Source organism: Bacillus sp. JFL15 (assembly GCF_001184225.1).
Lineage (GTDB): Bacteria > Bacillota > Bacilli > Bacillales > Bacillaceae > Bacillus > Bacillus siamensis.
Genome location: NZ_KQ236689.1, coordinates 2,146,648 through 2,204,318 on the forward strand (window position 1 = coordinate 2,146,648; position 57,671 = coordinate 2,204,318).

Sequence of the window (57,671 nt, forward strand, 5' to 3'; positions counted from 1 at the left end):
ATAGAGCGGTGGCTTCCTGATTTTCCTTATCCGGGCATTACCATTCGGCATTTACTTCATCATACGTCAGGATTGCCGGATTATATGGAGCTGTTCTTAACACATTGGGACCGGGACAGAATTGCCGTTAATCAAGATGTGATTGATATGCTTAAGCAGCATAAACCGGATGCTTATTTCCCGCCGGGTAAGGGGTGGCTTTACAGTAATACGGGGTATGTTGTGTTAGCGGTTATGATTGAAATTGTATCAGGCATGAGTTTTGCTGAATTTATGCAGCAAGCTGTATTTCATCCGCTCCGTATGAACGATACGCGGGTTTATAACAGAAGGCTGAGTAAAGAAAACATCCCGAACTATGCATATGGCTATGTCTATGATGTGCATTCCGGAGAGTATGTCCTGCCTGATGAACTTGAGGAAACCAATTATGTCGTCTTCCTTGACGGCATTCAAGGTGATGGAACCGTTAACTCCGCGATAAGAGATTTATATCTGTTTGATCAGGCTCTTTATACGGAAGAAATCATCAGCAAAGAGACGAAAGACCAAGCTTTTACACCTGGCTATTGGAATGAAGAAGAGCACTTCGGGTATGGATTTGGCTGGATGATTCAAAACAGCCCCCAAAAAGGGAAGGTTGTCAGTCACGACGGAGGCTGGCCGGGCTATTCAACTCTGATGATCCGTTATATTGACCACAATAAAACACTGATCTATCTCAGCAATATGGAACAACCGTATCAATTTGAACAAGCTGTGATTGCCGCGGCTGTAAACATCTTATTTGATCAGCCATACGAGATTCCGAAACGTCCGGCGGATCAGAAAAAAGCAGATATCGATCCTGCGATTTACAGCAGATTTACCGGTGATTACTCATTTCAGGATGACACACATGCATCGGTGGCGGTAAAAGAAAATCGATTGTATCTTACTATAGACGGGCAGACACCATTCGAATTATTCCCAATGGCGGAAACCCGTTATTTTGTCCGGGCGCTGCCGCTTGAAATTGAATTTGCCGGTGATAAAGACCAAGCGGCCTCACATTTCGTTTTATATCAAGACGGCACAGAAGAAACCGCTCTGCGAATAGACTGAGTGACATACAAAAAAACCGCCGTCCTGAGAAGACGGCGGTAATAGAAAAGTCAAACCCCTTTGATGACGCGAAATTTCCTTTTCGGCTCTGACATGAATATAGAAGAAAAAATCATAGCTCCGAGCATGGTGATGTATTCCATATAAAGTGAAACCTCTGCCAAAATCAAACCTGCAACCATTAAAACAGCGCCTAATACCACCGCAAAAACCTTCGTTTTCATGATGAGTTCCCCCTATTATCTGATAATTGAATTATACTGCATTTCCATTAATGTGTACATTTTGTGAACAATTTCACCTGACGAAAGGCAATGAAGAGAGATTTGAAGAATTAGGAGAGGTGACCGGCTGCAATTCATCTTTTGTTTTACTGACGAACCGAAAGGGAAAAGTAAAAAATCAAAAAGGCAAAGGAGTTCTTGAAATGAAAGCAAGATTATTTTTATTCAGCATGTTTCTCCTCATTCCCGTCCTGGCGCTTGCCGGATGCAACAGTCAATCTTCAGGAGGAAGCGAAAAAGCGAAAGACAAAGAAACGCACGCTCACGAAGACATGAATCACTCAGGTTCATCCGAGGTGCCGAAAGGTTTAAAGAAGGCCGAAAATCCGACTTATAAAGTCGGCAGTGACGTCATGATTTTAGCTTCTCATATGAAGGGCATGAAAAATGCGCAAGGAACGGTAACAGGTGCTTATGATACAACGGTTTACAGTGTATCTTACACGCCGACAACTGGAGGGAAGCGCGTTAAAGATCATAAATGGGTCATTCAGGAAGAATTAAAGGGCGCCGGTGATAAGACGTTAAAGCCGGGTGACAAGGCCGTCATCGAGGCATCCCATATGAAAGGCATGAAGGGCGCTGAAGCCGTCATTGATTCAGCCAAAAAGACAACCGTTTATATGGTCGACTATACATCGACGGACGGCGGCCAAAAAGTAACCAACCATAAATGGGTGACAGAAGACGAGCTGTCCGCCGCAAAATAAAAAAAGACCGCAAAAGCCGAAGGAACTCCTTCGGCTTTTTTGCGGTCTCACACTTATGCGGTTTTTCTTTTCAAAGCGGGTCTCGTTAAAGAAAACACGGCTAACGCGACAGCGATAATGACAATCAAACCGCCGCACCAGGCGGTTGCTGTGACAGAACCCGTTTGTCTGATCACGCCGCCGCCGATGGCTGACCCGAGCGCAATGCCGATTTGCAAAGCGGATGTATTGAAGCTTTGCTGAATATCGGAAGACTCAGGCGCAATTTTGATCAAATAACTTTGCTGCGCCGGCGCAAGGCTCCAGCTGAGCAATCCCCAGATCACCATCGCAGGCAGGAAAATGATTAAAGAAACCGTTGACAGCGGAAGGATAAACAGGATCAAAGCGAAAGAAACAGTCACAAGCATGATGCTTTTAAATGATCCCAAACGGTCATACAGCCAGCCGCCGAACGGTCCGCCGCATACCGCTGACAGGCCGAACAAAAAGTAGCATACACTGACCCAAACGGAACTCAAATGAAGCGTTGTTTCCAAAAAAGGCGCAAAGTAGGCATAGAGTGTGTAATGCCCAGCCAGTGTAAACAAGGTGACAAGATGTGCGCTGGCAATTTTGGCGTTCCAGACCGTCTTGATCTGCTCACGAAACGGAATCATTTTTTCAGCAGGTATTTTTTCAAAAAAGACGCTGATAATCAGCATGGAAACAAGAGATAATACGCCGATTCCCAAAAACAGAACGCGCCATCCGAAAGCATTGCTGATGATAATGCCGACAGGCACGCCTAAAGCGATTGCGGAGCTGAAGCCCATGAAAATGATGCCGATCGCCCGCGCTCTGTATTCCGGCGCTACGATTTTAGGGGCAATCGTTAAAGAAAGGACGACAATCAGTCCCGTACTCATGGAAGCGAGCACCCGTGACACCATCAGCACGGCGAAATTAGGACTGAAATAAGCGACCAGATTACTCAGGAAGAAAACAAAAAGTGCGATTAAATAAAGCCGCTTTCGTTCAGCTTTTGCCGTCACTGCCAAAAGCAGCGGGCCGGATACCGCGTAACCGAGCGCAAATACGCTGATCAGCTGCCCCGCGCTGACGATGGATATATCTAAGTCGGAAGCGATTTGCGGGAGAATACCGCCTACTATTAATTCAACCAATCCGACTGCAATAGTAGATGCTGCAAGCAGAAATACTTTGAAATTCATGTACAGATACTCCTTTTTTTATTTTTTAGAAAATAAAAAATCCTGATTACAAAAAGTGTGCGGGACAATTTTTTGTAATCAGGATTTTACGGTTCCTGGTAGACACCCTCAAACCATATCATTGAGGTTATACAATGTATACAATATTCGTTTGTGTCCGTTTCTGCAAAGAATTCTACCATAATAGTGAGAGAGATTCCATAGAAAATTCGAGGAAATCCTTTCAGTTTCAATAGCGGCGGCTGTAAACGTCATTGATGAAGCAGAAAAAAATTTATGATAACCATAAGGAGTCTATACAGATCAAACATTACACAGCCGGAGGAAACCGATGAATAAATACGAAAAAATCGCCGCCGCCATGACAAGTTCGTCGTGACGTCAGTCAATTTAAAACGTTCATAAAGCGCCGAAGTGTGAGAGAAATCTCACTTTTTTTCGTTGCGGCTGATTTACACCTTCGCTTCATTTATGTTATATTACCCAATGATAGAATCATCCTACAAATTACAGAGGTGTTTTGATGGAGATATCCAAAACAAGCAGACTGTCGCTCGTAGAACAAGTGGTGGCGCAAATTGAATCGTTAATACAATCGGATAAATGGCCGGTCGGGACGCGCATTCCCCCTGAGCTGGATTTAATGAAGCAATTTGATGTGAGCCGAAACACATTGCGTGAGGCCATTCGGGCGCTCGTACATGCCGGCCTTCTTCAGACTAGGCAGGGGAGCGGTACGTATGTCAGCTCATCCAGTGTACTCGGCGCGGCATTTTACCGCCATATAAAAAAATCAAATTTGCTTGAAACATTAGAAGTCAGATACGCACTTGAGAGAGAAGCCGCACGATTGGCGGCCCAAAGGCGTAATGACGAAGATCTTAAAGCACTGAAGGCATGCCTGGATGAATGTGAGGCGGCCTTGCAAAATGAAGATCGAAAACGGTATGCCGAAGCTGACATTAAACTGCACAAAACAATTGTACAGGCGGCCCATAACAATATGCTTTCTGATCTATACGAGCATATGACGGATGCGCTTTGTGCGTCAGTCCATAATCTCTTGGAAATTACGCCTGCTATCCGGATCCACACCCAGCTTGCCGCTGCGATTGCCGGACAGAAACCGGATGAGGCCATGGAGACCGTCAACCAATACATCACAGTATTTAAAGATACAATACACATGGAGGATGAACATGAAAATTGAAGACGAACATCAAATTCTGCAAGCAAGTCAGCGTAAAAAACTGATATTGCTGGTTATCGGAGTCATATTGATAGGGGCCAACCTCAGAGCGCCTCTGACATCGGTCGGGCCGCTCGTTTCCTCAATTCGGGACACCCTCGGCATGACCAATGCGGCTGCCGGCACCATTACGACAGTGCCGCTTTTGGCCTTTGCATGTCTGTCGCCGTTTGTTCCTTTATTGTCCCGGCGCTTCGGGACCGAGATTGTCTTACTGTCATCATTAATTGTCCTGACAGCCGGAACTCTGCTGCGCTCCATCGCCGGAATCGGCACTCTCTTTTTCGGAACGATCCTGTTAGGATTGTCGATCGCCGTATGCAACGTCCTGCTGCCGGGTCTCATTAAACATAAGTTTCCCGGAAATTTAGGCGTCATGACCGGCGTCTACTCGGTTTCAATGAATCTGTGCGGTGCGATTGCATCCGGCATCAGCGTGCCGATCGCCTCTTCAGCGGGGTTAGGCTGGAAAGGCGCGCTCGGCTGCTGGGCTATCCTTTCTTTCATTGCGTTCGTCATGTGGATTCCGCAAATGCGAGGACGCGAATTGCCCGTCCGCACGACTGGGACAAACGGAGAGAAGAAAAGCAGTCTGCTGCGGTCTCCGCTGGCTTGGAAGGTGACGTTGTTCATGGGGCTGCAATCCCTTATTTTTTACACCATCATCGCTTGGCTGCCGGAAATTCTTCAGCAGAATGGACTCAGCTCAAGTAAGGCGGGATGGATGCTTTCATTAATGCAATTCTCAGTCCTGCCGATTACTTTTATCGTGCCGATCGCTGCCGCTAAAATGAAAAACCAGCGCGCACTCGCCGGACTGACGGCTTTATTTTTCCTTATCGGCATTGCCGGCGTCCTTTTCGGAAGCCCGGCCCTCACTCCGCTATGGGTCATTTTGATCGGAATTGCGGGAGGCTGTGCGTTCAGTCTGGCGATGATGTTCTTCAGCCTGCGGACCCGCCATGTCCATGAAGCCGCGGCGCTTTCGGGAATGGCCCAGTCATTCGGATATTTGCTTGCCGCGTTCGGACCGCTCGTATTCGGTCTGCTGCATGACATCACGCACGGCTGGACGGTTCCGTTATTCATGCTGATCGCGGTCTCCGTTCTGATTTTCATTTTCGGAGTCGGAGCCGGAAAAGCAGAACAAATTAAAACTGCATAAAAAAACAAAGGGTCCGCTTAGGGTCCTTTGTTTTTTATTTAAAAAGCTGTCTCAGGCCGTCACGTTGTCAGTTTTAAGCCGATGACCCCGATGAGGATAAGCCCCAGAGACACCAATTGTGACAGATTGAATTTTTCTTTAAACCAAAGTATGCCCACGGCTGATACGCCGATGCTTCCCATCCCGGTCCAAGCCGCATACGCGACACCTGTGGGAAGAACCTGCATCGCTCCGGAAAGGCAAAAGAATGAAAGCATAAAGCCTGTTACCATGACAATCAGCGGCCACTTTTTTTTAAAACCGTCAATATGTTTCATGGCAACGGCCGCTACAACTTCCTCCGCTCCGGCAATAAATAACAGCAGCCAAGCCATTAATGTTCACCCCTTGTTTCAGTTTCTTTCGTAAATACCTTCATTCCTAAAATGCCGGACAACAGCAAAGCCAAAAAGAAGATTTGCCCGATTGAAAACGATTCGCCTAAAATGACGCCCGTTACATATGTGCCGACGGTGCCTATTCCGACAAAAACGGTATATGCGGCAGCCATCGGTATTTTTTTATAAGAACGGATCAACATCAGGAAGCTGACGGCAATCAGCAGGAAAATACCGATCCAATCAATGAGCGAGTCCGCATGTTTCAGAGCGGACGCCCAAACCACTTCTAACAGTCCGGCTATCAGTACAAGCAGCCAATACATTTACAGTCACCTCAATTATGAATGAATGTCAGTCATTTTTATGGCGGTCAAAAATGATCGGTCTCTGCCAATCATTTCTGTAAGCTTCTTTTGAGAAAGCTGAATATTTCTTTTTTATATACTTCGAGATCAACATCCTGTTCACAGCCGATATAAAACCGTTCAGCCGCGTTCTCGACAACATTGATAATCGTTCTGGCCGTCCATCTGACATGAATGCCGCTGATGACCTCACCCTGCTCAATGGCCGTATTGATGACGCCTTCCAGCCAGGAATAATAAGGCTGATAAATGGCCTCCCATTTTTCCATTGAGTGATCGATGGCAAGACCGGAATAACAGAGGACGATAATATCTTTATGAAGCCGGGTGATGTGAAATGTCTCATCAACCAAAATGTCCAGCACCGTCCAAAAATCTTCAGTGCCGTCCGTTTTCCCTTTGATTCTGTCCAGCGTATGATCAAGCAGGTTTTCTGCAATCGCTGATATGAGGGCGTTTTTAGAAGAAAAATATAAGTAAAACGTCCCTTGGGCCGTTCCGGCTTTTTTGACGATTTCTGAAATGGATGCTTTGTCTAATCCTTTTTCAGAAATGACTTCAATCGCGGCTTGCAGGATCTTTTCATATTTTCCCGAGCTTTGTTTTGCCAATAGAGGGGTTCCTCCTTTTATGAATGACTGTCATTCATTTTATCGTATTTTCGCTTTTTTGTAAATAAAAAGGCCGGAAAGAAGATCATGCTTCTTTCCGGCGTTCATCATTTATCACTGTCGATCATAGCCTTCGGCAGTCCCGTATATTTTGCCCAGTAATAAATACCGAGCGAACCGATGGCGATCAGAATCAAGTCAAGCGGATTGCTGATAATGCCCAATCCGTGGCCGAACGAGCCGAGATAGGAGAAAATCAGCATCATCACATAAAAGCCGACGATCCACCATGCTGATTTCAGCTGCTGCCGTATGCTGACATCATCTTTGGGAGCATATTTACTGAAACAGAGGTAGATCAGAAACATGACAATTTGGGAACCGAGAAGCCAGGATACGGTGCGCCATCCGGACCAATATACAATATAAGAAGTGAAAATAAACGACAGCGGCCCGATGATGCTCATTCCTTTTAAATAAAACGGTCTGTTAATATCCTTCGCGTTCACCCTCAGCGCCGCTGAAGAAATCGGCGCAATCGCATAAGACAGAATCAATGCGACGGAGCACACGTTGACGAGAGCGTTCCAAGAAGGGAACGGCAGCGTCCAAAAAACAGCCAGACCGAACGAAAGCCAAAGGGAGGCACGCGGTGTCCCGGTTTCTTTATTGACTTTAGAAAAGATGCTGAATAAAGTTCCGTTTCTGGCCCAGGCGTAGACGAGACGTGAAGTCGTATTCATAAAGATATTACCGTTACCGCCCGGTGATAAGATCGCATCTAAAATAACCAATGTCGCCAGCCACCCTAATCCGAGCAAAACGGCGATATCTTTAAACGGAAGAGAGAATTCCTTCCCGATAGCCGGCCATCCGTGCTTCAGGGTATCCGCCGGAATCGCCCCGATAAAAGTGAGCTGCAGCACGGTGTAAATAATAGTAGAAACGATAATACAGACAATCAATGCGATCGGAATGTTCCGCTTCGGATTCTGTACTTCACTTGCGACAGCCACAATCGGGTGCAGCCCAAGATAGGCGAACATGACACCGCCGGTAGAAATCGCGGCTTGAATTCCGGTGAAACCAAAAGGCGCGAATCCGTGAACGGTCATATTGCCCGGGTGAAAATGAAAAATCAGTACTATAATAACCGTAATCGGAACGACATATTTAAAAATCGAAATAATGAAGTTTGCTTTTGCAAAGGTTTTGACACTCCAGTAATTGAGGAGGAAGAACATGCAGAGCAGCGCAAATTGCAATATCCACCCGGCAATTGTCGGCGAGTCAGAACCTTTCACGGTCAGCCCGGGAAACCAATACGCCACGTATTGGCGGACTGCCGTGACTTCTATAGAAATAAGGCTCGTGTAGGCCACAATGGTGACAAAGGAAATTAAATATCCGACAAGGTGTCCGTGTGAATATACGGGATACCGGATAATTCCCCCGGTCCGCGGCAGCGCGGCGCCCAGTTCCGCATAAACTAAGCCGATCAATAAGATGATTCCCCCGCCGATCAGCCAGGAAAAAACGCCTGATGGGCCCGCTTTAGAGGCGACGTTACTGACGGCAAACAGCCATGCTGAACCGAATATGGCTCCCATGCCGATTAAAATAAGATCAAAAAGTGACATAGATTTCTGGAAGTTTCCTTGCTTAGACATTCGCTGCCTCCTTATAAGACATGTTCTATTTACATAATTCCCATTATCATTCGAACATACCCAGCCGGCCGGCTGGAAAATTAGGACAGCTTTATATGCTGAAGTATGTACAGCAGTATGCTCAAATCATAATGGAGTGACTTGATACGGCCGCATGTCAAGATCTCCCCGCTTATATTCCCCGTTTTGCTCACGTTCAAACCTTACATCTATAAAAATAAAAAAACGCCCGAAGCAGGCGTTTTTTTATTACAAGTTCATATCTTTCAGTCCGGGGCTGTGCTCATTCGGAAGCTCAGGAAGTTCCGGCACAGGGAACCCTTTAGGCGACTCAGACACACTTAATTCGCCGCCGTTTCGGCTCGGCGTCTGTCCTTGCAGAATTTCTCCGATCCGTGTCGGATCCAGTCTGAAATTAAATTGGGTATTATGATATCCCATCTCAACGAATTTCCGGCATTCCGGATATTTTTCAATGTCATAATTCGGCACGGGGAATAATTTGCCCCATTCAACACCCAGTGTTTCCAGCGCTTTTGTAAAAGCATTTTGATGAGCATTGTCACGGACAATCAGGAAACCGAGTGTTTCTCTGAACGTCTGATTAGAACTCATTTCATAAATGCGCGTTTTTTGCAGCACGCCGGTTGATTCCAGCACGACATTGTCCAATAAGTCGGCAATCAGATTCCCGTGGTTGTATACCCAAGACCCGTTCCATGGATTGCCGCTTGCATCTGCAGGAAGAGAACTTTGCGCCCCGATAATATAATGGTGCGGATTGGCATGCTTCACCGCTTCGTCAATCGGCGCCTGATCTCCGGGGCCCTCCGCGCCGCTTTCATCGAGCAGCGCATTAATCGTACTCTGGACGAGTTCAACGTGTGTGATTTCTTCTAAGAATATACCGCGGATCAGGTCGCAGAACTGCTTTTCTTTTCCTCTGAAATTAGAGCTTTGGAAAAAGAATTGCATCATCGTCCGCATTTCTCCGTAGTGCCCGCCTAAAATTTCCTGAAGCACCTTGGCGGCGGCCGGATCCGGCTTAATGATATTGATCAGTTCTTCTTTGTAATAGTACATGAACAGCGCACCCTGAAATCAGTTTTCAGTTCTTCTGTTAGTGTCTTAGCAAAGTCGGTTTTTGTGTATCGGCAGCAAAAAAGGACGGAAAGTGTGTCCCGTCCTTTTGCGTTAAGCCTCGACCGCCCCGCGGAGCTTCGTGTTGACAAGCCCGCTCCATCCTTGGTCCATCGTACTGTGAATCTCCGAGCTTTTCCGATTGACTTTATTGATGACGGCATCCGGCTCTTTCCATCCGCCGTGAATGAGAGTGAATTCCGTATCTCCGCTTTCCGTTTCTTTCAAGACAAAAGAAACGATCCAGCCTTCCGTATCCCACGAAAAAGAGAGGCGGTACGGCGCTTCAATATTCAGTAGCTTGCACGGAGACGGACCGAATGGAGATTCCAGCTGAAAATCACTGTCTTCTTGAGGCGTGAAATCATTCGGCATAAACCAGAGAGACAGTCCGTCCGCAGTGGAGACCGTATCCCAGACCACTTGCAGCGGCGCCTTGAAAACGGCGGTATGAATAATGTCCGGTAATGTTTGATTACTGCTGTTGTTATTTTTGTTATCATTGTTTTGTTTATCAGACATGCTGCTAACCACTCTTTCGCTGTTTTTTCTTTTGATCATACTACACGGGGCAGGACATTTGAAAACAAATCAAACTTAGTTTATGCTTTTTCAAAGCCATTCAATACATTTTAAGGAGACGTAGTGATGACAGATCAATTTAAAGCGTTAGTAGTCGATCAACGTGAAGACCGGTTTTCAGTCAGCGTACAGGAGCTCGCAGTTCAGGACCTTCCCGAGGGTGAAGTGCTGATTAAGGTTTGCTATTCAGGCGTGAATTACAAAGACAGCTTGGCTGCCATTCCTGACGGCAAGATCGTAACCTCGTATCCTTTCGTGCCGGGAATTGATTTAGCGGGAATCGTCGTTTCCTCAGATGACGCCCGTTTTAAAGAAGGGGACAAAGTCATTGCGACAAGCTACGGCATAGGCGTTTCCCACTTTGGCGGCTACAGCGGGATGGCCCGCATTCCTGCAGATTGGATCGTGCCGCTGCCTGAAGGTCTGACTCTTAAAGAAGCCATGACGATCGGAACCGCCGGCTTTACGGCCGCATTGTCCGTTCAGCGTCTTGAGGAAAACCATGCCGCCCCTGAAAAAGGGAAAGTGCTGGTGACGGGAGCAACAGGAGGCGTCGGAAGCTTTGCGGTTTCCATTCTTTCTGCATTAGGCTATGACGTAGAGGCCAGTACGGGAAAAGAAGAAGAAAGCGGCTATCTGAAAAGTCTCGGTGCGAAATCGGTTATTCACCGTGACGAAGTTTACAACGGCACGTTAAAACCGATGCAAAAACAAAAATGGGCCGCGGCCGTCGATCCGGTCGGAGGTGAGCCGCTTGCTTCAGTTCTCAGCCAGATTCAGTACGGCGGAGCAGTTGCAGTGAGCGGACTGACAGCGGGAACGAAACTCCCGGCTACGGTCTTTCCGTTTATATTGCGCGGCGTCAGCCTCCTGGGAATTGATTCCGTATCCTGTCCGATGGAGACAAGAAAGAAAACATGGCAGCGTCTGGCTGAAGATTTCAAGCCAGCGGATCTCGAGACCTTTATTCAAAAGGAAATTACACTTGAGGAACTGCCGGACACGCTCCCTGCTCTCTTAAAAGGAAAAGCGAGAGGGAGAACGATCGTTAAACTGAACGAAGAATAAACAAAAACCCCCGATCAGCAGTTGGGGGTTTTTTCATTATATAATCATTTACTGATTAAAACTGAGATGATTATTGAGTATATTCTGAAAGTGAGCTGATTTTAAACAAATATTGGTTATATGTAGATCAAATTCAGAAAAGTTTTGAAATAATCTGAAATATTCATTGACTGAAAGCGCTTTTAAAATTAATATAATAACATAAGTGCCAATAATATTATTACAACTTAACTAAGAAATAACTATAAAGTAACAATTCGACGAAAGGAGAGAGCAAATATAAATGATGACACTTTCGAGTGATTTTTTATATAAAAGCTGTTTTGAATTGTCGAAACGTGGGTAAGTCATTATAGGCGTAAATATAGATAACTGAATATTCGGTTTATATCTCTGTATAAAAACTGGGAGGATTTGAAGATGAATAAAAATAGCAGCCAGTATTCATTTTTGAGAACCATCATTTTAGTATCGACGTTCGGGGGGCTTCTTTTCGGTTACGATACAGGTGTAATTAATGGAGCGCTTCCTTTTATGGCGAAAGCTGACCAGCTTAATCTTACGGCCCTGACTGAAGGCATGGTGGCAAGCTCCCTTCTCTTGGGGGCTGCGATCGGCGCAGTTTTCGGAGGGCGGCTGTCAGACTATAACGGCAGACGTAAAAATATCCTTTTCCTTGCCGTTTTGTTCTTTGCGGCGACGCTGGGATGTACACTGGCGCCTAACGTATCGGTTATGATTATCTCTCGTTTTCTGCTGGGGCTTGCTGTCGGGGGAGCTTCCGTAACAGTTCCGGCATACTTGGCTGAAATGTCGCCGGCGGAAAGCCGGGGGAGAATGGTTACCCAAAATGAACTGATGATTGTAACGGGCCAGCTGCTTGCCTTCACGTGTAATGCCATCATCGGCAATGTGCTCGGTGATACGTCCCACGCTTGGCGTTACATGCTCGTTATCGCGGCTCTTCCGGCGGTATTCTTGTTTTTCGGTATGCTGAAAGTTCCCGAAAGTCCGCGCTGGTTGGTTTCTAAAGGAAGAAAAGAAGATGCTTTGCGCGTTCTCCGGCGAATACGGAATGACGAGAAAGCAAAGTCAGAACTCGCCGAGATTGAATCTGCTTTTCATAAGGAAGCGGAGATGGAGCAGGCGACATTTAAGGACCTTGCCGTTCCGTGGGTGCGCCGCATTGTGTTTATCGGAATCGGAATTGCTGTAGTGCAGCAGCTCACCGGCGTAAATTCAATTATGTACTATGGAACTCAAATACTAAAAGATGCCGGCTTCGAAACAAAAGCTGCATTGATCGGCAATATCGCTAACGGTGTGATTTCCGTGCTTGCGACTTTTGTAGGCATATGGCTTCTCGGCAGAGTCGGCCGGCGCCCGATGCTGATGACGGGGCTGATCGGAACGACTGCCGTGCTGCTGCTGATCGGCATTTTATCTGTCGTGCTGAAAGGATCCCCTTCACTTCCTTATGTAGTTCTTGGGTTAACCGTCACTTTCCTTGCGTTTCAGCAGGGAGCGGTTTCTCCTGTGACCTGGCTGATGCTGTCGGAGATATTCCCGCTTCGATTGCGGGGGCTTGGTATGGGAGTCACTGTCTTCTGCCTTTGGATCGCGAACTTCCTTGTCGGTTTAACTTTCCCGGTTCTGCTCGCAAACATCGGATTGTCTGCAACCTTCTTTATTTTTGTTCTGTTAGGAATAGCGTCCGTCATATTCGTGAAAAGGTTCCTGCCGGAAACAAAAGGTCTGTCGCTTGAACAGCTTGAACAAAACTTCCGTACTTATGAAAAACCAGAGCGAAAAAGTGCAGAGGTCAAGGTGAGCGGGTAATCAAGAGAGATGCAGGGTTCTTAGGAATCCTGTTTTTTATTTTCTATATATAGAAGGAAGTAATAAGCGAGAAAAAACTTTTGTAAAAGTGTTGACGCGATTTAAGGGGGCATGGTATATTATTAAACGTCGCTGATGAACAAAGCGATCACGCTAAAAGAGAAAATGAGCTTTTGAAAAAAGACTTTACAAATTCTCAGAAACGTGTATAATAAATGAGGTTGAGAAAACAACTTCAAAAAGAAATAAAAAAACACTTGACATCATCACTGATTGATAGTATGATAGTTAAGTCGCCTGATAAGCGCCCGTAGCTCAATTGGATAGAGCGTTTGACTACGGATCAAAAGGTTAGGGGTTCGACTCCTCTCGGGCGCGCCAATTTAAAATGCGGGTGTAGTTTAGTGGTAAAACCTCAGCCTTCCAAGCTGATGTCGTGAGTTCGATTCTCATCACCCGCTCCATTATAATGATCTTTGAAAACTAAACAAGACAAAACGTACCTGTTAATTCAAAGTTTTAAATAAATCGCACAGCGATGTGCGTAGTCAGTCAAACTAAGGTCTGCACGATGCAGATCACACAGACGTTACTGCAGGATGCAGTGAACTTAGTCTGTGATCCATTTATCGGAGAGTTTGATCCTGGCTCAGGACGAACGCTGGCGGCGTGCCTAATACATGCAAGTCGAGCGGACAGATGGGAGCTTGCTCCCTGATGTTAGCGGCGGACGGGTGAGTAACACGTGGGTAACCTGCCTGTAAGACTGGGATAACTCCGGGAAACCGGGGCTAATACCGGATGGTTGTTTGAACCGCATGGTTCAGACATAAAAGGTGGCTTCGGCTACCACTTACAGATGGACCTGCGGCGCATTAGCTAGTTGGTGAGGTAACGGCTCACCAAGGCGACGATGCGTAGCCGACCTGAGAGGGTGATCGGCCACACTGGGACTGAGACACGGCCCAGACTCCTACGGGAGGCAGCAGTAGGGAATCTTCCGCAATGGACGAAAGTCTGACGGAGCAACGCCGCGTGAGTGATGAAGGTTTTCGGATCGTAAAGCTCTGTTGTTAGGGAAGAACAAGTGCCGTTCAAATAGGGCGGCACCTTGACGGTACCTAACCAGAAAGCCACGGCTAACTACGTGCCAGCAGCCGCGGTAATACGTAGGTGGCAAGCGTTGTCCGGAATTATTGGGCGTAAAGGGCTCGCAGGCGGTTTCTTAAGTCTGATGTGAAAGCCCCCGGCTCAACCGGGGAGGGTCATTGGAAACTGGGGAACTTGAGTGCAGAAGAGGAGAGTGGAATTCCACGTGTAGCGGTGAAATGCGTAGAGATGTGGAGGAACACCAGTGGCGAAGGCGACTCTCTGGTCTGTAACTGACGCTGAGGAGCGAAAGCGTGGGGAGCGAACAGGATTAGATACCCTGGTAGTCCACGCCGTAAACGATGAGTGCTAAGTGTTAGGGGGTTTCCGCCCCTTAGTGCTGCAGCTAACGCATTAAGCACTCCGCCTGGGGAGTACGGTCGCAAGACTGAAACTCAAAGGAATTGACGGGGGCCCGCACAAGCGGTGGAGCATGTGGTTTAATTCGAAGCAACGCGAAGAACCTTACCAGGTCTTGACATCCTCTGACAATCCTAGAGATAGGACGTCCCCTTCGGGGGCAGAGTGACAGGTGGTGCATGGTTGTCGTCAGCTCGTGTCGTGAGATGTTGGGTTAAGTCCCGCAACGAGCGCAACCCTTGATCTTAGTTGCCAGCATTCAGTTGGGCACTCTAAGGTGACTGCCGGTGACAAACCGGAGGAAGGTGGGGATGACGTCAAATCATCATGCCCCTTATGACCTGGGCTACACACGTGCTACAATGGGCAGAACAAAGGGCAGCGAAACCGCGAGGTTAAGCCAATCCCACAAATCTGTTCTCAGTTCGGATCGCAGTCTGCAACTCGACTGCGTGAAGCTGGAATCGCTAGTAATCGCGGATCAGCATGCCGCGGTGAATACGTTCCCGGGCCTTGTACACACCGCCCGTCACACCACGAGAGTTTGTAACACCCGAAGTCGGTGAGGTAACCTTTATGGAGCCAGCCGCCGAAGGTGGGACAGATGATTGGGGTGAAGTCGTAACAAGGTAGCCGTATCGGAAGGTGCGGCTGGATCACCTCCTTTCTAAGGATTTTAACGGAATATAAGACCTTGGGTCTTATAAACAGAACGTTCCCTGTCTTGTTTAGTTTTGAAGGATCATTCGATTCTTCGAGATAATGTTCTTTGAAAACTAGATAACAGAAGTAATTCACATTCAATTGTAATGCAAGAAATCACGTAGTGATTCTTTTTAACGGTTAAGTTAGAAAGGGCGCACGGTGGATGCCTTGGCACTAGGAGCCGATGAAGGACGGGACGAACACCGATATGCTTCGGGGAGCTGTAAGCAAGCTTTGATCCGGAGATTTCCGAATGGGGAAACCCACCACTCGTAATGGAGTGGTATCCATATCTGAATACATAGGATATGAGAAGGCAGACCCGGGGAACTGAAACATCTAAGTACCCGGAGGAAGAGAAAGCAAATGCGATTCCCTGAGTAGCGGCGAGCGAAACGGGATCAGCCCAAACCAAGAGGCTTGCCTCTTGGGGTTGTAGGACACTCTGTACGGAGTTACAAAGGAACGAGGTAGATGAAGAGGTCTGGAAAGGCCCGCCATAGGAGGTAACAGCCCTGTAGTCAAAACTTCGTTCTCTCCAGAGTGGATCCTGAGTACGGCGGAACACGTGAAATTCCGTCGGAATCCGGGAGGACCATCTCCCAAGGCTAAATACTCCCTAGTGACCGATAGTGAACCAGTACCGTGAGGGAAAGGTGAAAAGCACCCCGGAAGGGGAGTGAAATAGATCCTGAAACCGTGTGCCTACAAGTAGTCAGAGCCCGTTAACGGGTGATGGCGTGCCTTTTGTAGAATGAACCGGCGAGTTACGATCCCGTGCAAGGTTAAGCAGAAGATGCGGAGCCGCAGCGAAAGCGAGTCTGAATAGGGCGCATGAGTACGTGGTCGTAGACCCGAAACCAGGTGATCTACCCATGTCCAGGGTGAAGTTCAGGTAACACTGAATGGAGGCCCGAACCCACGCACGTTGAAAAGTGCGGGGATGAGGTGTGGGTAGGGGTGAAATGCCAATCGAACCTGGAGATAGCTGGTTCTCTCCGAAATAGCTTTAGGGCTAGCCTCAAGGTAAGAGTCTCGGAGGTAGAGCACTGATTGGACTAGGGGCCCCTACCGGGTTACCGAATTCAGTCAAACTCCGAATGCCGATGACTTATCCTTGGGAGTCAGACTGCGAGTGATAAGATCCGTAGTCGAAAGGGAAACAGCCCAGACCGCCAGCTAAGGTCCCAAAGTATACGTTAAGTGGAAAAGGATGTGGAGTTGCTTAGACAACCAGGATGTTGGCTTAGAAGCAGCCACCATTTAAAGAGTGCGTAATAGCTCACTGGTCGAGTGACTCTGCGCCGAAAATGTACCGGGGCTAAACGTATCACCGAAGCTGCGGACTGTTCTTCGAACAGTGGTAGGAGAGCGTTCTAAGGGCTGTGAAGCAAGACCGGAAGGACTTGTGGAGCGCTTAGAAGTGAGAATGCCGGTATGAGTAGCGAAAGAGGGGTGAGAATCCCCTCCACCGAATGCCTAAGGTTTCCTGAGGAAGGCTCGTCCGCTCAGGGTTAGTCGGGACCTAAGCCGAGGCCGAAAGGCGTAGGCGATGGATAACAGGTTGATATTCCTGTACCACCTCCTCACCATTTGAGCAATGGGGGGACGCAGGAGGATAGGGTAAGCGCGGTATTGGATATCCGCGTCCAAGCAGTTAGGCTGGGAAATAGGCAAATCCGTTTCCCGTGAAGGCTGAGCTGTGATGGCGAGCGAATTATAGTAGCGAAGTTCCTGATTCCACACTGCCAAGAAAAGCCTCTAGCGAGGTGAGAGGTGCCCGTACCGCAAACCGACACAGGTAGGCGAGGAGAGAATCCTAAGGTGATCGAGAGAACTCTCGTTAAGGAACTCGGCAAAATGACCCCGTAACTTCGGGAGAAGGGGTGCTCTGTTAGGGTGCAAGCCCGAGAGAGCCGCAGTGAATAGGCCCAGGCGACTGTTTAGCAAAAACACAGGTCTCTGCGAAGCCGTAAGGCGAAGTATAGGGGCTGACGCCTGCCCGGTGCTGGAAGGTTAAGAGGAGCGCTTAGCGTAAGCGAAGGTGCGAATTGAAGCCCCAGTAAACGGCGGCCGTAACTATAACGGTCCTAAGGTAGCGAAATTCCTTGTCGGGTAAGTTCCGACCCGCACGAAAGGCGCAACGATCTGGGCACTGTCTCAACGAGAGACTCGGTGAAATTATAGTACCTGTGAAGATGCAGGTTACCCGCGACAGGACGGAAAGACCCCGTGGAGCTTTACTGCAGCCTGATATTGAATGTTGGTACAGCTTGTACAGGATAGGTAGGAGCCTTGGAAACCGGAGCGCCAGCTTCGGTGGAGGCATCGGTGGGATACTACCCTGGCTGTATTGACCTTCTAACCCGCCGCCCTTATCGGGCGGGGAGACAGTGTCAGGTGGGCAGTTTGACTGGGGCGGTCGCCTCCTAAAAGGTAACGGAGGCGCCCAAAGGTTCCCTCAGAATGGTTGGAAATCATTCGCAGAGTGTAAAGGCACAAGGGAGCTTGACTGCGAGACCTACAAGTCGAGCAGGGACGAAAGTCGGGCTTAGTGATCCGGTGGTTCCGCATGGAAGGGCCATCGCTCAACGGATAAAAGCTACCCCGGGGATAACAGGCTTATCTCCCCCAAGAGTCCACATCGACGGGGAGGTTTGGCACCTCGATGTCGGCTCATCGCATCCTGGGGCTGTAGTCGGTCCCAAGGGTTGGGCTGTTCGCCCATTAAAGCGGTACGCGAGCTGGGTTCAGAACGTCGTGAGACAGTTCGGTCCCTATCCGTCGCGGGCGCAGGAAATTTGAGAGGAGCTGTCCTTAGTACGAGAGGACCGGGATGGACGCACCGCTGGTGTACCAGTTGTTCTGCCAAGGGCATCGCTGGGTAGCTATGTGCGGACGGGATAAGTGCTGAAAGCATCTAAGCATGAAGCCCCCCTCAAGATGAGATTTCCCATTCCGCAAGGAAGTAAGATCCCTGAAAGATGATCAGGTTGATAGGTCTGAGGTGGAAGTGTGGCGACACATGGAGCTGACAGATACTAATCGATCGAGGACTTAACCATTTTTGAATGTATGCTTACTGTTATCTAGTTTTGAGAGAACACTCTCAATGGTTTGGTGGCGATAGCGAAGAGGTCACACCCGTTCCCATGCCGAACACGGAAGTTAAGCTCTTCAGCGCCGATGGTAGTCGGGGGTTTCCCCCTGTGAGAGTAGGACGCCGCCAAGCTTTTCTAAAATTTTATCATCGCGGGGTGGAGCAGTTCGGTAGCTCGTCGGGCTCATAACCCGAAGGTCGCAGGTTCAAATCCTGCCCCCGCAACCAAAAAATAAAAATGGTCCGGTAGTTCAGTTGGTTAGAATGCCTGCCTGTCACGCAGGAGGTCGCGGGTTCGAGTCCCGTCCGGACCGCCATTTTCATTGTAAACGAAACGATCATGTTTTCGTTTTTTTTGTGTTTTCTTTTAATACTTTCAGCTTGGTTTCTAACCAAGCTTTCTTTTATACCGTTAAAGTCTTGGATATTGAAACATAATCCGATACACTAGAAAGAGCTGTATTTCACAAGAGCGTCAGAAAGGGAGACGGGAGAAACATGGACGAGTTTGATTTGATTCACAGTATTACTCCGCATTCGCATTATCATCCTTCCGTCGATGTTGGGATCGGTGATGATGGTGCGGTATATACAGCGTCATCTCACATGCAGCAAATTGTCTGTTTAGACACGATGGTGGAGGGTGTCCATTTTAAATCAGAGTACTCCTCTCCTCAAAATATCGGTTATAAGGCGCTCGCTGTTAACATTAGTGATGTGGCGGCGATGGGAGGCATTCCGAAGTTTTATCTGGTGTCTCTTGCCGTTCCCTCCTGCTGGCAGAAAGCTGATGTCCAGGCAATGTATGAAGGGATGGCGGAACTGGCGAAACTATACCGGATGGATTTGATCGGGGGAGATACCGTTTCCGCTGCCGGTCAAGCCGTTATTACCGTTACGGTCATCGGAGAAGTTGAAAAGAATCGAGCTTGTCTGCGAAGTTCGGCAAGACCCGGGGATGTCGTTTTTGTTACGGGAGAAATCGGCTCGTCCGCAGCGGGGCTGTCTCTTTTATTAGGAGAAACGCCTCCTTCTGCTTTTCATACGGGTGATTATTTTATCGAAAAACATAAACGGCCCGTGCCGAGGGTTCAGGTCGGCCGCTTCTGCTCTCAGCTTCAACGCGCCGCTCTGAATGATATCAGTGACGGATTGGCCAGTGAACTGCATGAAATAGCTGAGTCAAGCTCAGTTACGATAGAAATTGAAGAACAGCTTCTGCCGGTGCATCCGGATTTGCCTGAGGCAGATCCTCAGTGGAAGAGATGGGTGTTATTCGGCGGAGAAGATTATGAATTGGCTGGAACGGTCTCTCAGCAGGAGTGGATCTCTTTGCTTGATTACTGCACGCAGTCAGGCATTCCGATTGCGAAGATCGGAGCGGTGTCTGAACGGAAGGAAGCAAGTGTTCTTTTGACAGCAAATGATCAGAGACAAATCGTCCTTGAGAAAAAAGGATACAATCATTTTAAATAAGACGGGTGACTCACTTTGAAGACATTACAATGGAGAACGAAAAACCCTGAAGAAACGAAAGCCGTAGCCAAGCTTGCCGCTTCATTGGCAAAGCCGGGAGACATTCTGACACTGGAAGGCGACTTGGGGGCGGGAAAAACGACTTTCACAAAAGGGTTTGCCGAAGGACTGGGGATCACAAGAGTGGTAAACAGCCCGACCTTTACAATTATAAAAGAATACCATGATGGTTCGCTTCCTCTATATCATATGGATGTGTATCGCATGGAGGATGAAAGCGAAGACTTGGGCCTTGAAGAATATTTTGAAGGACAAGGCGTCTGTTTAATTGAATGGGCTCATTTAATTCAGGATCAGCTGCCCGCTGAACGGCTGCAGATCGTCATCAAGAGAGCCGGTGATGAGGAAAGGGACATTACCTTTACGGCTTGCGGAACACGGTATGAAACGCTTTGTGAGGAGATTAATAAACATGACAATACTGGCAATTGATACGTCAAATTACACGCTGGGTGCCGCGCTCGTTCGTGAGAAAACGGTGATGGCGGAGTATATTACATATTTAAAAAAGAATCATTCCGTGCGGGCGATGCCTGCTGTCAATTCATTGCTGGAGGATTGCGGCCTAAAACCGCAGGATCTCACGAAAATAGCGGTGGCGAAAGGACCAGGATCGTACACTGGTGTCAGAATCGGTGTGACGCTGGCGAAGACTTTGGCTTGGTCGCTGAAGCTTCCGATTTCCGCTGTGTCGAGCCTTGAGGTGCTGGCGGCGAACGGACGGCATTTTCAAGGTCTGATCTGCCCGTTATTTGATGCCAGGCGCGGACAGGTGTATACGGGACTTTATGAATATCAGGACGGCCGATTACAATCCGTTCTTCCTGATCAGAATGTGCTTTTGACTGATTGGCTCGGCATGCTGAAAGAAAAAGCGTCACCGGTTTTATTTTTAGGACACGATACAGCCATTCATGAAGAAACCATTCTGCATGAACTGACATCTCAAGCAGTGATGGGAACGGCTGCACAGCATAATCCGCGGCCGTCAGAGCTGGCGTTTTTAGGCTTGGAAAAAGAAGAAGCGGATGTCCACAGTCTTGTTCCGGATTATTTGCGTCTGGCAGAGGCTGAAGCGAAATGGATGGAATCTCAAAAATAGGGTGATGGGGATGAAAACGAAAACGGCGATTCGAAGCATGCGGCCGGAAGATATTGATCAAATTTATGAAATTGAAACAGCATCCTTCACTTCTCCGTGGACGAAGGATTCATTTTATCATGAGCTTTTGGAAAATCCGTATGCGCACTACCTTGTCATTGAAAAGGACGGCTGTCTGGCGGGGTATTGCGGAATCTGGATTATTATAGATGACGCGCAGATTACGAACATAGCCATTAAGCCGGAATACCGGGGCCAATCATTGGGAGAAGCGCTGTTTCGCGCTGCGGTAGAATTGTGCAGAGAAAAAAAGGCAAGGAGGCTCTCTCTCGAAGTCAGGGTCTCGAATCATCCCGCCCAATCTTTATATAAAAAATTCGGTCTTCAGGCCGGAGGAATCAGAAAACAATACTATACAGATAACGGGGAAGATGCGTTATTAATGTGGGTGACATTACATGAGTGAAAAACAAGATATTTATGTATTAGGAATTGAAACAAGCTGTGATGAAACAGCGGCTTCAGTCGTAAAAAACGGTAAAGAAATCGTTTCTAACGTAGTCGCTTCTCAAATTGAAAGCCATAAACGGTTCGGCGGGGTCGTGCCTGAAATTGCGTCCAGACATCATGTGGAGCAGATTACCCTAGTGATTGAGGAAGCTCTTTTAAAAGCGGAGATGGGCTTTGACGATCTTGATGCGATTGCCGTAACGGAAGGACCCGGGCTTGTCGGAGCCCTGTTAATCGGAGTCAATGCGGCAAAGGCGTTAAGCTTTGCCCATCAAATACCGTTAGTCGGCGTCCATCACATTGCGGGCCATATTTATGCAAACAGACTGGTAGGGGAGCTTCAGTTCCCGGCGCTTGCTTTGGTTGTGTCGGGCGGACATACGGAATTGGTTTATATGGAAGAGCACGGTTCATTCGAGGTTATCGGAGAAACGCTGGACGATGCCGCAGGCGAAGCTTACGACAAAGTGGCGAGAACGATGGGGCTTCCTTATCCGGGAGGGCCGCAGATTGATAAGCTGGCTGCTGTGGGAACGGATTCTATTCCGCTTCCGCGTGCGTGGCTGGATGAGGGATCTTATAATTTCAGCTTCAGCGGGCTGAAATCAGCCGTGATTAACACGCTCCATAACGCCTCGCAAAAAAATGAGGTGATTCCTCCTGAGGATCTTGCCGCAAGTTTTCAGCAGAGTGTCATTGATGTACTGACGGCAAAAACCTCTAAGGCCGCGAAAGAATATGGGGTTAAACAAGTGCTGCTTGCGGGAGGCGTAGCCGCCAACAAAGGGCTGAGAGCCGCTCTGCAGCAGGAATTCAGCCATCCGGGAGATCCTGAGCTTGTTATTCCGCCGCTTTCTTTATGCACGGACAATGCAGCGATGATTGCGGCTGCCGGAACCGTTGCTTTTGAAAAGGGAATCCGGGGTTCATATGATATGAATGGACAGCCCGGCTTGGAATTAACATCTTTTGATCGTCTCACGTTGTAAAACGTGAGGCTTTTTTTAATTTATTAACAGATAATTCTAATATATCCACAGGATTGTGAATATATTCAGAAATCCAGGCTGGATAAGGGTCTATAAGTTGTTAGTAAAGTGGATAAAGTCAGAAAATTTTGTGGATAGTGTGTATAAAGCGCTTACTTAAATAGCAGGCAAGGAGAAAAGCTGTGGATAAAAAAGCACCCCTTAAAGAGGTGCTTGACTTTTTCTATTCTTCTGAGGAGAGTTCTTCCCACTCCGCTAATAATCGTTCCAGCTCTTGATTCAGAGCTTCGTTCTCTGAGTGAATGGTCTGTACCTTTTCATGATCCTGATACACGTCAGGGTCGCACAGCAGCTCCTCATTGGCGCTGATTTTCTCTTCGGCGGATGAGACGGCTGCTTCGATTTCTTCAATGCGTCTCAGGCGCTGACGTTCTTTCTTTTTCCATTCTTTTTCTTCCTCGTATGTTCTTTTCGTGTCCTGTTTGACCTTGCCGGCAGGCTGTGCTTGCTCTTTTTCCTGCCGTTTCATTTCTTCCAATTCCAGCTGCTGGGCTTTTTTCTCGGTGTAATAGTCATAGTCACCCAAATATTCTTCGGCATGATCCGGAGACAGCTCCAGCACCCTTGTGGCGATCCTGTTAATAAAGTAGCGGTCATGCGATACAAATAACAGTGTTCCCGGATAGTCGATCAGGGCGTTTTCCAGCACTTCTTTACTGTCCAGATCAAGGTGGTTTGTCGGTTCATCAAGGATGAGAAAGTTTGCTTTTTGCAGCATCAGCTTGGCAAGCGCGACTCTTGCTTTCTCACCGCCGCTTAGAGAACGGACAGGTTTCAGGACATCGTCTCCGCTGAACAGAAAGTTGCCGAGGCATGTCCTGATCTCTTTTTCCGGCATGTCCGGATATTCATCCCACAGCTCGTCCAAGACGCGTTTGGATGAGGTCAGTTCGGCCTGCTCCTGATCATAATAGCCGATTGTGACATTGGAACCGTACGTGATCGATCCGGATTTCGGACTGAGCGTATTCGTAATGGCTTTCAGCAGGGTTGACTTGCCGATCCCGTTCGGTCCGACGAGGGCGGCGCTTTCCCCTCTTGTAATGCCGAAGGTCAGGTTTTTCAAAAGCGGCGGCTGGCCGTCATAGCTGATGGAAACATCCTGTACGCGAAGGACGTCGTTTCCGCTCTGTTTTGTAATGTCAAAACGGAAGGCGGCTGATTTTTCATCACCAAGCGGCTTTGCCATGACGTCCATCCGTTCAAGCTGCTTTCGTCTGCTCTGGGCTCTTTTCGTTGTTGATGCTCTGGCCAGATTGCGGTCGACAAAATCTTGGAGCTTGGCGATTTCGTCCTGCTGTTTTTCATACAGCTTCAGGTCTTTCTCATACTGCTCAGCTTTTTGTTCTAAATAGGCGCTGTAGTTGCCGAGGTATTTTTTGCTTTCTGTCCGTGAGACCTCGTACACTTGGCTGACGACTTTATCAAGGAAATATCTGTCGTGGGAGACAATCAGGATGGCGCCTGAATATCCCTGTAAATAATGCTCAAGCCATGTAAGCGTGTCGATGTCGAGATGGTTCGTCGGTTCATCCAAAATAAGCAGATCAGGCTGGGTCAGCAAAAGCTTGCCGAGAGCAAGCCTTGTTTTCTGACCGCCGCTCAGGCTTTGCACTTTCACGGAATCGTCAAATTTTCCGAAACCGAGGCCGTGAAGGATAGAACGGACGTCCGCTTCATACTGATAGCCGCCTTTATCCTTGAAGTCCTGCTGAAGTCTGTCATAGGTTTTCATCAGCGTCTCAAGCTCCGCGGGGGCGGCCGTAGCCATCTTTTCTTCAATAGAACGCATTTCTTTTTCCATTGCTTTCAGGAAATCAAAAACACTCAGCAGTTCTTCTTTTATGGTAAGCTGGGATTCCAAGCCTGTGTGCTGGGCAAGATATCCCATCGTTAATTCTTTCGGTTTGATTAATTCACCCTTTTCATATGAAAGGTGACCTGCGATAATTTTAAGGAGAGTTGATTTGCCGGCTCCGTTTCTGCCTACAATGGCGATGCGATCCCGAGATCTGACTTCAAGCTTTATATTGTTTAAAATAGGATCAGCGCCAAAAGATTTGGACAGCTGATTAATTTGTAAGATCATCATATTATTTCACCTCTGTTATAATAAGTTAAGTGTAGCTTATCAACCTGCTGTCAGCAAACAATACATCAGAATTGGAACATTATAGGATAAGACATCAGGGAGAAAATAGTGTATGATCAGAAGTAAGGAGAGTTTAAATATGAATGGATTTTCTCATTTTAATGAAGAAGGCCGTGCCCGCATGGTGGATATAAGCGATAAATCTTCAACAGTCCGTACTGCCGCTGCGATATCCAGCGTACACATGAAGCATGACGTGTACAGCAGAATCAAAAACCGCGAGATCGGAAAAGGAGACGTACTGGCTGTCGCACAGGTGGCCGGAATCATGGCTGCAAAGCAGACCTCAGCGATTATCCCGATGTGCCACCCGCTTTCTTTAAGCAGCGTCGACATTTCATTCGGCTGGGAGGAAAAGGATTCCGAAGCCGTTCTTCATATACAGGCAAGCGTAAAAACGAAAGGGAGTACAGGTGTGGAAATGGAAGCGCTAACTTCCGCTTCAGTCTGCGCTTTGACCGTTTATGACATGTGCAAGGCGCTGGATAAAGGAATGGTCATCGGCCCGACCTGCCTCATGGAAAAAACGGGAGGCAAAAACGGTGATTTTAAAAGAGATGCATCTGAGTATAAAGTGGAGGACCAATCATGAACAAGGATCAATCAAAAATTCCGCAGGCGACAGCAAAACGGCTGCCGCTTTATTACCGCTTTTTAAAGAATTTACACGCGTCAGGAAAGCAGCGCGTTTCATCTGCTGAACTGAGCGATGCGGTAAAAGTCGATTCGGCCACGATCCGCCGGGATTTTTCCTATTTCGGGGCGCTCGGCAAAAAAGGATACGGCTATAATGTGGATTACCTGCTGTCATTTTTCAGAAAAACATTGGATCAGGATGAAACGACAAACGTCATTTTGATCGGTGTCGGGAATTTAGGGACGGCGTTTCTTCACTATAATTTCACAAAAAATAATAACACAAAAATATCTATGGCTTTTGATGTGAATCAGAGTAAAATAGGAACTGAGGTAGGCGGTGTGCCTGTCTATGATCTTAATGATTTAGAACTTCACATTAAGGATGAACCCGTGGCGATTCTTACCGTTCCGGCGTTTGCCGCGCAGTCAATCACCGATCGGCTCGTGTCGCTCGGAATCAAGGGAATCCTTAACTTTACGCCGGCCCGTTTGAATGTGCCGGATCACATTCGAATTCATCATATAGATTTAGCTGTAGAGCTTCAATCATTGGTTTATTTCTTAAAGCATTATTCTGTTTTGGAAGAAATTGAATAACGAAAGGAGGAGCTGCACATGATCGGTCCTGGAAGCCTGGCTGTTATCGGTGTGGTGGCGGTGATTATTTTCGGTCCGAAGAAGCTTCCCGAGTTAGGAAAAGCCGCGGGGGACACGCTTCGTGAATTTAAGAACGCCACTAAGGGATTAGCCGGTGAAGAAGAGGAAAAAAAGAAAGAAGAACAGTAAGATAGGATGACGCGTATGAGAGTGAATCAAATGACGCTTGTGGAGCATATTGCCGAACTTCGGAAACGATTGCTGATTGTGGCGTTATCCTTTACGGTTTTCTTTATTGCCGGCTTTTTTCTGGCAAAACCTATCATTGTGTATCTTCAAAAAGCCGATGAAGTAAAAGAGCTCACCCTTAATGCTTTTAACCTGACGGATCCGCTGTTTATCTTTTTGCAGTTCGCGTTTATTATTGGCATCATTTTGACTTCGCCGATTATTCTCTATCAGATTTGGGCGTTTGTCAGCCCGGGGCTGTATGAGAAGGAGCGCAAAGTAACACTCAGCTATATTCCGATTTCGATCGTGCTGTTTGTCGGCGGTGTGTCATTTTCTTATTATATTTTGTTTCCGCTGGTCGTTGATTTTATGAAGCGGGTCTCGAATGACCTCGATGTCAACCAAGTGATCGGAATCAGCGAGTACTTTCATTTTCTGCTGCAGCTGACGATTCCGTTCGGTCTGCTGTTTCAGATGCCGGTGCTGATCATGTTTTTAACGAGGCTCGGGGTTGTCACGCCGATGTTTTTATCGAAGATCAGGAAGTACGCGTATTTTGTGCTGCTCGTGATCGCCGCGATGATTGCGCCGCCTGAGCTGCTGTCTCACTTGATGATTACGATTCCGCTTTGCATTTTATATGAGATCAGTATCCTGATCTCAAAAGCGGCGTACCGGAAAAGGCAGACCGGCAGCAGCGAATCCGACCAGGACGTATCAGCATAAAAAAAGCCATTTCTCCATGATGAGAAATGGCTTTTCTTTTATTTTTGATTTTTCTTCACTTTAAATGAGAAAGCGAACATTTTAAACGAGATGCTGATATTATAAGCGGCGAAAACCATCAGCAGTATGGAATAAAAAGACCACATGCTTCCCGGCGAGCTTGCGGCCAAATACGTAAAGATACAGCCGACTGCGAAATAAATCAAGCCCCAAGTCATTGGGTTCCTCATACAAACAATCCTCCAATAATTAATTGCATTTGTTCACTATGCTGTTCAATATATTTTTGGGCGGGGCCGAGCTGCATGACCACGACAATGGTATTCATCATGACATGGGCGAATATCGGCACAATAATCCGTTTCGTCTGCACATACAAGAACGCAAAGGTAAAGCCCATAGCCGTATATAGCAGCAGGTGTGTGAGGTCCTGATGCACAATGCCGAAAATGACGGAACTGATCAGTCCGGCGATAAAGAAATTCGTTTTTTCATATAATACACCGAAGATGATCTTTCGGAAAATGATTTCTTCAAGAATCGGCCCGACGATAGAAGAGACGATAATCATGAGCGGCATGGCTTTAATAATGTTGAGAATGGCTTTCGTGTTTTCAGAACCGCTGTTCACGTGAAAGACATACTGCTCAATCATTCCGGCGATACCCTGAGAAAATAAAGCGAGCCATATTCCCGCGACCGCCCAGAGAACGGACATGCCGGCGGATGCTTTCTTCCCGTTTCTTAATGTCTGCTTCGGCGCGGTTCTCAAAATCAAGAGAACGATAATCAGGCAGATAAAAAAGCTTACGACGGAATAAATCCCTTGAGCCATGGTGAGATTCGCATTCGTAGGATGCCCGCCCGCATAGCCGAATTTGTACATTAAAGGAATGCCGATCAATGCGGAAAGCTGCATGATAACGTATGTCAAAATGATATACCAATACTGTTTTCTCAAATGATATGTACTCCTTTATCCTATAAAATCAACTTATTTGTTCTTATTGTAACACAAGTGAACCAGACGTGAAAAAAGGAGAAAATCTCTGTAAGAGAGAATGATGTAAGCGTGAAAATTTTTTATTCTTATGACTTGAAATTGGAAGTGAGATTCTTTATTATAATAATTGTGTTAGCACTCTTTAGAGCTGAGTGCTAAAATTACATATTCATACTATTGAGGAGGTTATTACATTGTTAAAGCCATTAGGTGATCGCGTTGTCATTGAACTCGTAGAATCTGAAGAAAAAACTGCCAGCGGAATCGTATTACCGGATTCTGCAAAAGAAAAGCCGCAAGAAGGCAAAATCGTGGCAGCCGGTTCAGGTCGCGTGTTGGAAAGCGGAGAGCGCGTTGCTTTAGAAGTAAAAGAGGGCGACCGCATTATCTTCTCAAAATACGCCGGTACTGAAGTGAAATACGAAGGTACTGAATACTTAATCTTACGTGAAAGCGACATTTTAGCTGTTATCGGCTAAGCAAATAAATACTTTTAAAAATTCGAGGAGGTTTCGTTAACATGGCAAAAGATATTAAGTTTAGTGAAGAAGCACGCCGCGCTATGCTTCGCGGTGTCGATGCGCTTGCTGACGCTGTAAAAGTAACTTTAGGGCCAAAAGGACGCAACGTGGTTCTGGAGAAAAAATTCGGTTCTCCGTTAATTACAAATGACGGTGTGACAATCGCAAAAGAAATTGAACTTGAAGACGCGTTTGAAAACATGGGTGCGAAGCTTGTAGCTGAAGTAGCCAGCAAAACAAACGACGTTGCCGGTGACGGTACAACAACTGCAACAGTTCTTGCGCAGGCTATGATCCGTGAAGGCCTGAAAAACGTAACTGCGGGAGCTAACCCTGTCGGCGTGCGTAAAGGTATGGAACAAGCCGTAACTGTTGCAATCGAAAACTTAAAAGAAATTTCTAAGCCGATCGAAGGCAAAGAGTCTATCGCTCAGGTTGCTGCGATCTCTGCTGCTGATGAGGAAGTCGGAAGCCTTATCGCTGAAGCAATGGAGCGCGTAGGAAACGACGGCGTCATCACAATCGAAGAGTCTAAAGGCTTCACAACTGAGCTTGAAGTTGTGGAAGGTATGCAATTCGACCGCGGATATGCATCTCCTTACATGGTGACTGACTCTGATAAGATGGAAGCGGTTCTTGACAATCCTTACATCTTAATCACAGACAAAAAAATCACAAACATCCAAGAAATCCTTCCTGTGCTTGAGCAAGTTGTACAGCAAGGCAAACCATTGCTTCTGATCGCTGAAGATGTTGAAGGTGAAGCTCTTGCTACACTCGTTGTCAACAAACTTCGCGGCACATTCAACGCTGTTGCCGTTAAAGCTCCTGGCTTCGGTGACCGCCGTAAAGCAATGCTCGAAGACATTTCCGTTCTTACAGGCGGAGAAGTGATCACAGAAGATTTAGGTCTTGACCTGAAATCTACTGAAATCGGACAATTGGGACGCGCTTCTAAAGTTGTGGTAACGAAAGAAAACACAACAATCGTAGAAGGCGCCGGCGATACTGAAAAAATCGCTGCACGCGTCAACCAAATCCGCGCTCAAGTGGAAGAAACAACTTCTGAATTCGACAGAGAAAAATTACAAGAGCGTCTTGCGAAACTTGCCGGCGGCGTAGCTGTCATCAAAGTCGGCGCTGCGACTGAAACTGAGCTGAAAGAGCGTAAACTTCGCATCGAAGACGCCCTCAACTCAACTCGCGCAGCTGTTGAAGAAGGTATCGTATCCGGCGGTGGTACAGCGCTTGTCAACGTATACAACAAAGTCGCTGCAGTTGAAGCTGAAGGCGATGCGCAAACAGGTATCAACATCGTGCTTCGCGCGCTTGAAGAGCCGATCCGTCAAATCGCGCACAATGCTGGTCTTGAAGGATCTGTCATCGTTGAGCGCCTGAAAAACGAAAAAATCGGCGTAGGCTTCAACGCTGCAACCGGCGAATGGGTAAACATGATCGAAAAAGGTATCGTTGACCCGACAAAAGTGACGCGTTCTGCTCTGCAAAACGCTGCGTCTGTAGCAGCAATGCTCTTAACAACTGAAGCCGTTGTCGCTGACAAACCGGAAGAAAATGCCGGCGGTGCAGGAATGCCTGACATGGGCGGCATGGGCGGTATGGGCGGCATGATGTAAAAAATTATGATCCCTGTTTGGACATAAGGGGTTGCCAGATGTAATGCCATATCGAGGTCTCTCACAAGTTCAATGAATTTGTGAGGGGCTTTTTTTATTTCTATCATTCATCTCAAATTACGAATGAATGATGTTAATTTATTTAAGTTAGCATCAAGGCATATGATTTTGTTACAAATCTTTTAAAGGATTTATGTTTCTAAGCGCTTTGCTGATTTTTATTCTTTACATCTTTTGAGGTAAAAGTAGATACTCTTATTTTGTCATACGTTTGCCACCTTTAAATGAAAGTACCTTACTAACAAAAAATAAGGAGTGGAAACTATGGATGAAATGGTACGAAAAGTTCAACAATGGGTAAATCTTGTTTACTTGAACAAGCCAGGTTATGTGAAAATTGATGAAAATGGAAAAACAGGGTGGCCTGTGATTGAAGCTTTGATTACAGGATTACAAATTGAAGAAGGAATTACGTCAACTACTGGAACATTTGGACCAGCTACTATGGCAAAATGTCCTACATTATCAACTAAATCTAATTCTTCGAATGAAAAAACAAGAAATCAAATTATGATTCTTCAAGGTGCATTGTATTGCAAGGGATATAATCCAACTGGTTTTACAGGAGCCTATGGTGACGGTACAAAGGCTGCTATAAAAAAATTTCAAGCTGATGCAGGGTTGTCTAATCAAGATGGAATTGCAACTCCTATAATCTTTAAAGCGTTATTAAATATGGACGCTTTTGTAAATGTAGGAGATGCCAAAATTCGTAATATTCAACAAGAGTTGAATCGGAAATATTATAAGGTCACTGGCCTTAATCCATGTGACGGTAGATACTCCCGACAAACTAATGAGGCTTTAATTTATGCACTTCAGGTCGAAGAAGGAATAGCAGAACCAACTGGAACATTTGGACCTGCTACAAAATCAAAATGCCCGACAATCTCAATGGGTAGCACAAAAGCTAATTTTGTAAAGCTCTTACAATATGCTTTGTACTGTAATAATCGTAATCCAGGAAGATTTGATGGTATCTTCGATGAAAATATGAGAACAGCACTTATTAATTTTCAAAAGTTTTCAGCATTACCTGCCGATGGAGTAGCTGGAATGCAGACTTGGGCATCTCTTTTAGTAAGCAAAGGTGACGAAGATAGGAAAGGAACAGCTTGTGATTGTGCCACACCAATTAATGCTGCCAGAGCAGCAACTTTGAAATCCAACGGATATAAAACGGTTGGGAGATACCTTACTGGATCGCATCAGATGACGTTGCCTGAATTAGAGACTATATTTGCTGCAGGTCTTAGCGTATTTCCAATTTACGAGAGAAATTCAACTGAAGCTTCTTATTTTACAGAAACTCAAGGAGTATTCGATGCCAGAGCAGCTATTGGTGCGGCTAAGGGATATGGTTTTAAAGAAAATACTATTATTTATTTTACTGTAGATTACGACGCTGTTGACGGTGAGGTTACCAGTCGTATACTCCCTTATTTTAAAGCAATTAAAAGGACATTTGCCCAACTCAATAGTGGTTATCAAATTGGTATTTATGGCGCGAGAAATGTTTGTAGCCGCGTGGCCGCAGCAGGTTACTCAGTCAGTAGTTTTGTATGTGATATGTCTTCAGGATTTAGCGGTAACCGCGGCTATTCACTTCCCACCGATTGGGCATTTGACCAAATTAAAACAAGGAGTATAGGGGAGGGGCTTGGGAAAATAGAGATTGATAATAATATCTCATCGGGCAAGGATAAAGGCGTTAATTCTATAGTTTATAATAAAGAAAATAGTAACGATTATGTGTCGACGACAAATAATAAGTTCTTCGATGAATTAAAAGTTTTATATAATACAGCAGTAGATTATGTTACTAAAAAGGAAGGAAATAAACCTAATCCGGTCGGGAATATTACTCAACAGGCAAATGAATTAGTTGCCCAGTATCTAAGAAAAGATGAATACGATGGTTTATTGTGGATTTTAACAGCGGATTTTATTGACTCAGATTTTGTTAAAATAGCTGATGACGTATTGAAGGGACAAGAAAAGAGAATCCTGATAGATCCAATTTCTAAACTGACACTAGATAACGCACATATGATGGCCACTTTTAATGCAATAATTCATAGTTCTGTAGGAATGATACAAGATCTTGCAGGATGGGCAGGTGATTTAATTACAGTAGGGGGAGACACTGTCAGATATAATGCTAATTATAAAACAACTTATGATGCTGCAATAGATTTAATAGGAGGTCAAATTGGTTCATTTGGACTTCCGGATTTATTAGGAGATGTAGACGCTGTTAACCTTGCTATGAATATAAGAACAGGGATTGCCTCACAACCAGTTTACAAGGTATTTAAAGAATACTATACTACCGGCTATAGTACAAGATACTCTCAATTTTTCAAAAACAGATTTAATAATTCATTTGAGGCAGTTACTAAGGATGCAGAGTACTATTTAAACACCAACAATCCTGTCTGTTTGGAATTTAAACATCATTTTAATGTTAAGAATTATACCCAAGAGGATGGTCAAGCAATTGCACAAGCATTTGCAGATTGCCTTAAAGAAAAAATAAAATCTGAATAATTAATTCTTCCCAAAAGTAAATCGCTGTTTTGATTTACTTTTGGGAAAAGCGTTATAATGCATATTATGAGGGGGCGCATATCATTGTGATACAGTTAAAGATTATATATAAGGGAGTATTAGTAATTTTAATAAGTGCCTGTTTTTTATTGTTTAATGGATGGTATTTTCATAAATGTATTATTGATCCGCATTACTACCAATTAACAGATTTTTCGGAAGAAGATATTCAAATTTTTGAGCATTTTTATAATATTGATCTACCTTCAAACACGAAGCTTATTAAAGCAGAGCAATTTGAAACTGGGGTAGGTAATTATTCTGCGATTTTGTACGTAGCATTACCTGCCAAAAAGGTAAAGCCTTTAGTTTCTGACTATTCTTATATGCCTATCTTTTATAACAATAGGTATACAGTATTTTATGGTGTTAATATTACAAACAGCAATAAGGAAACAGCACAAATTACATTTGGAGCAGACGATAGTTCGCTGAATGGTTCTTTATGGAGTAAGCAAGTAAGGAATCTCTTAGAATCGAAAGGGAAGTATATTGGCGTTTCAGATGAAACTTATGTTATTTCTGCGTTTATAATTAACATCATTTTTATTGCATTACTTGTTTGGATTTTGAAAAAGAGCAGAAGAACTAGAGTTTGAATTAAGAAATATTTGAACTCACCAGCATAATGTTGATTAGGAATACTTAAGGGTATATCGGACAGAAAGAGTTTTCATTGCACAGATCTTTATTAAATAATAACACTAAGCCAATTTTAAATGCAGTTCAAGGGTATTAGAATAGTCTTGTTTAATAGTATGGAAGGAAAGAGAAAGGGGAAAACATGAGGAAATATTTAGGGATAGTGTCACTTATCATGCTGTTATTCACATTGTGTTTTCTACCCCATATTCATTGGGCGCTTGGAAGGGCACCTTGGCAAAGGTTTTATAGATGATACTTCAAATTTTAAGCTTCATTTCACAAGAACCTTAAATTTGCATTATTATTAATAAATTTCTATCATACTTATTCACTTCTTAGAAGAAAGATATGGAAAAGCCTCTGTTTTTTTTAGGAAAATATGTTATTATAATTGTGGATTTAAAATATTAAAAAGAAAAGAGGAATTCTAAAGATGAAAAAGTTAGTAATGACCCTGTTTACAGCAGTGCTTTTGGGTGTTGCCATTTTCGCAGGCGGGTCAGAAGCCTTAGCTATGGATTCGAAAGGTACAATCAAATTTAAAACAGATGCTAATACATATACGAAAAGTGCCACTTCCATTGTGGTTACGGGTACTTTGGCTAGGGATTTAGAGAATGGCTTTTCAGTAATTATATTAAATAATAAAGGTAAAGTATTTGCCAGAAAAGATATTTCGCATAGTATTGGTTCACGTAATTTTCGTGTGAGTTTTTCAACGAAAAATCTTCCTGCAGGTAAGTATGATGTGCAAGTTGGACAGGATTGGGGAGGAAGATATTGGTCAGGTGAACTAAAACATTATATTACAGTACAGCATTAATACGGCTGTATAAGTATTAACCTCTTGTTGTTAAAAAGTTTAACTTTAGAAATTTGTTTTCTGTGAAATATTAATTTTTCAATCAAGGTATCTTAATCAATTTACTGTATTGATTAAGATACCTTTTTATCTTTAAAAACAACAAGGTCATGAGTGTTTTTCAAAGCTCGTACCGCTAGCCGCAATGTAGTTGTCTTTTAAATGAGAATATCCATTTGCCCCACCTCACCCCGAATCCCAATCCCAGGCTCCCACGAATCAATCAGACGAATGGCTTTCTGATTCGATTCTATTGCTTTCGTTTTCTCTCCTTTTCGGTACAACAGCTGTGCCATTCCGTAATGATAGTAGATCAGTTCAACTTGATTGGCGTTGTGTTTGTCATAGAGCATCTGTTTAAAGGCTTTTTCCGCTTTTTCGAGTTGATCACACTTGACGTAAGCCATGCCCAGGTTAAAATAGGCTTCTATCGTTTTTTCGCCGCCGTATGCGGCGCTGGTTGTGTTTGCCGCTTCGTATAATGTGATGGCTTCTTCATAGTGAGAGCGGGCGAAACTCAGGTCGCCGCGGACCAGAAGAACCCTGTGCCGGATAATGGTCGAGACGGGCTGATCTTTGATGCCGTCCAGCATTGCTGCCGCTTTGTCCGGTTCTCCGGTTTTTAACAGCAGCCTTGCTTGCAGGGCAGTTCCCCATACTTTTAAGTCATCGTGATCCGGCGCGCCTGATTGTTCGAGTATCTTCAGGCCGGCTTCTATTTGCCTGAGAGCTCCGTCTGAATCGTTGACTTCCATCAGCGCCCAGCCTGCCGTGTCGATCCTGAAGTAAGCTTCCCGTGTGTGTTCGCCTGATTGATGGGCGGCATCGGCGGCTTTTAATCCGTATTCGATTCGCAGGGGCAGGCTGATTCTGCTTAGAAAATGGCTGATACGGATGATGAGTTTAATCAGGATTTCATGTTGTCCGGTTTCGCTCGACCATTCGATGACCTTTAGGATATTCGGCCATTCTTTTTTCATTAGCTCTAAATTCCGTCCCAGCAGATAGCTCCAATAGATGGAATTCGGCTGTTCCCGTTTTATATGGGTTTCCGCATAATCCATATAATAATGCGCCCAGCGGCTTCGGGCTTCTTTTGCAAAATCATGATTTTCGGATAAGTGCTGTTCTCCGTAAGCGACAACGGTTTGATGGGCTGCGTATTGAATTCTTCCTTCGCTTCGTTCCGGCTGTATTAAAGCATATGATCGCATTTGCTCAATCGCGTAATGAAAACGGCGGGCGTCTAATCCGGCCGCTTGAGCCAAGCTTTTTTCGTCAGGGGGCTTAGCGAAAAAGCAAAGCGTCTGCCATAGTTTCCGTGTGTCTTCATGACATCTGTCCCATGTGCGGCCAAAGAGAACCTCAAACAATTCCAATAATGAGTAACCCGCTTGTTTAAGCTCTTGAATGAGCTGGGGAGCGGGGATGTCGTCGTCTGACATGTATGCAATGCTGAGTGCCATGGCCTTCGGGTTGCCGGCGGCTGCCGAGACAAATTCATTCTTAAGGTCAGGCGATAGCTGCAACAGCTGCTCCAGCTTTTCCCGTTTATGCGGGAGATTGCATGTTTGCAGACAGCGGTGCACTTCTTGATGGAAAAAATCAAGGGCATCCGTTTGTTCAAGACCGCTCAGCTGGATGGCCGCCAGTTCTCCGAGGCCGTCCCGGTATGTCTGTTTTACGTTTTCCCGTGCCGTAAGGAGGACTTTTACGCCTTGCGGAAGGCCGATGATAAATTCGTGAATGTCACGTTCCGCTGTATCAATGCCGTCAACGATCAGCAGCACGGGTTTTTCATTTGAATGAGCGGCTAATGCATTGCGGACGACGAACCTTTTTTCGTTGATGGATTTGTCGATTTGTTCGGTGCGTCCGAGCTGGTAGGCAATCGTGTTTAAAAAATCGCTGAAGCTTAATCCTTTCCAGTCAGCGCTGATCCAGATGATGCTGTTGAATGCCGGCCAATCTGGTGAACCGCCGGCACAAAGGCAGGCTGCTTCAAGAGCGATCGTTGTTTTTCCCATGCCGGCCCAGCCTGTGATTAAACAGACCGGTGATGTAGACAGCATCCACTGCCGAATCGCCTCTATATCAAAGCCGCGTCCGATAAAGTTTCCGGTCCGGCGTGACGGTAAGTTATGCGTGACGGACTGTTCTGTAAGCGCATTCGTTTTATGGCTTGGTCTGTCATGAAACAGCCGCTTCACTGCTTTTTTAACATCTTCATCAGTCGGCGCTCCGAATGATCCGTCTTTCCGGCGTATTTTTGCTTTTTTTAGACAAGACGCCGTCCAAACGGGCAATGCGGGTTTGATGACGGGAATCGTGGTGTTTTCCAGAAGGCCGGTCAGCCATTCAGGATCCATGTCGGTCTTTTCTATAATAATCCAGATCATGCCGAACAGCTTTCCGTCATCAATTCGTCCGGGAATGTAGTTTGCGCCCATCTGTCCGATCCAGCTTTTGATCGTGTTAGAGGATACGCCTAATCGGAGTGCAATTTTGTCTATATAAGACTGTCCTGCTTTTACGTTCTTTGTCCTTTTGATTTTGTAATCAGGATGAAGTTTCAGTGATTTGACGGCAGGCGCCAGCAGTTCTGCAAATTGTGTCCGGTTTTCAAGTTCAGCCATTAGCCTGCACCTCCTATTAGTACTATTTTATCAATTCAGTGTTTTTTGTATATGAAAAAATAAAAAGTACAGTGCCGCTGTCTTATTGTACAGCAGGGAAGGCTTTTACACGTCTTGAAAAGCAGATAAAATGGGGGCAGTAACAGAGAAAACAAAAATGTATGCACTTACATTTCAGAGCAGAGAAAGGGTTTTGCCAAATGACTCACACAGTGCCTCAAAACATGAAAGCGGCGGTTATGCATAACACGAGAGAAATCAAAATCGAAACATTGCCCGTGCCTGAGATCAATCATGATGAAGTATTGATAAAGGTGATGGCTGTCGGAATTTGCGGATCTGATCTGCATTACTATACAAATGGCAGAATCGGCAATTATGTAGTGGAAAAACCATTTATCCTCGGTCATGAATGCGCGGGAGAAATTGCCGCCGTCGGATCGTCTGTCGATCAATTTAAAATAGGAGACCGGGTCGCTGTCGAACCGGGTGTCACATGCGGACGCTGTGAGGCGTGCAAGGAGGGGCGTTATAATCTTTGTCCGGATGTACAGTTTTTGGCGACACCGCCGGTAGACGGCGCGTTTGTCCAATACATCAAAATGCGTCAGGACTTTGTTTTTTCGATTCCGGATTCACTTTCCTATGAAGATGCGGCTTTGATTGAACCGTTTTCTGTCGGTATTCATGCGGCCGCGAGAACGAAGCTTCAGCCCGGATCAACGGTTGCGATTATGGGAATGGGGCCTGTTGGATTAATGGCTGTTGCGGCAGCGAAAGCATACGGGGCAGGCACAATCATTGTGACCGACTTGGAGCCGCTGCGGTTAGAAGCCGCGAAGAAAATGGGCGCGACGCATGTCATCAATATTCGTGAACAGGATGCCGGTGAAGAAATCAAAACGATCACAAATGGCAGAGGCGTTGATACTGCCTGGGAAACAGCGGGGAATCCGGCGGCATTGCAATCCGCACTGGCTTCCGTGCGCCGGGGCGGAAAACTGGCGATTGTCGGTTTGCCTTCTCAGAACGAGATTCCGCTCAATGTGCCGTTTATTGCAGATAACGAGATTGATATATACGGAATCTTCCGTTATGCGAATACGTATCCGAAGGGAATTGAATTTCTCGCTTCCGGCATTGTGGACACGAAGCACCTTGTAACGGACCAATATCCGCTTGAGAAGACGCAAGAGGCGATGGAACGCGCCTTTCAATACAAAAATGAATGCTTAAAAGTGATGGTGTATCCAAATCGCTGAGAGAACGGGGAGGATCTTTGCATTCTCCCTCTTGCTTATCAAAAAATGAAAACGGATTCTTGGGGTGGGATATGATGATTGGAACAGAAAAAGCAGCGGCAATAAAGACAAAACATCGCGGCCTGTCCTGGATGGAACGGATCGGATACGGGTTCGGCGATATGTCGTACAATGTGATCTTTCAGTTTGTAAACGCATACTTATTATTCTACTATACAGACGTCGGCGGCATTAAGCCTGCGGTTATTGCAGCTTTGTTTCTGATCGTAAGGGTGCTCGACGCTATTTTTGATCCGATTATGGGCGTGATTTTAGACAAGACGAATACTAGATGGGGGAAGGCAAGGCCGTATCTGCTGTGGGTGGCATTTCCTTTTGCGCTATTTACGTTCTTATGCTTTACGACCCCTCATTTCGGCGAGACAGGAAACATGGTATACGCGTACATCACCTATATTCTGCTTGGGATGTCCTTCAGCATGCAGACGATCCCGGTCAACAGCTTAACGGGGCGGATGACAAATTCCGTGGAGGAACGGACGGTTCTGACGACGACACGGATGATTTTGGTTTATATCGGAATTCTGTTATCGATTTCCTGTGCGGCACCGCTTGCGGACGCCATCGGCGGGAAAGACCAGGCATTTGGTTTCCAGATGACGGCGCTTATTTATGCGGCGGTGAGCATCGCGTTGAATCTGTTCAGTTTCTTTACTGTACGGGAGCGGATTCAGCCTGAAAAAAGAAAAAAACAAGGAATGAAAAAAACGTTATCTGTTTTGTTCAGAAATAAGCCTTTGCTTATTTTGGTCTCTTCATTTTTAGCATTTGCGATTGGGTTTAACATTAAGCTCAGCACGATGGTGTACTATTTTACGTATAACGTCAGCCATAAGGAATTTGTGTTTTTAGGAACCGTATTGTTTTTCGGAGCGGCGCTGATCAGCAATCTGTTTATTCCTTTCTTTGCTGAGAAGCGGGGCCGGAAGCAGGTCATGATCATCACGGCGGCGTTATCGCTGATTTCTTATGCGGGCCTTCAGTTTACATCGTATTCCTCGATTCCGCTTATTTTCTTTTGGCTTTTCGTTTCTGGATTTTTCACGACGCCTTTGAATACCCTTGCTTGGGGAATGGTTGCCGATTGTGTCGATTATGCGGAATGGAAAACCGGGGTCCGGGCTGATGGCGTGGTGATATCGAGCATGAGTTTTATCAATAAACTCGGAGTTGCGTTAGCCGGGTCATTTTCGGCCGTTTATCTCGGAATCGCCGGGTATGCCGCGAATACCGAACAGGCGGCATCGTCATTGAATGCGATTAAAAATATGAATGCGCTCATTCCGGGATTGTTCATTCTGCTGTCCATTATTCTTATTTCTTTTTATCCTTTAACTGAAAAAAAATATCAGCAGATGATGTCTGATCTGGAGCAAAGAGCTGCAAGATGAGTATATGTAAAATTTAAAATATTCAATGTAAACGGTTGTATTTATGACAGAAAGCACTATACTGAAACTATAATCGAGAATTAATAAATGAGTGTGATAATGTGGGAAGCCAATCTGTTATTTGTATTGGAGAATTATTAATTGATTTCTTTTGTACCGATGTGGATGTCGACTTGACGGAAGGGCGCAATTTCTTAAAAAGTGCCGGCGGGGCACCGGCGAATGTGTCGGCAGCGATTGCTAAGCTGGGCGGAGACGCGGCTTTCAGCGGAAAAACAGGCAAGGATCCGTTCGGGTATTTTCTGAAGCAGACATTAGAGGCCGTACACGTCGATACCTCTATGCTCGTCATGGATGAGAAAGCGCCTACAACGCTGGCGTTTGTTTCATTAAAACAAAATGGGGAGCGCGACTTTGTGTTTAACAGAGGAGCGGACGCTTTGTTTACGCTTGAGGATATTGATCAGGAAAAGGTAAACGATGCGAAAATCCTTCATTTCGGCTCAGCGACGGCACTGTTATCAGATCCGTTTTGCTCAGCCTATTTACGGCTGATGTCGATTGCGAAAGACAATGGACAGTTTGTTTCCTTCGATCCTAACTACCGTGAGGATTTATGGAAGGGAAGAGTTTCAGAGTTTATAAACACCGCAAAAAAAGCAATTGCCGTAAGTGATTTTGTGAAAGTCAGTGACGAGGAGCTTGAGATCATCAGCGGTGCGAAGGATCATAAAGAAGGTGTTGCGATCCTTCACGAGATCGGGGCCGGCATTGTGGCGGTGACACTCGGAAAAAGCGGAACCCTTCTTTCAAATGGAAAGGACCTTGACATCATTCCGAGCATTCAGGTGACATCAATAGATTCAACGGGAGCGGGAGATGCGTTTGTCGGCGCGGCGCTGTATCAGCTGGCGCGCATTGATGAGATTCAGACGGCAGCCGCTGATTTTGCGAAGCTGCGTGATATTGTCTCATTTGCCAATAAGGCAGGGGCGCTCGTGTGCACCAAAATCGGTGCGATCGATGCTTTGCCGAGCTTAAAAGAGGTTGAAGTATCACTTTAAAATATGGAGGGTGTTTCTTGAAAGTCATCGGACTTCCGGGAAGCATCCTTTTTTATTTAGGACTGAAACCCTTTTCGATATACGGTATACTCTATAGTGATATCCAGTAAATTGAACCATTGTGAAGTACATACAATAACGTTTTTATCAGATCCCGAGTAAAACCAAGTTTCTGCTGCTGCCGTCATGTACAGGGTGTCGGTCTTTAAATATTGGACTGCGGAGGAATGTTCATGAAACATATTTTTCTTATTGTGCAATGCGCGTTTTCTGTTTTTTGTTTTTTCTGTCTCGCTGCTGTGAATTGGTATCAGGGGAGTGAGCTTGTTACTGATTCGTTTGATTGGAATTATACGGCTAAATTTTCAAAGCTGCTGAATGGGACGGATACAATTACAAGGCCCGAGCAGATATCACAGCTGGATTTCTTTGTGTATTCTGCTAAGCATTATCCGTTAGTGAGCGGTTTGATGATCGGGCTGTTTATTTATTTTTTGTTTTCACTGTATCTGGTCATGAAGAATATCCGCCGGCAAAAATGGGTTTAATAAGACTATTTTCATATAAAAATACATAAATTCATGAGAAAATGAAACTTTTCGCGGAAAAAATCAGTATATATAACTGTGAACTTGTTACTATTTAACTTTAGGAGGAAAATGAAAAATGAGTATTTTAGGAAGATTTAAAGACATTATGTCAAGCAATATCAATGCGTTGCTGGATAAAGCTGAAAACCCTGAGAAAATGGTTGATCAATATTTGCGGAATCTGAACAGTGATTTAGGAAAAGTGAAGGCGGAGACGGCTTCTGTCATGGCTGAGGAACAGCGGGCAAAAAGAGCGTTGACGGAATGTCAGGCCGATGCCGAAAAGATGGAAAGCTACGCGATGAAAGCTTTACAGGCAGGCAATGAAACCGATGCGCGGACATTTTTGGAAAGGAAAGCGGCTGTTGAATCAAGACTGACTGAGCTTCAAACGGCTTATCAGCTCGCTTCTTCCAACGCGTCTCAAATGCGCAAAATGCATGACAAGCTTGTTGCTGATATCGGTGAGCTTGAGTCGCGGCGAAATGCCATCAAAGCGAAGTGGTCTGTGGCGAAAACACAGGAAAGAATGAATAAACTGGGGTCCTCTGTGTCAAATGCCGGCCAATCGCTGACCGCTTTCGGCAGAATGGAAGACAAGGTCAACCGGGCGCTTGATCATGCCAATGCGATGGCTGAGCTGAACGCGTCTCCGAAAGACGATATTGACGAGCTGACGGCTAAATATGACAGCAATCAAAGCAGTGTTGATGATGAACTGGCGGCGCTCAAGCAGAAAATGCTTTTCAGTAAAGATCAATAGAAAGCGGGCTGCAGCTTTGTCCGATATAAAGAGAAAGTGAGAGAAACAGAATGATCATTTCTTATAAATGTCCGAACTGCGGAGATGATATGGTCTTTGACAGTTCATCCGGCATGCTGACATGTCACAGCTGCGGGCGGCAGGATCAGATTGAAAGCCTGCCAAAGGAGTATATTACGACGAGATTTTCCGAAAATGAGGCGAACGAGTACCGCTGTGAGAACTGCGGCGCGGTTCTGATGACTGAGGCGGAAACGACTGCCACGACGTGCGGATTTTGCGGAGGAGCCGCCGTTCTCGCCGACCGGTTATCAGGAAATCTCGCGCCTTCCATGGTGATTCCTTTTACGATCAGTAAAGAAGAGGCCATGAGCGCTTTTAAAAAGTGGTGCCGAAACGGCCGGCTGACACCGAGGGGATTTATGACTGCCGATCGGGTGAAGAGTATAACCGGTATGTACGTGCCGTTTTGGATGTTTGACTTAAACAGCAAGGTTCAGGTCAATGCCGTTTGTACGAGAGTGCATCATTATGATGATGGAGAATACCGGGTGACGGAGACTGAGTATTACAACGCGTATCGTGATATCAATCTCGATTATCTCAAAATTCCGGTCGACGCTTCAGAAAAAATGAATGATGAATTAATGGACAAATTGGAGCCTTACGCTTACAGTGAGCTGAAGGAGTTTAATACGGCTTATTTAGCTGGCTATATAGCGGAAAAGTACAATTATACCGATGACGATCTCTTTCCGCGGGCGAAGGATAAAATCAGCCATTATATTGATTCTTATATCAGATCCACCTTCTCCGGCTATACGACGGCTGACATAACGGATGAACAGATTCAGACGGATAAAATCAGCAGCTTTTACGTGCTGCTTCCGGTCTGGATGGTCAGCTACGATTATGAGCGGACTGAGCACATTTTTGCGATGAACGGGCAGACGGGCAAGGTTGTCGGCAAACCGCCGATCAGTGCCGGAAAAGTGGCTGCTTGGTTCGGCGGCATAACCGCCGGTGCGTTTTTAGCATTAAGACTCGTCTCACTTATGATAGGAGGCGGTTTTTGATGAGAGGATCAATGAAAAAAGCGTGTCTCTTCTGCTTCGTCCTTTTTCTGATGCTGTCTTTTTCTTTACATACAACAGCGTCTGCTGCGGAACAGAAGCAATATGTTTATGACAATGCTCATTTATTAACGAAGGATGAAACGAAGAAACTTGAGGAATTGGCGGGGAAGCTCGGGGCAAAGCGCCATACCGATTTTATCATTCTTACCGCAAACGGAACGGGCGGTAAGGACATCGAGCAGTATGCCGGTGATTTTTATGACAGTCATTTTAGCGGAAGCACGGCGATATTAACCATTGATATGAAGGACCGGGAAGTGTTTATCTCCGGGTATAAAAAGGCGGAGACGTATTTAAACAGCAGCCGGCTGAATACGATCAGGAATACGATTTCGTCAGACATTTCAGCAGGTCATTATGAAAAGGCATTTCAGACCTACATTAAAATGTCTTATAAAGATATGGGGAAAAGCCCGGACAGCAAGTCTGACAATCTGCTGCTCACATGGTGGTTTCAGCTGATTATCGCCGCAGCCGCAGCCGGTATCGCCGTCACAGTGATGGTGTACAATTCCGGCGGCAGGGTCACGGTCACCGGAAGCACGTATATGGATCACGATACGTCTGAAGTGCTGGACCAGCACGACACATATATCCGAACGGACGTGACAAGGGAAAGAAAGCCTGACAAAGATAATGACAATGACGGCGGAGTCACGAGGGGCGGCACGTCTTACAGCGGAAGCAAGGGAAGCTTTTAAATTTAATGTAAAGGATTTGAACATACATGGGCTTTTTCAGAAATCAGTTAGCAAATGTGGTGGAATGGGAAGAATTCAGAGACGACATGGTTTTCTATAAATGGAACAACCGTGAAATTAAAAAAGGCAGCCGTCTGATCATCCGGCCGGGACAGGATGCCATCTTTTTATACAACGGGAAGATTGAAGGGATTTTCCGTGATGACGGCGATTATGATATCGAATCAGAAATCATTCCGTTTCTATCGACATTAAAGGGATTTAAGTTTGGCTTTAACAGCGGCATGCGGGCTGAAGTGCTGTTTGTGAATACGAAGGAGTTCACGGTGAAGTGGGGCACGAAAAACGCCATTAACATTCCGGCGGCGGGAATGCCGGGCGGTATGCCGATCCGAGCAAACGGCACATTTAACTTCAAGGTCATTGACTACATCGGATTGATTGATAAGATTGCGGGTGTCAAGGACAGCTATTTAGTGGATGACATTAAAATCCGGATTACGTCTATTCTCGATCAGCTTTTGATGAAATGGATCACAAAAGAAGGAAAAGACATGTTCAATCTGCAGTCGAATTCATTTGAAATCGGAAAAGGGATTCAAGAAGATCTTGATATGCAGCTGATCGGAGACGGGATGTCGATTACGGGCTTCAATATTATGAGCTTTAACTATCCGCAGGAAGTTCAGGATATGATTACGAAAAACGCTTCTTACGGCATGGTGGGCGATGTGAACCGCTATCAGCAGATTTCCATGACGGACGGAATGTCATCCGGCAAAATGAGCGGAAGCGGTGCTGCCTCCGACATGGCGGGCATGATGATGGGAATGAATATGGCCAATCAAATGATGAACCAAATGAATCAAAATCAGCAGAACCAGCCGCAGCAGAATCAAAGTCAGCAAAATCAGGGGACGGCGCAGGCAAACGGCTCAGAAGGAGCGGCTAAGCCGAAATTCTGTCCGAACTGCGGAACGAAAACGGAAGGCGCGAATTTTTGCCCGAATTGCGGACAGAAGCTTGCCTGACGATATACGAAAAAGAGGCCTTTTTTGGCCTCTTTTTTTGTCATGATTTCATTGTTTGGACGATGAGGGATGTCAGCGCTTTTGATCCCTCGGGTATGAGATGGACGCCGTCCGGTGTGAAGTATTCAGGGTGCTGCAATGCTTTTGCGTGCCAATCGACAAGGGTCACATTTTTGCGTGACTCGGCCTGCCGGCGCAATGATTCGTTTACTTTGCTTTCCCACTGCCGCGGTACACGCGTGTTGACAAGATAGATATCGGCTTTTGAAAAGGAGCTGATCAGTGATTCAATTTGGCTGTTTGTGAAATAGCCATTCGTCCCTAACTCGATGATGACCGCTTTATTCGGCTGATTAAATGACGCATATTCCGAAGTGAGCCGGAGTGCTTGAGAGACTTGTCTTCCTACCTTTCCGTCGATGGTGACATGAGGGAGGGACTGCCGCAGGTATGACGCAATGTCCAGCATCACCGAGTCACCGATGGCCAGCACGTCTTGCTGAGGCTGTGCTTGTTTTGGGTCAGCCGTTTTTTGAGATGACTGTTCCTTTTTGTCTTTCGTCTTCTTCGTATCTGATTTGCCTGTTGGTTTTTTCTTGTTGTTGTCTGATGCGGTATCCGTTTTTTCGCCGCCGTGTTTTTTCTTGCTGTCCTCTTCTTTAGCAGGTTGATCGTGATCGGCCGTTTTGTGCGAAGAGGCGGCTGTTTCTTGCTGCTCGTTTTGCGCGTACGTCCATTGCGGCTGTTTTTTCTCTTCGGCTATCCCTGACAGCCCGCCCGCAAATACGAGAATGGCGGCAAGAATGAGGCCGAGCGACATTCTGCTGATGACAGAGGACGTCTTCCATTCCAAAAAGCGGTTCAGAAACACGCGGCGTAAAAAAGGCCGGAAGCCTGCAGAGCGGATCGGCTTCTCAATGAAATGATAAGAAAGCTCGGCCAAAATGAAAGTGGCGCCGATTCTGACGGCGCAATGCCAATAAACCGGATTTCCGATTTCCTGCACCGGGGTGCTCAGCACGATAACCGGGTAATGCCAAAGATAGATTCCGTATGATCTCGTTCCGATCCAGCGAAGCGGCTTCCATGAAAGGACATATCCTATAAAGCTGCTCGGATGGCATATACATGCGACAAGAACCGCTGCGGTGATGCTGATCAAAAGCATGCCGCCTTTGTACAGGAAGGGTTCATATTCATCCGTGTAAAAGACGCAAAGCACCAGTGCGGCAAAGGCGGCAAGCTCTGCCCCGTGAAGCAGATGTTTCATGCTGCTCGGCAGCCGTTTGGAAGATAATCGTTTCATCGGCCATACTAAAGCTAAAGCGCAGCCGATCAGCAATTCAAATGAACGGGTGTCCGTCCCGTAATAAACACGGCTCGGATCTCCGCCGGGCACATACATCATACTCATTACGACTGCTGAGCATAACGCGAGGAACATGACCGCGGCTGCAAGCCGGGCCCGTGTTTTACATATGTACATTCCCGCAAGCAGCAAAAAGGGCCATATGATATAAAACTGTTCTTCAATCGCCAGCGACCACAGGTTTTTTAATGGCGAAGGGGAGCCGAAGCTGTCGAAATAGGAAAGTTTATGAAAGATAAACCACCAATTGCTTATGTAAAAAAGTGAGGAGACCGCATCTCCGCGTACGGTATGCAGGAGCTCGCTGTTAAACAGTACGACCCAAATGACTGTCGTGATAATCATGAGATAAGCCGCCGGCAGAAGCCGTCTGATCCGGCGCACCCAAAAATCACGCAAATCAAGGGTGATGTCATTGCCTTGAGCAGGCAATATAATGGATGTAATTAAATATCCCGATAAAACAAAAAAGATATCAACACCAATGAAACCGCCGTCTGCCCAATTAAAATTCAGGTGATATGCGATCACGGCGAGGACGGCAAAGGCGCGAAGTCCATCCAGTCCGGGAATATAGCGGTGGTGCAGTGACTTGTCTGACATGGTATTCCTCCAATAATGTGTGCGGAAATTCTCGCTGTTTTGCGGTTGGCTATGGCAGATTTCTGTACAGTCTTCCATTTGTTCCGTTAAATAGACGCATTCGGAAGGGGATTTTGTTTCAGAAAAAATGAATGAAATGTTCTGATTCTCTTAAACTTTTCTGCCCCTGTCCGGCGTCTGTTATATGAAAGGGTTCCCTTGCGCAATGGCTGTTGCGGGAAAAAGAAAAAATCCATGATCTGCGGATATCATGGATTTTTTTCTTTTACCGGATATAGCGGTCTCCGACAAGCAGTTTGGAGATGACAGAGGTCGGTATTGTAAACTCTGTAACGCCCATATATCCGGGTGCCGCTTCATATTCATCAAATGAGATGACAAGTTTGTGCTGATCTGTAATATAAAAGTTTTGGTCAGCGCGGATGGATTTGAAAGGCTCCGCCATATCATCATCTTCGACCCAGTAGATTTTATTCGGGTCTTCTTTCATCTGCTTTTTCATTTGTTCTTTAATATTTTGGCTGATGACTTTGATATAACGGTCATCTTTGAATAAACTCTTTAACGTAAGCACGGCCTCATTTTTTTTATCAATCGTGATGTATCGGCTTTGCGTATAAGCGGAAGCTTGTGTTTTTTCGATATCACGGCGGACTGAGATCAGATCCGCTGTATCAGTCACGGTTTCATAATCGCTGTAGATGCTGAGGTGGCCTTTTTTGCTTTTTGAGGTCGCCTTCATAAATTCCTGATACAGCTCTTTGCTTTCTTTCATATAATGCCGGTTGATGCTGTCTTCAAGTTTATGATTCGAAAGGCCGGATAGAGCGGGTGTTTTCACATCAATGCTTGATTGGTTCTTTTCTTCTTTCATCTCCACGAACGTGATGGCTTGGACGACTTTGCCGATGACAGGGATTTTGGACATGGCCTGTGCGGCATCCGGATTGATATTGACAACGGCGGTAAATAAGACGGCCGCAGCGACTGCCGCGGATGTCGGCCACATCACGATTCGTTTTTTCTTCGGTTTTGGCTGAAGGGCTTTTTCGACAATGCTGTCCAATTCCTTAGGAATGGGCACACTTTTGTACTCTTCCCTTAATTGCTCTAATCTCTTTTCCATTAAGAAAGATCCTCCTTCGTCAGCTGAATGCGCATAAGCTTCAGCCCCCTGTAAAGGCGTGTTTTAACGGTATTGATGTTTTCCCCCGTGATGTCTGCGATTTCTTCTAATTTCAGGTCTTCAAAGAAACGCAGAATGATAATGGTTTTATATGGATGCGGCAGGTCGTCAAGCGCTTCGTGAAGGTCTGTGTCTTTGTAGTGATCTTCCTTTCCGCGGCTTAAAAACTCGATCGTTTCATCGTCCATCACTTTTAGTTTTTTCTGTTTGCGGAGAAAATCAATGGCCGTGCGCACTAAAATTTTATAAAACCAGCTTTTGATGACATCGGGGTTTTTGACGGATTCGACCGATGTCAACGCTTTTTGAATTGATTCCTGAACAATATCTAACGCGTCATCCTTGTTCTTTACATAACTGTACGCAAGCCGGTAAAAGTCTTCTTTGCGCTCAGTTATGCACGTCACAAGCGACGCTTTGGCTGTTTCGTTCTTCATTGCTTCAAAGGGCTCCTTTTTAAAAAATACGTATCATAGGCTGCTGCCTAAGGATAGACGGGACAGGGTAAAAAATAGTTTGCGCAGAGCGGATCATTTTTAAAAGGAAAAGGAAGGGAAGAGGAAGAGACGAAAAAAAGAGCCTGAGCGGCTCTTTTTCGGATGTGTCTGGTGTTTGCCGAACGGCTTAGTTCGGTTTGACTAAGATTTTCACTTGGTTTTTCTCTTTGATTAAAGCGCCGAAGCCTTCTTCAATCAAATCGTCGAGCACGATTTTTTTCGTGACGAGCTTATCTGCTGAGAAGTAGCCTTCTTTCATCAGTGCGAGAACGGAAGGGAAGATATCACGGTATCCGATAATTCCTTTTACGGTCCGTTCTTTGATGACGATGTCGTTCGGATGGATTTCCGCTCCTTTTTCCCAGATGCTGACGATAACCGTTTCACCGGCAATGTTTGTTGACTGGATCGCCTGGCGGAGAACGACAGGAACGCCTGTCACTTCATAAGAAACGTCAACGCCTCCGTTTGTGCGTTTAGCGATTTCTTCAACGACATCATCCGTTTTTGACGGATCAATGATGATAGCGCCGAGTTCTTTCGCTTTTTCCTGGCGTTCCGGTGAAAGTTCGACCGCGTAAATATCCGTTGCGCCGGCCGCTTTCAAGGCTTCAATCACAAGCAGCCCGATCGGTCCGCAGCCAAAAACGGCTGCCTTGTCGCCCGCTTTTAATTTGCTTTGGCGGACGGCGTAAAGCGCTACCGCTGACGGCTCAACAAGCGCGCCCTGTTCGTAAGAAAGCTCTTCAGGAAGCTTAAACAGCAATTCTTCATCAACGGACACATATTCAGAAAATCCGCCGCCGCCTCCGGCTAAGCCTAAGAATCCCATTTGTTCATCAAGGTTATAGGCTCCCTGATGTCCGTGTGTGGCAAAAATCGGTTCCACGACGACACGGTCGCCGATGCTGTAGTTTTTGACGCCTTCTCCTACTTCCACGACTTCTCCTGAGAATTCGTGACCCATCGTGACGGGCGCCATTTCATTTGTTAATGGATGAGGTTTGCCGACCGGAATAAAGATCGGGCCTCCCAGATATTCATGAAGGTCGCTTCCGCAAATCCCGCACCATTTGACTTTAATTTTGACTTTCCCCGGTTCTGCTTTAGGTTCATCAATGTTTTCGATTCGAATGTCTTTTTGATTGTGCCATCTTGCCGCTTTCATTGATTATCACTCCTAGTCTGATAGAAACGAGTATAGGTACATGATCAATATGAACCACGGTTAAAAGGAAGAAATGCTTCCTGAAGCCTGATTTCTCAAACTATATGTTATTACGCAACTATCAATAGGCCTTATAAAAAGTCCATATTGAATGCAGAAATACTCTATGAATATTATAACGCTAATGTATTAAATTTTGTAGTATAATTTACCATGGAATTATATAGAACAGGAGTTTGTGTCATCAATTGAGTGCGTGTCTCCGTCACGTTGTAATGAACATGTAAAGTGATTGAAATATTATAAACGTCTTCTTGGTGTATAATTTTGCCTAGAATAAAGAATCAGGAGGATGAAAGCTTGAAGAAGTTATTCTTAGCCCTATTGATTTTAGCAGGAAGCACGCTGGGAGCGATCAGTTTCTCTTCTGATGCAAGTGCTAAAAAAGTGAACGGAAATATTACATGGTATAATGGAGTCGGTAAAAAAGGATCGTCCGGTAAAAAACTGGGACACTGGGATTGCGCGACAAAATTAGGATTTGACGTTCCGAGAAACGGAACGAAAATCAGAGCTTATGCAAAAGCAAAACCGAAAAAGGTTATCACAGTATACAAAAATGATGTAGGCCGTCTGCCGAATGCCGTATTGGATGTCAGCCCGAAAGCGTTCAAAGCGCTCGGATATCCGTTAAGCAAAGGAAGAGTATCCGGACATTACAGCTATTAAAATAGACCATCTTAAAAAGCAAGGAGACTGATTCTTGCTTTTTCTGATTGACGGAGAGATTGATAATGAAGAAGAAACGATGGATTTGGATCCTCGCAGCCGCTGTTTTGGCGGCGGCGGTCATCGGAGCCGTTCTGCTGATCAAAGGAAAAAGCGGCAGCGGCGGAAAAGCCGTTGTTTCCGGCGGCCATGACAAGCTGCTTGTTTCGCTTACAGACAAAGATCTGATGACGAAATATTACGAAGACAGCCGCATGCTGTACAAGGAAAAGCTTTCGGCATATCCGGCGTTTGCGCTGGATGACGGTCATCAGGCGCTCTATTTTGTCGGTAATAATGATCAAAATGAAATGCGTCTGTATAAGCTTGATCTGAAGACGAAAAAGAAGACGGTGCTTTATAAAGGATCGGCGAGCGCTGACAGTCTGTTTTTATCAAAGGACCTGACGCACATTTATTTCCGTCTCGGTAAAGCGGATGAAGATATTTTCCGTCTCGCATCTTTTGATTTGAAAACGAAGCGTTATCAAAATCTGTATCCGGCGGCGGATGAGAAAGACGACAGTGTGAGCAGCTTCTTTTATAACCGCAGCCAAAACGATTTTGCGCTTCTGCATTATTCCGTGAAAGAGGATTATAAAAAAACGGATGAGGCAAATGAGAAGGGGATTGACCCTGAACCGACGAATATCCGGTTTGCAGCAGGGGCGGGCAAAAACCTTCAGGATCTGACCAATCGTGAACAGTTTATCAGCGATGTGGCGATGTCACCGGACGGAAAGAACCTTGTCTTTACATCTTATACACAAAAAGGGACGGAACAAAAAGCGTCCATCCGTCTGATGAATGTCAAAACGAAAAAAGATGAAACGATTATTACAAACGGGAAGGATTTCTCTCCGCTGATAGATGCCCAGCCGCAGTTTTCTAAAGACGGCAGCATCATCTATTTCATGGCTGAAGCCAAAGGCGCTAAGCGCTTGAAGGATGAAACGGGGCGGAACGCGAAGGTCCGGACCATTTATGCTTATCATTTGGATACGAAAAAATGTGAAAAAGTCTGGGAAAATGACAGCGGCATTATCAACAGCTTTACCGTTATCCAATAATGAAAAAAAAACACTCAGCGCCAGCTGGGTGTTTTTTAATAAACAAAGCTGGCTGCGGCTGAGGCGAGCCATTTGAAAAAACGGAGAATCGGAACGGCAAAATGGAGTGTTTCGATGAATGACTGTGCGGCAAGGTTCTTTTTCTTCCGTTTCGCCATTTCCTTCAGGTCTTTTTGCTGCTGATCGTTTTTCATGTTCATTGCTCCTTTGCATCAAAAAGGACATGATAACGCAAAGGCCTCTCATGGGACATGGAGGCCTTCTCTATGTTGAGACTCGTAAAAGGGAGGTCTAACTTGATGCCGTTTGATTGTTGTTTTGGAGATTCACCAACGAACGGACGCCGTCGATCATTTTACTGCCGCAAAGGGGGCAAGTCGGGGTATCACTGCCGGTGCCGGCAAAATTCTTTCTGCTCCAGCCGATACAGTCCTCTTTCGTGCATTCCCACGTACTGACATCTTCTTTAGGCAGCGGTTCCTGATTACGTTTGTTGTAGTAAGACATAAAGTCACTTCTTCCCTTATGAATTTTCGTGCACTCCTTCATTGTCTCATACTTTTCCCTAATCTCCTAATTCCTTTTTCTATCCATATTTCCAATGAGGGTGCATCGTCTTCCTGTTATTACAGTATATGCAAATAAGCGCCTTCTTATTTTTTCTTTTTGGATAAATAAAAAAAGCCCCTTCCGGAGAAAAGGGGTGATTCTTGTTTACTGCTTATCCGTGACGTCCATCGGTCTCATCATGTCGTAATCTTCATGCTCTAAAATATGACAGTGCCATACGTAGCGTCCGCTGTAAGGAGCGAATGTCGCCGCGATTCTGATGACTTCTCCCGAGTGCGCCTGCACGGTGTCTTTCCAGCCTTTTTCACTTGGAGGAGGAGGGACGGCGGGGCCCGTATACACAATGTCGCCGAATTTGTTATAACGCTCTAAGTCAAAAGGACGCCGGTCAAGGATTTGGAAGGAAACAAGGTGCAGGTGTATCGGATGGGTTCCCCCCATCGGGTTGATAATCGACCAGATTTCCGTTGTGCCGAGCTTCGGCGCTTCTGTCACGGGATCATGCCAGCGCTTGTTATTAAGCGTCAAAACCGGCCGGCCGTATTTGTCCTGCGTATTTGTGAGTTTAAGCGTCCTGATATTGTGTATTCGTTTTGAGGTCATATCAGGCATGGCTGAAAGATATTTAGGCTTCCGGCTTGTGTCTTCTCCCTTCAGCGGTTTTGTGACGCGGAACTGCATGACATTGGCGTCTGTATCCGGATCGACGTCGCCCCCGCAGCCGGTGCCGTTCGTCAGAATGATATGTTCTCCGTCAAAAGCGGAAAAATCAATCAGTACATCATACCGCTCTGCCGGGGCTAAGCTGATGGTCTGTGTTCTGACAGAGCGGGGGAGCAATCCGCCGTCAGAACCGATTTGGATAAACCGGCCGCCGTTATTGAGCGAGAGAGTAAATGTTCTCGTATTTGAGGCGTTAAGGATGCGGAAACGGTATGTCCGCGGTTCGACTTCCATATACGGCCATGCTTTTCCGTTGACGAGAATGGTATTTCCGCAAAGAAACGGGACGATTGAAGGGGTAGGCAGCGTTTCGGAAGGGTTATCCGGCCCGCTCGGATAAGACAAGGAACCGTCGTCATTTAACGTGCGGTCCAAAATCATAAGCGGTACGTCGTACTCTCCGGCGGGAAGCTTCAGCTGTTTTTCTTTTCGCTCACGGATGATATACATCCCGGCAAGTCCGGCGTACACATTGAGCCTCGTGGCCGCCATGGCATGGTCGTGATACCATAATAGCGCCCCGCGCTGTTTGTTTGGATAATGGTATACCTCTTTTTCAAAATAAGGCCCCGTTTCCTTAAAATCCCGTGTGAACCAGGCTTCCGGATAGCCGTCGCTGTCAGGCGGCGTTTCTCCTCCGTGTAAATGGACGACGGTTCTGACATCGGGTTCCTGATGGCCGCTTTCTGAATGGTGAATGGTATGGTCTACGGGCAGAAAGTGCTTATCCGGCAAGTCATTCATCCATTTAACATAAATGCTTTCACCTTGGTTGACGTCGATCGTCGGGCCCGGAAACAAACCGTTATACCCCCACAGCCGGGTCGGCGGGAGATCGCGGTGCAGCTTGTGAAAGCATTCCTTCATCGTGACTTCATAATACGTGCTGCCGTCTGATTTCTTCTGCGGCTTCAGTGTTTCGATAATCGGCAGTTCATCTGCAAATTTTTCAAGTGCCATTATTCATCCTGTCCTTATCATTTATTGAATTCCTGTACTATAGATAATGCTGCCTGGAACAAGTTGGTTAAAAAAACACCCGCCCTTTTTTGAGGACGGGTGTTTCTGTTATTGCGCAACCCGGTTTGCGGAAGCGCTCTCTTTCGGTTTTTGTTTTTTGCGGAATACATATGAGGCAAGCACCAGCAGTGTAATAAATCCTGTCAGCAGAAATTCAGACCGCATTGAACTGATAAACAGCATAGATAACAAGATGGCGCAAATGGCGATGATCGTCAGGTAGGTTAAGTACGGATAAAACCACATTTTGATTTTAAGAGATTCAGGGTTTATCCGTTCGATTTTCTTTCTCATTCTCAGATGTGAGACGGCGATGACGAGATAGACGAGCAGTGCGATCGCCCCTGATGCATTGACCAGAAATAAGAATACGGAGTCGGGAGAAAAGTAGTTCATGACAACGGCAATATAGGAGAAAAAGGTGCCGGCGATAATGGCTTGGACCGGTACGCCTCTTTTACTCAGTTTCATAAAACGCCGCGGCGCTTCATTTCGCGCCGCCAGTGAATACAGCATCCGTGACGTCGTATAAAGCCCGGAGTTCAGGCAGGACAGAACGGCTGTCAGGACGATGAAATTCATGATCTGAGCGGCTGCGGGAACCCCGATATGTCCCAAAACGGCAACGAAGGGGCTTTCCAAAATATTGGCTGAATTCCACGGAAGCAGCGTGACCACAACCGTAATGGAACCGACGTAAAAAATAATGATCCTCCAGACGACTGAGCGGGTCGCCTTTGTGACGGATTCGACCGGGTTTGACGTTTCTCCCGCTGCGATTGCGACGATTTCAGATCCCATAAAAGAAAAAATGACGACGACGATTCCGAGCAGAACGGAACTTGGGCCATTAGGGAGAAATCCGCCGTTGCCTGTCAGATTTTCCAGCCCGACCGGTTTGCTGCCGGGGACGATTCCGAAAATGAAAGCAAATCCCGCGATTAAGAAGACAACGATCGTCGCTACCTTCACTAAGGAAAGCCAGTATTCAAATTCGCCGAATGATTTAACTGAATAAATATTCGTCAGTGTTAATAGCACGGTCAGAAGCAGACTCGTCAGCCATAACGGAATCCCGGGGAACCAGTACTGTATGATTCCGGCGCCCGCAATGGCTTCAATGGCAATGACGATGACCCAGAAAAACCAATACAGCCATCCGATGGTATAACCGGCCCACGGCCCGATGGCGTCATGCGCGTATTGTGAAAACGAACCGCTTGTCGGGTTGACGGAGGACATTTCCCCCAGCATCCTCATAATAAAAATCACTAATAGTCCTGCTAATGCGTAGGAGACAATCGCTCCGGGTCCGGTGGAATGAATGACGGATCCGCTTCCGACAAATAATCCGGCGCCGATCACGCCGGCAATTGAAATCATGGTCATATGCCGGGTTTTTAATCCCTTCGATAAAGAATTAGGCTGATTCATTCTTTGCCTCCTTTTGGGTTGTTTTATGCTGAATATTCCGACAAATATTATTCTATCATAAATGCATGAGACATTTGTTAATGATGTGAGATAATGTGACTTCTTTTCTCATCCGTACACAGAAAATGACGCAAGGTGTTTCTATAGACCCACTGTGGTTCAGTGATGTATCTCAATAATAGGAAAATGCGAGTAGAGAGGAGCTTTTTAATATGAAGAGAAATGATGAACTGAAAAAGGGAGAATCCGGGACAATGGTGTTCTATCTGCAATGAAGCTGATCATCGGTTATGTTTTTCACTCAGAAGCACTTACTGCAGAGGTTTAATAATAACTGACATTATTGTTTCGGTGGCTGTAATAATCGTCCTGCCATCTCTCAAAAACCTCTTGAAGTAGATCATCCATTCACGGCCGCTTTCGGCGGAAACGATCGCATCGCTTATCGAATCTTTTATTATGATAGTTGTCGGACTGCAAGTGCTGTTGGAATTTATTTTTTCTGCTAAACAAGAGATGCCAAAAGCTTGGACGACAGCAGGCCTGCCAGTAAAATATTAGGCCGGTCAAAAAAGTGAAGAGCCAGATGCTCCTTGCAGCTGGTAATAATAAATGTCGAGGCATTCGTCAGTATCAGCACGTTATCGGAATTACAGGAGAGAACAGATAATTTGTACTATTTCATATATTTTTAATTGACAGAATCATTTCATTATAATAATCTGTTTTCTGTAAATGTATTTAATTACAAATATACAATTTATTCTTATTTTTGTAATTAAATTAAAAGATTATTTATATCTATTTACTAATATTCAGAATAGGAAGGTGTAACAAATGAAGGTTGAAATTGAAAATTTAGACACTAGACAACTTGCTTATAATGAAACTTATGCATGGACTTCAACTCTTTTAAAGTCGCTGAGAAATTCAATGGATTTATTTAAGTTTGACGAAATTGTTCCAACTCCCTTTTCTAGAAGATATGAGCCAGGTGCCAAGCATTCAGTGATCGTACTAGGGGATAAAACTTTACCTGACATTAGAGAAAATGGGGATCATGACTCCTCCTCTAACTCAAAAGTTGAGGTGGCAGGTGAACAGTATTACTATATGAGTGTTAGTCATGTTGTAGAAAAACAGATGGCAACGGAATATTTACCTAAGGTTTATTGCCTTGCCCCATGCCTTCGATTATTGATGGAAGGGGAAGAGCTGTCTGCAAAACATATTTATTCCTTCTTTCAATTTGAAATTGAATGGAGAACTGAGAGAATGGAAGATGTTTTCGATTTAGGGGAGAAGATTCTCTATGAAGCAGGCAATAAGATTTTATCTTTAATTGATAATAATGATAATTTGACGTTAACTCCTTTAGCAAAACGCAACACAGAGAGCTTGGTAAAAGGCTCATATCCTAGAATAACATTTGAAGAAGCCTTAGAAAGAGTAGGACGATCTAAAGATTCAGAAGGGGATCTTACTTCTGAAGAAGACGCACTTCTCTCTAACCAATTCGACACACCTTTTTGGATTTATAACTATCCAGCAGGAGTCAGAGATTCAATTTATCACGAAAGTCCAAAAGGTGTTTTTCAAACTTACGATTTAATGTTACCTTTTGGCTACGGTGAACTGACTACCGGGGGTATCCGTCCAACTAGCGGAGAGGAGATTATTAACCAATCAAAAACTCTCGGCAATTCTTATCATCCGGAATATGCTCAATGGAAAGATAAATCACAAGTACAAACAGCTGGATTTGGAATTGGACTGGAGAGATTGTTAAAGTTTATCTCTGGCGCAGAAAGTATTTTAGATTTCATTCAATATCATGATGCAGGTCCAAACACGACGATTACACGTCCTATTCAAAAATAATAACTTCTAATAGGGGAGAGGGTAAGGAATTAAATTCTGACCCTTTTCTTTCTTTTGAGTGTATAGAAGGGAGAATTAGAAAAACGTGAAAACCTTATTTGTTATTGATTCTTCTGTTATTGGGCCAGAGTATATTGTAAAAGCGGCAAAGGAAATGAATCTGAATGTTCTGTTCT

Annotated in this window: 52 protein-coding genes, 4 tRNA genes, 3 rRNA genes, 1 pseudogene and 1 riboswitch (2 of these 61 only partly in view); of the genes and pseudogenes, 40 read left to right on the forward strand and 20 right to left on the reverse strand. The window is 45.7% G+C overall.

The features are described from left to right. On the forward strand, positions 1-1,104 hold the 3' portion of the coding sequence (locus AD710_RS10795; protein WP_049627989.1) for a serine hydrolase. 255 nt of this gene lie to the left of the window's left edge; 1,104 of the gene's 1,359 nt are visible here — the last part of the coding sequence; its start codon lies off the left edge, out of view; its stop codon occupies positions 1,102-1,104. A gap of 50 nt (positions 1,105-1,154) precedes the next feature. Here AD710_RS10795 and AD710_RS19815 read toward each other — a convergent pair whose 3' ends face one another. After that, positions 1,155-1,328 (reverse strand): hypothetical protein, encoded by a 174-nt coding sequence (locus AD710_RS19815; protein ID WP_016937085.1) that lies wholly within the window; start codon positions 1,326-1,328, stop codon positions 1,155-1,157. A 203-nt stretch (positions 1,329-1,531) separates the two neighbouring features. Here AD710_RS19815 and AD710_RS10800 point away from each other — a divergent pair, with 203 nt between their 5' ends. Next, positions 1,532-2,098, forward strand: coding sequence for a YdhK family protein (locus AD710_RS10800; protein ID WP_045926971.1), 567 nt, complete (start codon positions 1,532-1,534; stop codon positions 2,096-2,098). Between the two features lie 53 nt (positions 2,099-2,151). Here AD710_RS10800 and AD710_RS10805 read toward each other — a convergent pair whose 3' ends face one another. Further along, positions 2,152-3,312: an MFS transporter gene (locus AD710_RS10805; protein WP_049627990.1), complete on the reverse strand. Its 1,161-nt coding sequence runs from the start codon at positions 3,310-3,312 to the stop codon at positions 2,152-2,154. A 55-nt stretch (positions 3,313-3,367) separates the two neighbouring features. After that, a riboswitch (purine riboswitch) is annotated at positions 3,368-3,467 on the reverse strand. Between the two features lie 368 nt (positions 3,468-3,835). Between AD710_RS10805 and AD710_RS10810 the strand changes: the two genes are divergently transcribed. Both AD710_RS10810 and AD710_RS10815 read left to right on the forward strand, forming a co-directional pair. Beyond that, positions 3,836-4,522 carry a FadR/GntR family transcriptional regulator gene (locus AD710_RS10810; protein ID WP_049627991.1) on the forward strand — a complete coding sequence of 229 codons (687 nt, stop codon included), beginning with the start codon at positions 3,836-3,838 and terminating at the stop codon, positions 4,520-4,522. Further along, a complete protein-coding gene (locus tag AD710_RS10815; RefSeq protein ID WP_049627992.1) occupies positions 4,512-5,726 on the forward strand; it encodes a CynX/NimT family MFS transporter in 1,215 nt (404 codons plus the stop codon). Before AD710_RS10810 ends, AD710_RS10815 begins: the two co-directional genes overlap by 11 nt. 59 nt (positions 5,727-5,785) lie before the next feature. Here AD710_RS10815 and AD710_RS10820 read toward each other — a convergent pair whose 3' ends face one another. The 6 genes from AD710_RS10820 to AD710_RS10845 all read right to left on the reverse strand — a co-directional run bounded on the left by AD710_RS10820 (position 5,786) and on the right by AD710_RS10845 (position 10,414). Further along, positions 5,786-6,100 (reverse strand): DMT family transporter, encoded by a 315-nt coding sequence (locus AD710_RS10820; RefSeq protein WP_007409295.1) that lies wholly within the window; start codon positions 6,098-6,100, stop codon positions 5,786-5,788. After that, positions 6,100-6,429 (reverse strand): DMT family transporter, encoded by a 330-nt coding sequence (locus tag AD710_RS10825; protein WP_049627993.1) that lies wholly within the window; start codon positions 6,427-6,429, stop codon positions 6,100-6,102. The genes AD710_RS10820 and AD710_RS10825 overlap by 1 nt, the downstream gene beginning before the upstream one ends. Before the next feature lie 71 nt (positions 6,430-6,500). Continuing rightward, positions 6,501-7,082: a TetR/AcrR family transcriptional regulator gene (locus AD710_RS10830; RefSeq protein ID WP_016937079.1), complete on the reverse strand. Its 582-nt coding sequence runs from the start codon at positions 7,080-7,082 to the stop codon at positions 6,501-6,503. Positions 7,083-7,189: 107 nt separating this feature from the next. Further along, positions 7,190-8,752, reverse strand: a complete 1,563-nt coding sequence (locus AD710_RS10835) for an APC family permease (protein ID WP_049627994.1) — start codon at positions 8,750-8,752, stop codon at positions 7,190-7,192. Between the two features lie 249 nt (positions 8,753-9,001). Then, positions 9,002-9,835, reverse strand: a complete 834-nt coding sequence (locus tag AD710_RS10840) for a manganese catalase family protein (protein ID WP_049627995.1) — start codon at positions 9,833-9,835, stop codon at positions 9,002-9,004. Positions 9,836-9,946: 111 nt separating this feature from the next. Beyond that, entirely contained in the window at positions 9,947-10,414 is a 468-nt protein-coding gene (locus tag AD710_RS10845; protein ID WP_049627996.1) for an SRPBCC family protein, read from the reverse strand. 126 nt (positions 10,415-10,540) lie between these two features. On the opposite strand from AD710_RS10845, the gene AD710_RS10850 reads away from it, so the two are divergent. The 14 genes from AD710_RS10850 to tsaD all read left to right on the forward strand — a co-directional run bounded on the left by AD710_RS10850 (position 10,541) and on the right by tsaD (position 22,832). Continuing rightward, a complete protein-coding gene (locus tag AD710_RS10850; RefSeq protein WP_045926943.1) occupies positions 10,541-11,542 on the forward strand; it encodes an NADPH:quinone oxidoreductase family protein in 1,002 nt (333 codons plus the stop codon). A gap of 420 nt (positions 11,543-11,962) precedes the next feature. After that, positions 11,963-13,381: a sugar porter family MFS transporter gene (locus AD710_RS10855; RefSeq protein ID WP_016937074.1), complete on the forward strand. Its 1,419-nt coding sequence runs from the start codon at positions 11,963-11,965 to the stop codon at positions 13,379-13,381. Between the two features lie 304 nt (positions 13,382-13,685). Further along, positions 13,686-13,762, forward strand: a tRNA-Arg gene (locus AD710_RS10860). 9 nt (positions 13,763-13,771) lie between these two features. Then, positions 13,772-13,845, forward strand: a tRNA-Gly gene (locus AD710_RS10865). A 162-nt stretch (positions 13,846-14,007) separates the two neighbouring features. Then, positions 14,008-15,557, forward strand: a 16S ribosomal RNA gene (locus AD710_RS10870). 174 nt (positions 15,558-15,731) lie between these two features. Continuing rightward, a 23S ribosomal RNA gene (locus AD710_RS10875) occupies positions 15,732-18,660 on the forward strand. Positions 18,661-18,711: 51 nt separating this feature from the next. Continuing rightward, a 5S ribosomal RNA gene (gene rrf / locus AD710_RS10880) occupies positions 18,712-18,827 on the forward strand. Together the 16S, 23S and 5S rRNA genes with 4 tRNA genes alongside form the textbook arrangement of a ribosomal RNA operon. Positions 18,828-18,846: 19 nt before the next feature. Beyond that, positions 18,847-18,923: transfer RNA gene (locus AD710_RS10885), tRNA-Met, on the forward strand. Positions 18,924-18,935: 12 nt separating this feature from the next. Further along, a tRNA-Asp gene (locus tag AD710_RS10890) sits at positions 18,936-19,012 on the forward strand. Positions 19,013-19,193: 181 nt separating this feature from the next. Then, the gene (gene thiL / locus AD710_RS10895) at positions 19,194-20,171 is read left to right on the forward strand and encodes a thiamine-phosphate kinase (RefSeq protein ID WP_049627997.1); all 978 of its coding nucleotides are present in this window, start codon (positions 19,194-19,196) and stop codon (positions 20,169-20,171) included. A gap of 15 nt (positions 20,172-20,186) precedes the next feature. After that, positions 20,187-20,663, forward strand: coding sequence for a tRNA (adenosine(37)-N6)-threonylcarbamoyltransferase complex ATPase subunit type 1 TsaE (gene tsaE, locus AD710_RS10900; protein WP_045926870.1), 477 nt, complete (start codon positions 20,187-20,189; stop codon positions 20,661-20,663). Continuing rightward, on the forward strand, positions 20,644-21,333 hold the full coding sequence (gene tsaB / locus AD710_RS10905; protein ID WP_049627998.1) for a tRNA (adenosine(37)-N6)-threonylcarbamoyltransferase complex dimerization subunit type 1 TsaB: 690 nt from the start codon (positions 20,644-20,646) through the stop codon (positions 21,331-21,333). Before tsaE ends, tsaB begins: the two co-directional genes overlap by 20 nt. A gap of 10 nt (positions 21,334-21,343) precedes the next feature. Further along, the gene (gene rimI / locus AD710_RS10910; RefSeq protein WP_016937067.1) at positions 21,344-21,799 is read left to right on the forward strand and encodes a ribosomal protein S18-alanine N-acetyltransferase; all 456 of its coding nucleotides are present in this window, start codon (positions 21,344-21,346) and stop codon (positions 21,797-21,799) included. Further along, the gene (gene tsaD, locus AD710_RS10915; protein ID WP_016937066.1) at positions 21,792-22,832 is read left to right on the forward strand and encodes a tRNA (adenosine(37)-N6)-threonylcarbamoyltransferase complex transferase subunit TsaD; all 1,041 of its coding nucleotides are present in this window, start codon (positions 21,792-21,794) and stop codon (positions 22,830-22,832) included. Before rimI ends, tsaD begins: the two co-directional genes overlap by 8 nt. Positions 22,833-23,055: 223 nt before the next feature. Here tsaD and AD710_RS10920 read toward each other — a convergent pair whose 3' ends face one another. Next, positions 23,056-24,984 (reverse strand): ABC-F family ATP-binding cassette domain-containing protein, encoded by a 1,929-nt coding sequence (locus AD710_RS10920; RefSeq protein ID WP_045926868.1) that lies wholly within the window; start codon positions 24,982-24,984, stop codon positions 23,056-23,058. A 139-nt stretch (positions 24,985-25,123) separates the two neighbouring features. Between AD710_RS10920 and moaC the strand changes: the two genes are divergently transcribed. From moaC to tatC, 4 genes are read left to right on the forward strand one after another with little or no spacing between them, the layout of a single operon-like run. Further along, on the forward strand, positions 25,124-25,636 hold the full coding sequence (gene moaC / locus AD710_RS10925) for a cyclic pyranopterin monophosphate synthase MoaC (RefSeq protein ID WP_003155986.1): 513 nt from the start codon (positions 25,124-25,126) through the stop codon (positions 25,634-25,636). Next, positions 25,633-26,280 carry a redox-sensing transcriptional repressor Rex gene (locus tag AD710_RS10930; protein ID WP_049627999.1) on the forward strand — a complete coding sequence of 216 codons (648 nt, stop codon included), beginning with the start codon at positions 25,633-25,635 and terminating at the stop codon, positions 26,278-26,280. Before moaC ends, AD710_RS10930 begins: the two co-directional genes overlap by 4 nt. Before the next feature lie 18 nt (positions 26,281-26,298). After that, positions 26,299-26,469, forward strand: coding sequence for a twin-arginine translocase TatA/TatE family subunit (locus AD710_RS10935; protein ID WP_003155981.1), 171 nt, complete (start codon positions 26,299-26,301; stop codon positions 26,467-26,469). A gap of 6 nt (positions 26,470-26,475) precedes the next feature. Then, positions 26,476-27,237 carry a twin-arginine translocase subunit TatC gene (gene tatC, locus AD710_RS10940; protein ID WP_095241917.1) on the forward strand — a complete coding sequence of 254 codons (762 nt, stop codon included), beginning with the start codon at positions 26,476-26,478 and terminating at the stop codon, positions 27,235-27,237. A 38-nt stretch (positions 27,238-27,275) separates the two neighbouring features. Here tatC and AD710_RS10945 read toward each other — a convergent pair whose 3' ends face one another. Next, a complete protein-coding gene (locus AD710_RS10945; protein WP_003155975.1) occupies positions 27,276-27,467 on the reverse strand; it encodes a YdiK family protein in 192 nt (63 codons plus the stop codon). After that, the gene (locus AD710_RS10950; RefSeq protein WP_045926867.1) at positions 27,464-28,198 is read right to left on the reverse strand and encodes a CPBP family intramembrane glutamic endopeptidase; all 735 of its coding nucleotides are present in this window, start codon (positions 28,196-28,198) and stop codon (positions 27,464-27,466) included. Before AD710_RS10950 ends, AD710_RS10945 begins: the two co-directional genes overlap by 4 nt. 236 nt (positions 28,199-28,434) lie before the next feature. Between AD710_RS10950 and groES the strand changes: the two genes are divergently transcribed. From groES to AD710_RS10975, 5 genes are all read left to right on the forward strand, one after another. Further along, positions 28,435-28,719 carry a co-chaperone GroES gene (gene groES / locus AD710_RS10955; RefSeq protein ID WP_003155970.1) on the forward strand — a complete coding sequence of 95 codons (285 nt, stop codon included), beginning with the start codon at positions 28,435-28,437 and terminating at the stop codon, positions 28,717-28,719. 41 nt (positions 28,720-28,760) lie between these two features. After that, positions 28,761-30,395, forward strand: a complete 1,635-nt coding sequence (groL, locus tag AD710_RS10960) for a chaperonin GroEL (RefSeq protein WP_003155941.1) — start codon at positions 28,761-28,763, stop codon at positions 30,393-30,395. 324 nt (positions 30,396-30,719) lie between these two features. Then, positions 30,720-33,005, forward strand: a complete 2,286-nt coding sequence (locus tag AD710_RS10965) for a glycoside hydrolase domain-containing protein (protein WP_049628000.1) — start codon at positions 30,720-30,722, stop codon at positions 33,003-33,005. 86 nt (positions 33,006-33,091) lie between these two features. Beyond that, positions 33,092-33,664 carry a hypothetical protein gene (locus AD710_RS10970; RefSeq protein ID WP_016937059.1) on the forward strand — a complete coding sequence of 191 codons (573 nt, stop codon included), beginning with the start codon at positions 33,092-33,094 and terminating at the stop codon, positions 33,662-33,664. 479 nt (positions 33,665-34,143) lie between these two features. Further along, a complete protein-coding gene (locus tag AD710_RS10975) occupies positions 34,144-34,533 on the forward strand; it encodes a hypothetical protein (protein ID WP_016937058.1) in 390 nt (129 codons plus the stop codon). 197 nt (positions 34,534-34,730) lie between these two features. On the opposite strand, the gene AD710_RS10980 is transcribed toward AD710_RS10975, so the two are convergent. Next, the gene (locus AD710_RS10980) at positions 34,731-37,208 is read right to left on the reverse strand and encodes a tetratricopeptide repeat protein (RefSeq protein ID WP_049628001.1); all 2,478 of its coding nucleotides are present in this window, start codon (positions 37,206-37,208) and stop codon (positions 34,731-34,733) included. A 200-nt stretch (positions 37,209-37,408) separates the two neighbouring features. Here AD710_RS10980 and gutB point away from each other — a divergent pair, with 200 nt between their 5' ends. The 8 genes from gutB to AD710_RS11020 all read left to right on the forward strand — a co-directional run bounded on the left by gutB (position 37,409) and on the right by AD710_RS11020 (position 45,206). Beyond that, the gene (gene gutB / locus AD710_RS10985; protein WP_049628002.1) at positions 37,409-38,470 is read left to right on the forward strand and encodes a sorbitol dehydrogenase; all 1,062 of its coding nucleotides are present in this window, start codon (positions 37,409-37,411) and stop codon (positions 38,468-38,470) included. A 74-nt stretch (positions 38,471-38,544) separates the two neighbouring features. After that, the gene (locus AD710_RS10990; RefSeq protein ID WP_049628798.1) at positions 38,545-39,921 is read left to right on the forward strand and encodes an MFS transporter; all 1,377 of its coding nucleotides are present in this window, start codon (positions 38,545-38,547) and stop codon (positions 39,919-39,921) included. Between the two features lie 101 nt (positions 39,922-40,022). Beyond that, positions 40,023-40,985, forward strand: a complete 963-nt coding sequence (locus tag AD710_RS10995; RefSeq protein WP_049628003.1) for a carbohydrate kinase family protein — start codon at positions 40,023-40,025, stop codon at positions 40,983-40,985. A 233-nt stretch (positions 40,986-41,218) separates the two neighbouring features. Then, positions 41,219-41,533, forward strand: coding sequence for a DUF4306 domain-containing protein (locus AD710_RS11000; RefSeq protein ID WP_025649880.1), 315 nt, complete (start codon positions 41,219-41,221; stop codon positions 41,531-41,533). A 118-nt stretch (positions 41,534-41,651) separates the two neighbouring features. Beyond that, complete coding sequence (locus AD710_RS11005; protein WP_016937052.1) at positions 41,652-42,338, forward strand: PspA/IM30 family protein; 687 nt, start codon at positions 41,652-41,654, stop codon at positions 42,336-42,338. 50 nt (positions 42,339-42,388) lie between these two features. After that, positions 42,389-43,414: a TFIIB-type zinc ribbon-containing protein gene (locus AD710_RS11010; RefSeq protein WP_025649882.1), complete on the forward strand. Its 1,026-nt coding sequence runs from the start codon at positions 42,389-42,391 to the stop codon at positions 43,412-43,414. Then, a complete protein-coding gene (locus AD710_RS11015; RefSeq protein WP_049628004.1) occupies positions 43,414-44,175 on the forward strand; it encodes a TPM domain-containing protein in 762 nt (253 codons plus the stop codon). The genes AD710_RS11010 and AD710_RS11015 overlap by 1 nt, the downstream gene beginning before the upstream one ends. A 26-nt stretch (positions 44,176-44,201) precedes the next feature. Next, the gene (locus tag AD710_RS11020; protein ID WP_016937049.1) at positions 44,202-45,206 is read left to right on the forward strand and encodes an SPFH domain-containing protein; all 1,005 of its coding nucleotides are present in this window, start codon (positions 44,202-44,204) and stop codon (positions 45,204-45,206) included. 40 nt (positions 45,207-45,246) lie between these two features. Here AD710_RS11020 and AD710_RS11025 read toward each other — a convergent pair whose 3' ends face one another. The 4 genes from AD710_RS11025 to AD710_RS11040 form a co-directional block, all read right to left on the reverse strand. Further along, positions 45,247-47,178, reverse strand: coding sequence for an acyltransferase family protein (locus AD710_RS11025; RefSeq protein ID WP_049628005.1), 1,932 nt, complete (start codon positions 47,176-47,178; stop codon positions 45,247-45,249). 265 nt (positions 47,179-47,443) lie between these two features. Next, positions 47,444-48,304 (reverse strand): anti-sigma-V factor RsiV, encoded by an 861-nt coding sequence (gene rsiV, locus AD710_RS11030; protein WP_016937047.1) that lies wholly within the window; start codon positions 48,302-48,304, stop codon positions 47,444-47,446. Further along, positions 48,304-48,801 (reverse strand): RNA polymerase sigma factor SigV, encoded by a 498-nt coding sequence (locus tag AD710_RS11035; protein WP_045926857.1) that lies wholly within the window; start codon positions 48,799-48,801, stop codon positions 48,304-48,306. Before AD710_RS11035 ends, rsiV begins: the two co-directional genes overlap by 1 nt. 187 nt (positions 48,802-48,988) lie before the next feature. Further along, the gene (locus AD710_RS11040; RefSeq protein WP_049628006.1) at positions 48,989-50,029 is read right to left on the reverse strand and encodes a 2,3-butanediol dehydrogenase; all 1,041 of its coding nucleotides are present in this window, start codon (positions 50,027-50,029) and stop codon (positions 48,989-48,991) included. A gap of 360 nt (positions 50,030-50,389) precedes the next feature. Between AD710_RS11040 and AD710_RS11045 the strand changes: the two genes are divergently transcribed. Together AD710_RS11045 and AD710_RS11050 are read left to right on the forward strand one after the other, a co-directional pair. Then, complete coding sequence (locus AD710_RS11045) at positions 50,390-50,758, forward strand: septal ring lytic transglycosylase RlpA family protein (RefSeq protein WP_003155798.1); 369 nt, start codon at positions 50,390-50,392, stop codon at positions 50,756-50,758. A 65-nt stretch (positions 50,759-50,823) separates the two neighbouring features. After that, a complete protein-coding gene (locus AD710_RS11050; protein ID WP_049628007.1) occupies positions 50,824-51,867 on the forward strand; it encodes a TolB family protein in 1,044 nt (347 codons plus the stop codon). A 35-nt stretch (positions 51,868-51,902) separates the two neighbouring features. Here AD710_RS11050 and AD710_RS19820 read toward each other — a convergent pair whose 3' ends face one another. The 4 genes from AD710_RS19820 to gabP form a co-directional block, all read right to left on the reverse strand. After that, complete coding sequence (locus AD710_RS19820) at positions 51,903-52,061, reverse strand: hypothetical protein (protein ID WP_047476356.1); 159 nt, start codon at positions 52,059-52,061, stop codon at positions 51,903-51,905. Positions 52,062-52,158: 97 nt separating this feature from the next. After that, positions 52,159-52,374, reverse strand: coding sequence for a cold-shock protein (locus AD710_RS11060; RefSeq protein WP_029575254.1), 216 nt, complete (start codon positions 52,372-52,374; stop codon positions 52,159-52,161). Between the two features lie 207 nt (positions 52,375-52,581). Beyond that, on the reverse strand, positions 52,582-54,120 hold the full coding sequence (gene cotA, locus AD710_RS11065) for an outer spore coat copper-dependent laccase CotA (protein ID WP_049628008.1): 1,539 nt from the start codon (positions 54,118-54,120) through the stop codon (positions 52,582-52,584). Positions 54,121-54,228: 108 nt separating this feature from the next. Beyond that, positions 54,229-55,614 carry a GABA permease gene (gene gabP, locus AD710_RS11070; RefSeq protein ID WP_049628009.1) on the reverse strand — a complete coding sequence of 462 codons (1,386 nt, stop codon included), beginning with the start codon at positions 55,612-55,614 and terminating at the stop codon, positions 54,229-54,231. A gap of 212 nt (positions 55,615-55,826) precedes the next feature. Here gabP and AD710_RS19825 point away from each other — a divergent pair. The 3 genes and pseudogenes from AD710_RS19825 to AD710_RS11080 all read left to right on the forward strand — a co-directional run. After that, a pseudogene (locus AD710_RS19825) lies at positions 55,827-56,255 on the forward strand (cation transporter); the annotation flags it as partial. 196 nt (positions 56,256-56,451) lie between these two features. Further along, positions 56,452-57,495 (forward strand): amino acid--tRNA ligase-related protein, encoded by a 1,044-nt coding sequence (locus AD710_RS11075; RefSeq protein ID WP_016937038.1) that lies wholly within the window; start codon positions 56,452-56,454, stop codon positions 57,493-57,495. Between the two features lie 85 nt (positions 57,496-57,580). Then, positions 57,581-57,671 carry the start of an ATP-grasp domain-containing protein gene (locus tag AD710_RS11080; RefSeq protein ID WP_049628010.1) on the forward strand. It continues 1,172 nt past the right edge of the window, so the window shows 91 of its 1,263 coding nt (coding positions 1-91); it begins with the start codon at positions 57,581-57,583; its stop codon lies off the right edge, out of view.

Excerpts from the sequence above, each read along its gene's own strand:
- AD710_RS10845 (WP_049627996.1), bottom strand. The coding sequence starts at position 10,414 with ATGTCTGATAAACAAAACAATGATAACAAAAATAACAACAGCAGTAAT.
- AD710_RS19820 (WP_047476356.1), bottom strand. The coding sequence starts at position 52,061 with ATGAAAAACGATCAGCAGCAAAAAGACCTGAAGGAAATGGCGAAACGG.
- groL (WP_003155941.1), top strand. The coding sequence starts at position 28,761 with ATGGCAAAAGATATTAAGTTTAGTGAAGAAGCACGCCGCGCTATGCTT.
- AD710_RS10855 (WP_016937074.1), top strand. The coding sequence starts at position 11,963 with ATGAATAAAAATAGCAGCCAGTATTCATTTTTGAGAACCATCATTTTA.
- AD710_RS10990 (WP_049628798.1), top strand. The coding sequence starts at position 38,545 with ATGATTGGAACAGAAAAAGCAGCGGCAATAAAGACAAAACATCGCGGC.
- rsiV (WP_016937047.1), bottom strand. The coding sequence starts at position 48,304 with ATGGAAAAGAGATTAGAGCAATTAAGGGAAGAGTACAAAAGTGTGCCC.
- moaC (WP_003155986.1), top strand. The coding sequence starts at position 25,124 with ATGAATGGATTTTCTCATTTTAATGAAGAAGGCCGTGCCCGCATGGTG.
- AD710_RS10920 (WP_045926868.1), bottom strand. The coding sequence starts at position 24,984 with ATGATGATCTTACAAATTAATCAGCTGTCCAAATCTTTTGGCGCTGAT.
- AD710_RS10815 (WP_049627992.1), top strand. The coding sequence starts at position 4,512 with ATGAAAATTGAAGACGAACATCAAATTCTGCAAGCAAGTCAGCGTAAA.
- AD710_RS10935 (WP_003155981.1), top strand. The coding sequence starts at position 26,299 with ATGATCGGTCCTGGAAGCCTGGCTGTTATCGGTGTGGTGGCGGTGATT.
- tatC (WP_095241917.1), top strand. The coding sequence starts at position 26,476 with ATGACGCGTATGAGAGTGAATCAAATGACGCTTGTGGAGCATATTGCC.
- AD710_RS10835 (WP_049627994.1), bottom strand. The coding sequence starts at position 8,752 with ATGTCTAAGCAAGGAAACTTCCAGAAATCTATGTCACTTTTTGATCTT.
- AD710_RS10825 (WP_049627993.1), bottom strand. The coding sequence starts at position 6,429 with ATGTATTGGCTGCTTGTACTGATAGCCGGACTGTTAGAAGTGGTTTGG.
- AD710_RS19815 (WP_016937085.1), bottom strand. The coding sequence starts at position 1,328 with ATGAAAACGAAGGTTTTTGCGGTGGTATTAGGCGCTGTTTTAATGGTT.
- AD710_RS11025 (WP_049628005.1), bottom strand. The coding sequence starts at position 47,178 with ATGTCAGACAAGTCACTGCACCACCGCTATATTCCCGGACTGGATGGA.
- AD710_RS11015 (WP_049628004.1), top strand. The coding sequence starts at position 43,414 with ATGAGAGGATCAATGAAAAAAGCGTGTCTCTTCTGCTTCGTCCTTTTT.
- AD710_RS10850 (WP_045926943.1), top strand. The coding sequence starts at position 10,541 with ATGACAGATCAATTTAAAGCGTTAGTAGTCGATCAACGTGAAGACCGG.
- tsaB (WP_049627998.1), top strand. The coding sequence starts at position 20,644 with ATGACAATACTGGCAATTGATACGTCAAATTACACGCTGGGTGCCGCG.
- gutB (WP_049628002.1), top strand. The coding sequence starts at position 37,409 with ATGACTCACACAGTGCCTCAAAACATGAAAGCGGCGGTTATGCATAAC.
- AD710_RS11020 (WP_016937049.1), top strand. The coding sequence starts at position 44,202 with ATGGGCTTTTTCAGAAATCAGTTAGCAAATGTGGTGGAATGGGAAGAA.
- rimI (WP_016937067.1), top strand. The coding sequence starts at position 21,344 with ATGAAAACGAAAACGGCGATTCGAAGCATGCGGCCGGAAGATATTGAT.
- AD710_RS11010 (WP_025649882.1), top strand. The coding sequence starts at position 42,389 with ATGATCATTTCTTATAAATGTCCGAACTGCGGAGATGATATGGTCTTT.
- gabP (WP_049628009.1), bottom strand. The coding sequence starts at position 55,614 with ATGAATCAGCCTAATTCTTTATCGAAGGGATTAAAAACCCGGCATATG.
- tsaD (WP_016937066.1), top strand. The coding sequence starts at position 21,792 with ATGAGTGAAAAACAAGATATTTATGTATTAGGAATTGAAACAAGCTGT.
- AD710_RS11075 (WP_016937038.1), top strand. The coding sequence starts at position 56,452 with ATGAAGGTTGAAATTGAAAATTTAGACACTAGACAACTTGCTTATAAT.
- AD710_RS11040 (WP_049628006.1), bottom strand. The coding sequence starts at position 50,029 with ATGAAAGCGGCAAGATGGCACAATCAAAAAGACATTCGAATCGAAAAC.
- AD710_RS10840 (WP_049627995.1), bottom strand. The coding sequence starts at position 9,835 with ATGTACTATTACAAAGAAGAACTGATCAATATCATTAAGCCGGATCCG.
- thiL (WP_049627997.1), top strand. The coding sequence starts at position 19,194 with ATGGACGAGTTTGATTTGATTCACAGTATTACTCCGCATTCGCATTAT.
- AD710_RS10800 (WP_045926971.1), top strand. The coding sequence starts at position 1,532 with ATGAAAGCAAGATTATTTTTATTCAGCATGTTTCTCCTCATTCCCGTC.
- AD710_RS10965 (WP_049628000.1), top strand. The coding sequence starts at position 30,720 with ATGGATGAAATGGTACGAAAAGTTCAACAATGGGTAAATCTTGTTTAC.
- AD710_RS10945 (WP_003155975.1), bottom strand. The coding sequence starts at position 27,467 with ATGAGGAACCCAATGACTTGGGGCTTGATTTATTTCGCAGTCGGCTGT.
- AD710_RS11000 (WP_025649880.1), top strand. The coding sequence starts at position 41,219 with ATGAAACATATTTTTCTTATTGTGCAATGCGCGTTTTCTGTTTTTTGT.
- AD710_RS10805 (WP_049627990.1), bottom strand. The coding sequence starts at position 3,312 with ATGAATTTCAAAGTATTTCTGCTTGCAGCATCTACTATTGCAGTCGGA.
- AD710_RS11035 (WP_045926857.1), bottom strand. The coding sequence starts at position 48,801 with ATGAAGAACGAAACAGCCAAAGCGTCGCTTGTGACGTGCATAACTGAG.
- cotA (WP_049628008.1), bottom strand. The coding sequence starts at position 54,120 with ATGGCACTTGAAAAATTTGCAGATGAACTGCCGATTATCGAAACACTG.
- AD710_RS11060 (WP_029575254.1), bottom strand. The coding sequence starts at position 52,374 with ATGTCTTACTACAACAAACGTAATCAGGAACCGCTGCCTAAAGAAGAT.
- AD710_RS11005 (WP_016937052.1), top strand. The coding sequence starts at position 41,652 with ATGAGTATTTTAGGAAGATTTAAAGACATTATGTCAAGCAATATCAAT.
- AD710_RS10930 (WP_049627999.1), top strand. The coding sequence starts at position 25,633 with ATGAACAAGGATCAATCAAAAATTCCGCAGGCGACAGCAAAACGGCTG.
- AD710_RS10810 (WP_049627991.1), top strand. The coding sequence starts at position 3,836 with ATGGAGATATCCAAAACAAGCAGACTGTCGCTCGTAGAACAAGTGGTG.
- AD710_RS10980 (WP_049628001.1), bottom strand. The coding sequence starts at position 37,208 with ATGGCTGAACTTGAAAACCGGACACAATTTGCAGAACTGCTGGCGCCT.
- AD710_RS10975 (WP_016937058.1), top strand. The coding sequence starts at position 34,144 with ATGAAAAAGTTAGTAATGACCCTGTTTACAGCAGTGCTTTTGGGTGTT.
- AD710_RS11050 (WP_049628007.1), top strand. The coding sequence starts at position 50,824 with ATGAAGAAGAAACGATGGATTTGGATCCTCGCAGCCGCTGTTTTGGCG.
- AD710_RS10820 (WP_007409295.1), bottom strand. The coding sequence starts at position 6,100 with ATGGCTTGGCTGCTGTTATTTATTGCCGGAGCGGAGGAAGTTGTAGCG.